A 48,200-nucleotide genomic window follows, 5' to 3' on the forward strand; every position below is an offset into this window, starting at 1 on the left:
AGAACTCAGTAAATAGCGCTGTTTTATATTTATACTATTAGACTATAATGTCCCTGCTTTTTATAAGCGTAAAAATATAATGTAAATTAAGGATATTAAGATATGAAATTGCATGTTGTAGTAGCATTGTTGGTAGTTACCTTGTTGTCTGGCTGTGTAAGCATGAGAACAAGTGAAAAGCACGAATATATGGAAATCGAGCGTCGCCTTGAATTGGCTAGTCTTGAGCCGATCGAAGAGAATAATCCAGGCTTAGCGGCTGCTCTGAATATTCTACCTGGTTTTGGTAATGTTTACTTGGAGCAGTGGGGCGCATTTATTGGTAACTTGCTATTATGGCCGGTTTCAGTGGTGTGGGGTGCTCCTCAAGCCTATATCGATGCAAAAACGCTTAACAAACAGGAAACATTGTACTTTTACAAGCATGGCTTGGGCAAAGACGAGCTAGCGCAGAAAGAAGGAATGGCTAAGTAATTACTTAGTTATAATCTGGCCAGGCATGCTGGCCAGATTACCTATAGATCTCTTCTAAAAACCAATGTCTCCATCATCCTGAATACTAAGACGATCAGTTGTTGCTGATAGTTGGTTAGGCGATGAGGCGTCTGCCCCCAGCTTTATCATCAAACGTAAATCGTTCGCTGAATCTGCATAGGCGAGCGCATCTTCATAAGTAACATCTCCAGCTGAATACAGGTCGTACAGGGCCTGATCAAAGGTCTGCATACCAATATCTCGCGATTTGGTCATTATTTCCTTCAACTTATGAATTTCTTTTTTGCGGATGAGGTCTGCACATAAAGGCGTGTTGAGTAGCACTTCGATACAGGCTCGGCGGCCTTTACCATCGGGCGTTGGAATCAATTGCTGGGCAACAATTGCCTTTAGGTTTAGGGATAAATCCATCCATATCTGGTTTTGCTGTTCAGGCGGGAAAAAGTTAATGATCCGGTCGAGTGCTTGGTTAGCGTTATTAGCGTGTAGTGTTGCCAAGCATAGGTGTCCAGTCTCGGCAAAGGTGACCGCGTAATCCATCGTCTCCTTACTACGAATCTCACCAATCATGATAACGTCTGGTGCCTGCCTCAAGGTGTTCTTAAGGGCAATTTCAAAGGTTTCTGTGTCAATACCGACTTCACGCTGGGTGACAATACAGTTCTGGTGTTGATGGATATATTCAATAGGGTCTTCGATAGAAATAATATGACCTTTACTATTTCTATTTCGGTGCCCGATCATTGCTGCGAGAGAAGTTGACTTACCCGTGCCCGTTGCACCGACAAAAATAATCAGGCCACGTTTTGTCATTGCTAACTGATTGATGGTTGTAGGTAGACCCAAATCTTCAATGCGTGGAATGTTAGTTTCGATTCGACGCAGCACCATACCGCACAAGTTTCTTTGCATGAAGGCACTTACACGAAAGCGGCCAATGCCACGGGCACTGATAGCAAAGTTACATTCGCTTTTCTCAGTGAACTCGTCACGTTGTTTCTCTGACATGACATCAAATACAATCTCACGACATTGCTCGGGCGTGAGTGCGTGCTTGGTAACAGGGACGAGCTTGCCGTGGATTTTGATGCTCGGTGCGACACCAACAGTAATAAATAAGTCAGAGCCACCTTTTTCGACCATGACTTTTAAGAGTTTTTCAAAATCCATGTTACATATCCTGAATCATTTTATCTTTGTTCATAACGCGGCCTAAGTTAGAAATTCTCAGGGATCTTGGCTTTTTCTCTTGCTGTATCACGAGTGATAAAGCCCTTGCTTAGTAGGTTCTGCAAGCACTGGTCGAGTGTTTGCATACCGATTGAAGCGCCCGTTTGGATCGCACTGTACATCTGGGCGACCTTATCCTCACGAATCAGGTTACGAATTGCAGGGGAGCCGATCATAATTTCATGTGCAGCAACTCGGCCACCATTGGTCTTTTTCAACAAGGTCTGAGAAATAACAGCCTGTAAAGACTCGGAAAGCATTGATCGAACCATCGCTTTTTCTTCTGCAGGGAATACGTCGACGACACGGTCAATCGTTTTAGCTGCTGAGGTGGTGTGCAAGGTGCCAAATACCAAGTGACCCGTTTCTGCTGCGGTCAGTGCCAAACGGATGGTTTCAAGGTCACGAAGCTCACCAACCAGAATAATATCGGGGTCTTCACGAAGCGCTGAACGTAGCGCTTCGTTAAAGCCCAAGGTGTCCCGATGAACTTCACGTTGGTTCATTAAGCACTTTTTACTTTCATGAACAAATTCGATCGGGTCTTCAATCGTTAGAATGTGGTCGTAGCGGTTGTCATTGATATAGTCGATCATGGCGGCCAATGTGGTTGACTTACCAGAACCGGTTGGCCCTGTTACCAGAACCAAGCCGCGTGGGACTTCAGCAATATCTTTGAAAACCTGGCTCATTCCCAGGTCTTCCATGGTGAGTACTTTCGAAGGAATAGTACGGAATACCGCGCCAGCACCGCGGTTCTGGTTAAAGGCGTTTACACGGAAGCGAGCAACACCGGGTACTTCGAACGAGAAGTCAGTCTCCAAGAATTCTTCAAAGTCTTTTCGTTGCTTGTCATTCATGATGTCATAAATCAGGGAATGAACTTCTTTGTGCTCCATCGCTGGCAGGTTGATACGGCGAACATCACCGTCAACACGGATCATTGGCGGTAGTCCGGCAGATAAATGTAAATCGGAAGCGCCTTGTTTGGCGGAGAATGCCAGCAGTTCAGTAATATCCATGGTCGTCCTCTAAAGCCTATAACTTTGTATCTTAGATTTTTAAATGAGAAAGCTGATCCAGAAGGATAAAGCTTGTTAATACAGGTTGTTTTTGCTCAAATGCATGTCGACTTTAAGACACGCCACGCAAACTTATATTATGAACTTCAGCATAGCAGACAAGCTCCAGAACGTAAGAAAAAGGATACAAAAAGCCACAATTGATGCCGGCCTAGCAGAAAACTCCGTGCAGCTCCTGGCGGTGTCGAAAAAGAAGCCTGCTGAAGCAGTCTTTGAGTTATTTAAGCAAGGGCAGAAAATATTTGGCGAGAACTATCTTAATGAAGCGCTTGAAAAGCAGATAGCGGTCAAGGCTTTATTGACGAAAGAAGGCAATGCCGAAGATATCGTCTGGCACTTTATTGGCCCGATTCAGTCGAATAAAACGCGGCCGATTGCTGAAAGCTTTACTTGGGTGCATAGTGTTGATCGCATAAAAATAGCACAGCGTTTAAATGATCAGCGCCCGGACACTTTATCGCCACTGAATATTTGTATTCAGGTGAATATTGATGAAGAAGAGACTAAATCGGGCATATTGTTGAGTGATTTGCCTGAGCTTTGTCGAGCACTAGAAGATATGCCTCGTTTGAAGCTACGCGGCTTAATGTGCATACCTCAAGCAAATCAAAGTGAAGAGAGTTTGAGCACCGCGTTTACGAAGATGAAGTCGGCATTTAATGATCTGCAAGAAAGCTATTCGAGTGTCGATACTCTCTCGATGGGAATGTCTGGTGATATGGAACAGGCCATTGCCTGTGGCTCAACGATGGTCAGAGTTGGGACCGCTTTGTTTGGCGAACGCTAGAGCTTGGAAACAGTTTTTGAATTTTTGAACAGGAAGTGAACTAACAATGAACTTGAATGAACAAAAGATCTGCTTTATTGGCGCAGGTAACATGGCACACGCCATTGTTGGTGGCCTAGTAAAGAAAGGTTTAAACGCAAGCAATATTGTAGCAACTGCACCAAACCTTGAACATCGGGAAGCGATGCAGAACACATGGGAGGTCGAGGTGGATGAGGACAATGCTCGCGCTGTTAGCACTGCAGATATTGTCGTGCTCAGTGTAAAGCCTCAGGTACTGCATTCAGTATGTGAGTCATTGAAAGGCAGCCTTAGTCATCGTCCTCTAATCATCTCTATTGCGGCAGGCATTGGTTTGGACCTGCTGGCACAGTGGTTGGGCTCTGAGCAGGCATTGGTGAGATGCATGCCGAATACCCCAGCCCAGGTACTCAAGGGTGCGAGCGGCTTGATCGCGAATGCGAATGTAAGCGATGAACAAAAGAACTTGTCAGATGAATTGTTTCAGGCAATTGGCTTGGTTGAATGGGTAGATCAGGAAAGCTTGATTCACTCAGTGACGGCCTTGTCAGGTTCAGGGCCAGCGTATATCTTTTTGATGATCGAAGCGATGGAAGCAGCCGCGATAAAACAAGGGCTCTCTGCAGATACGGCTCGAAAGCTGGCAGCACAAACCGTAGCGGGTGCCGCTGAAATGGTGCTTAGTGGTGATGTGGCACCAGCCCAGCTAAAGCGCAATGTGATGTCTCCCGGCGGAACAACAGAGCGAGCGATTCATACTTTCGAAGAGAAGGGCTTGCTTGAAATTGTCGATGAGGCAATGCAGGCCGCAGCAGATCGATCAGTAAGCTTGGCAGAAGAGCTGAAGGCTTAAACTATGAAGATTGCATTGCTGCTGACAGGTTCCGAGTTGATGACCGGTGATATTGTTGATAGTAATTCGGCGATGATCGCTGAATACTGTCTTGATCAAGGTATTCAGGTGGCTTACAAGGCGACCGTTCCTGATGAACTAGACCTATTGGTTTCAGAAATAGAGCGCTTAAGTCAGCACTTTGATGTTCTGATTGTTAACGGTGGCTTAGGGCCGACAACAGATGACATGACGGCAGAAGCTCTGGCTAAAGTTCTAGGCAAGCCAATCAAGCAGCACGAGCAAGCTCTGGCACACCTGAGCTCTTGGTGTCAGCAACGCAACTACCATTTAAGTGATGCCAACAAAAAGCAGGCGATGCTGCCCGAAGGGATTGCTTTGCTGGCAAATAGTATCGGTTCTGCAGTGGGTTTTTGGGCGCCTCATAATGATTGTCAGATTTATTGTACTCCGGGTGTACCGAAAGAACTTGAGCTGATGCTGCGTGAGGAGATCTTACCGAGTCTAAAGGTTACTTTACCGAGTGATATTGAGGTGAAGCGCCTTCGCTACCGCGTTTTTGGTTATGGTGAATCAAAACTTCAGCAGGTGCTGGCTCAGACCTTTCCGGATTTGCCTGCTTGCATTGAGATAGGCTTTCGAGCCTCTCTACCTCTAATAGAACTGAAACTGAAGGTTGATAGGCTAGAACATCATGCTACTTTAGGTGAATGGGGCAAGAAGATAGAAGCATTGCTTGGTGATCATATTGTCACTAAGGATCAACGCTCTATTGCTCACGTTGTCGTAGATAAGCTTAATGCCGAAAGTAAAACGCTTACCTTTGCCGAGTCTTGTACGGGCGGCAAGATAGCTTCTTTAGTGACAGAGATTAGCGGCGCATCGGCAGTGTTTGAAGCGGGTGTTGTCTCTTATTCCAATGAGATTAAACATCGAGTACTTGGCGTGTCGCAAGACTCTTTGGATAAGTATGGTGCTGTGAGCGAGCCTGTTGTCAGAGAGATGCTGGCGGGTGTGCTCGAATTAAGTGGTGCAGACATAGGAGTGTCGGTATCAGGCATCGCTGGTCCAAATGGCGGTACCGAAGAAAAGCCAGTTGGTACTGTTTGGGTCGCTTGGGGTGCAAAGAACAATATCAAAGCACGTGAATTCTACTTTCCGGGTAGCAGGGTGTTTTTTCAGGAACTAGTTTCAGCCTTAGCTCTGGATTTGGTCCGGCGAGAATTGATTGATTCAAGTGAAGAACCGGAATATTTTCGTGCCAGAAAAAAGCCGGGGTCAGAGTAGAGTAGCGCTTACTTAAGCTGAATTGAGACCATGCTATAGATAAGCTGTAAAAGTCGGCACGCAATGAAATAGCGGTTTCGACTAGAGCCTACAAATACCCTGCCTAAACTTTGTCAGCAAAGTGCCAAAGGCAGACCTACGAGCTTGTTTCACGTTTGGCCCGATTGCCATAAACAATGTGGCGCAGATTCATTATTTATTACGTAGTTGCTGATATTTTATACTAGATTCATAACTATTTAGTATGTCTTTTGATACTTCATGTTCGGCGTCGAAATAGTCACAGATGACTCTAACTTTTTTTAATAGCCCTCTCTGTGTGAAAGCCGAAGCACCGATCCATACTTCACCCTTGCTACCAATTAATACAGCGTGGTACGTAAGTAGCCTTTCACTCCCTCCATCAATTCTCCTCACTATGCCCTGTGCGCGTTGAAGCTTTAATTTCACATTTCTTCCTAGTGAATACTTAGAGACTAATCCTTTATGTCTAAAAACTTCAACAATTCCATTGCTCTTATTGAAAAGGAATATTAGTCCTGCTGACCTTCTGTAGCTATGAAGTGATAGAAAAAAAGCTACAACCATAAGTAGTAGAACAACTATCAAGGAAAATTCTATATTATCGCCAACTAGCTGATTTTGCTCTATTAAAACAAATGTGAGTAAATACAAGACAAAAAAAACAGGTATTGCAACAACTCCAAATAGTGCTCTGCCAGTGTCTATTCCTTTGACCGCAAGCTTACCACCTACTTTCTTAGTTCGAATCATCTGTGATCCTAATGATTAGTTTTGACTATATTTATTTAAGGGAGGAGTGTAATTAAATACGCAATTAACTCAATCATCAATCATGGCTTTTTGCTTTGTATTAGAAATGCAGTCTAAGCCAAGTATTAAAGCTAGAAGGAAAGATGTGTTGAGATAAGAGTCCCTTTCAGGTGCTGAATTTGGCTGTTTTATCCTAATCATAACTAACCTGTCGAGCGACAGCTTTGCGGACTTTGCTGTTGTTTGACTATGTCGTGATTTGAAACTCAAACTGTAAGGTCGGGTTTGAGCCGATACAGATAAGCATTATTCCTCTGTACAGCAAAGCGCTCCGTGCTTAAGGGGCTTAATCTTTCAAGACCAAAACCCCAAAAACGAATCCACCACAGAGGCTTATTAAATAGATTCTGTTTATTCGTACTTACAAAGATAAGCGGTATCTGTAGGAACTTGCAGGTCGAAGGACTGATTTGCTTCAACGGTAAAAGTCTCTCCGTCTTTAAATGAAACAAATTCTTCTGAGCCTGGTAGTTTTACAATTAGTTCGCCACTGACAACTGTCATGTATTCTTTCTGGCTGGTACCGAAGGTATATTCACCTGCTTTCATAACGCCTACTGTTGCTGGCAGAGTAGTGCTTTCAAAGGCAATCGATTTAACCTTGCCATCAAAATATTCGTTAACTTCTAGCATTGTAGCTCTCCTGTAATTACTATTTTGCGTAAATTCAAATCAATGGGCGGCATTATACGCATAATCGATGGCAGGGTATTCATTTTTGAAAGTACAAAGTATGATTTTTACTGGTAAACTGCCTAGCTCGTTATAAGTAATAATAAAAACTGGATATCTAAGAAATGCTTAAGAAGACTCGAACAAAAATCTTACTACTTATTTTAGTACTGGTGATATTTCACGCCGCGGGTATCGCTAAGGATGCAGGGGTCTTCCGTAGTGTTGAAGAAAGTCAGCCTTTTGGGCAGTGTGAAAAGCTAGCAGGTCCTATTGGAGCAGAGGATATCACGGTCGATCGAGTGCAAAAGCTGGCTTATATTTCAGCCGATGACCGTCGCCAGGCTTTTTTGGATAAAGACTTAAAGTCCTATGAAAACGGTGGTATTTGGACTCTGGATCTCAGTGATCCAAACTCGAAACCAAAGCAGTTGATGGTCAAAATGAAAGGGGCTTTTCATCCTCATGGAATTGCTCTGCGCTTTGAACAACAAGATGGCGTTCAGGGAAAGGCGATAGAGCTCTATGCGGTAAATCATCTTGATATGCAGACACATGAGATTGATGTATTTAGCATTCTTCCTGATGGTAACTTAAAGCTACGCCGACGTATTCCATTTCCAGAGTTAATCTCGCCTAATGATATCGCTGTTGTGGGGAAAGACCGTTTCTTTGTATCAAACGATCATGGCAACCCGCGTCATAGCGTGATGGAGATTGTAGAGGACTATGCCGGGCTGGCGTTGTCTTCGCTGGTATATTTTGATGGAGAGCAGGGGCATACAGTGATCGATGGCCTTCGTTATACGAATGGGGTGACTTTGTCTGCAGACCAGAAAACCCTGTTTGTAGCTGAAACCACAGCGAATCAAGTGTCTCGCTATATGAAAGGACAGGATATGCTGTCCTGGCACTTAATTGATACGGTTTACATCCCCATGGCTGTTGATAATCTTGAGTGGTTGGATGATCAACACCTGCTCACAGCCGGTCATCCGAAAGTCTTTGAGTTTACGGCTCATATGCATGATGAAAGCCACCTTTCTCCATCTCAAGCATTTAAAATAGATGTGTCTGGTGAAAAGATGCAGGCCGAGTCGATTTACTATGATAGTGGCGAGCTGATTTCAGGCACGAGTGTGGCAAGTATGTATGAAGATCAATTACTACTTGGTGCTGTATTTGAGCCCTTTGCCCTTAGATGTGCAAAGCCGGCAGAGGCAGAGAAACAAAGCGTGGCTGTAGAATAGCGTCGAATTCCAGCTTGATGTAAGGCTACTGAGTTCCCGCTTTGTCAGTGCTTTTAACTTTACGACGTGCCAAACCTAGACCAATTAAACCGATACTTATCAATGATAGTGTCGTTGGTTCTGGGATTTCGGTAACTATTGGGTTTGCATGAGCTTGTATGGTGATCAAGCTAAATAGAACTAGCGCGACCGCGCGACTTATATGTTTCATTTTACCTTCCTTAGTAATTTTTCCTTTACTGGTGAGACGATATAAAGGAGCTTTCAGTGAGATGGAATGGCAGTCTATCTATAGAATGTGACTAATAGATGAAGCCCTCACTAGATTTCGGGCGCGAGTGTAGCGCAGATTTAGCTCAAGTGCGATTGAAAGTTAGGATAAAAGCTGTAACACAGCGCCACGTTGACTATTCGCTTGTCCTTGTACGGCGATCTGTACCTGATCTCTTATTTGGCTCGCAGCTAGGTCTGAGGCCACCTGAGCATAGTCAGTGTCACTGATTCGGCTCCTCGCTTCAGCCGTATTAACTTTGGATATGGCGATATTATCGATCGAACTCTCGACTCGATTGCTAACGGCACCAAGTTCTGATTGGCGGGATAGTACTAGCTCAGATGCTTGGTTTAAGGTTTCTAATGACTTGCTAGCTTGCTCAGCTGAACTTAAGTCTACGTCTTCAAAGCCTAATTCTTTGATCTCTTTGGCTAAGTCTTTGCCTTCGAGTTGAATGCTCTTTCCTGGTTGATCCAGTTGAATATTGAAGTCTTGTTCACCACTGAGTAGGGCCTTGCCATTGAAGTTAGTGTTTTCGAGAATGCTATTTGAGTCTTCAATCAAGAGATTTGCTTCTTCTTGCAAGGCTTGTCGGTCTTGTGTGGATAGCGCACCGTTACCAGCTTGAATCGTCAACTCTTGTATACGACCAATGTTATCGTTAAGGCTTTTCAGTGCTCCGTCGGCAACCTGAATTGCGGAAATGGAGTCATTGGCGTTACGGATGCCTGCATCAAAAGCACCTAGTTGGCTATTCAAGCGTTCAGATATTGCTGCGCCTGCTGCATCATCAGCTGCGCTATTAATCCGGCTTCCTGAACTGAGCTGCTGCAGTTGTCTATCAGTTTGGGACGCACTGGAAAGGCTTTGAGGGCTGCCAATGCCGCCGTTGAGTGAAATAGTCATGATGATTGCTCCCGCCGAGATAGCTATTTTTTAATGATAGCGCGGGAAGTCGAGCAGGTCATTTATTAAACAGTAACGCTTGGTAACCAGCGCTACTGTTTAGGGTACTATTTTATGTCATATTTTTGCGAGTGACGTAATGATGCCTAACTGTTTCGTTAAAAGCTTCGACATAGGTAGGGTGAAATTGCGTGCCACTTTCGCCATTAATGAGTGTGACAGCACTGAACAGAGACTTCTTGTAGCTTCTATCTGCACGTTCGTTGGTTACTGCATAGAAGGTGTCCGCCAAAGCGATTAACATAGCACCACGGTGTATTTGTTCGTTTGCCAAATTCTTTGGGTAGCCTTTACCATCATATCGCTCATGGTGTTGAGCAACCATCGTGGCGGCTTCTGTCCAACCTTCCATACGACTTAGAAATTCTGAGCCCATCTCTATATGGCCGCGAATAGTACGAAATTCCTGGTCGCTTAGTTTGCTAGGCTTATTAAGTATGTCGGGCGAGACTAAAGACATGCCGATATCGTGAAGATAGACTGCAGCAGTTAATTGGTCTGTATCGATAGGCTCTTCAAGGTCTTTGTTGGTAGATAAGCACAACTCTAGAATGGAATCTGTTCTACCTTGTTTGTATATGCCTAAGTCATCTAGCTGTAAGGCAAGCTTTCTAAAAAATGCTAAGTCAGGGTTGTCCTGATGCTCAAGGCTCAGCGCGATACTGCCGGGTTTTTCTTCTTCAGTGCTACTTTTCTTCGCCCCGACCAGCTGGTCCATTGCTTTATCAAGTGCTTTCAGGTCCTGGCCTGCAGTGCAGCCTCTGACATCTTCGATAACCTTAAGCATGGTCGCCTGAGGCGTACCTTCTACCTGGCCATCACTAATCAGTGTATTGATCATATCCCGTATACGAATAACGATGGCAAAGATAAATTCGCCGTACATAGGAAGATAGGTACGCTGGCCTTGGCGCATGTCAGAGACGATTTCTTCGAGAGCGTGAATTGTTTCGACCAAGGGGTCGAGAAATACCATACGGCAATTACCTTTTAGAGAGTGAATGTCTCTAAAAAGGCGATGAACAAGTTCCGGATCTTTTGAGTTATCAAGTAATGCGATACAAGCTTCGATCTGCTCAATATTCTCTTGTAAACACTCTGCAAAATCTTGCGTTATTTCATTGTCTAGCTCAGTAAACTGAGGGCAGGTGGTAACCATCATTTCAATCCCGTTTTGATAAGCGCTATTAAGTCCTACTTTTAAGAATAGACCATGAGAGGAAAAATAAACGAAATTTTTGACTAGTTCACAAACTTAGGCTTGGCTTATAAGATTCTACTTAAAGTCCGAACCATTCTGGTTTGATCAATAAGACCAAAAGAACGCTTACCTGAATCGCAATAAATGGCATTACACCACGGTAGATATCACTGGTTTTGATGCTCGGCGGTGCCACACCCTTTAAATAGAACAAACTAAAGCCAAAGGGAGGGGTGAGGAAGCTGGTTTGCAGGTTCATTGCAATCAGAATTGCAAACCAAAGCATGCTGATACCTAGGGTTTCTGCGATAGGTGCCAGAACAGGGATGATAATAAAAGAGATTTCAACAAAGTCGATAAAGAAGCCTAGAATCAGAATGACCAACATAGTGAGAATCAAGAAACCCCATTTTTCGCCTGGAAGTTGCAACAACCATTCTTCCAGTATCATATCGCCGCCAGAATAGCTGAAGGTCATAGAGAAGGCCGTGGCACCGATCAGAATAGCGAACACCATTGCTGTGACGTTGACGGTTTCCTTAGCGCTATCCCAGAGCATCTGGAAATTAAACTGCTTGTAGAGTAGAACCAGAAATATCGCACCAATACCACCTAATGCTGAACTTTCCGTTGGTGTAGCAATACCGGCAAAAATAGAACCGAGTACAACAAAAATCAGCGCTAAGGGAGGAATAATGGCTAATAAGGCTTTGCGTATTTGTTCGCTCTTATCTTCCTCTGAAATAGGCATAGCAGGAGCCAAGGCCGGGTTTCGACTTGTTACAAATACTATGTAGCCAATGTAAAGAGCTATCAGCAAAACCCCCGGCGCAACAGCGGCTCTAAACAGGTCGCCAACAGGTAAACCCAGTACATCGCCAAGAATAATTAAAATAATAGAAGGCGGCACGATTTGACCAAGGGTGCCCGATGCGCAAATGGTGCCGCAGCTGAGTTGTTTATCGTAGTTATACTTGAGCATGCAAGGCAGGGATATCAAACCCATCGCAACCACACTGGCACCGACTACACCGGTTGAGGCGGCGAGCAAAGAGCCGACGAGTATGGTGCTAATGGCTACGCCACCATTGAGTCTGCCGAATAACTGTGCCATCGATTCAAGGAGTTGCTCAGCCAGCTTGGTTTTCTGGAGTATGACGCCCATAAAAATGAACAAGGGAATAGCCATCAGAATGGTATTTTCCATAATGCTCTGTATGCGGTAGGGCATAAAAGCAAACAGCTCAAAACCCTCTGCCCAAATACCAAATGCCAGAGCCACTCCTGCAAAAGTAAAGGCGACGGGAAAGCCCAGCATCAGCATTAGCAGGGCAACCACGAACATGACGATACCGCTCATGACAAGCCGACCTCTTTGCTTCTTGGGTAAGCTTCTTTCCCAACGATTACACGGAGAGCCTGAGTGATCATGCTTAAACTTGCCAAACCAATCAGTATAAAAGACAAAGGAATCAGGCTCTTGATTAACCAGCGATGAGGTAGGCCGCCCGGGTCACCACTGCCTTCACCCATTTGATAAGACTCATAAGCAAAACCAAGGCTAAAGTGAGTCACAAGTATAATGAAGGGAAGGATAAGAATGAGCGTACCTAAGAGGTTAATCCAGGCCTTGGTCTGGTCTTGCCAGTGATCATAGAAAATATCCACGCGGACATGGGCATTTTCTTGAATCGCATAGGGAATACCTAGTAGAAACACGCAAGAGAAGAGATGCCACTCCAGTTCCTGCATACCGATCGATACATCATTAAAGCCATAGCGCATGACCACATCGTAGAAAACGTTGATGAGTAGTAAGAGCATGGCGCTAGCCGAGAGTACTCCGCATAAACGCGCAATGCTTTTAAACAGAGTATCCAGGGCTAGAATTACTTGCATAGTATTAACGTGCAGACCTTATCTTAGGGGGCTGTGCTATCTAAATAGGCCTTATCAGACATATTGGTCCAGGCACGTGCTTTTTCCAGATACTCTTTCTGAGACTTAAGCACTCGCGCAGCGAACTCATCTTTAGAGGCGCTTTCGGCTAGCAGGTCTTCATTTGCCTGACGCATCGCAGCAAGTACTTCAGTAGGGAAGGTTTTAACTTGAATATTCGGATATTCGGTACTAATCGTTGCCCAGTTCTTAGCGCTTTCATGCATAGCTTGCGCATACATATCGTATGAGGAAGCTTTCATAGCTGTTTTAAGGATTTCTTGAAGATCTGCCGGTAGGCCTTCAAACTTCTTCTTGTTAACCAGGAACTGAAGTTCAGCACCGGGCTCATGCCAACCGGTATAGTAATACGGTGCAATTTTGTGGAAACCCATGCGCAGGTCAAGAGAGGGGCCTACCCACTCGAGCGCATCAATGGTGCCGCGTTCAAGTGCGGTATATAACTCGCCTGGGGGAATATTCGTAGGTTTGGCGCCCAGTTTGGCAATGACTTCACCCGCGAAGCCAGGAATACGCATTTTCAATCCTTGCAGGTCTTCTACAGTATTAATTTCTTTCTGGAACCAGCCGCCCATCTGGTTAGCTGTGTTACCGCCAGGGAAGGACATGAGATTGTACTGGTCATATAGCTCATTCATTAATTCCATGCCACCGCCGTAGTAAAACCATGCATATTGTTCGGAGGCGATCATACCAAAAGGCATGGTAGTGAAGTACATGGTGGCAGGCACTTTACCTTTCCAATAGTAAGATGCAGAGTGGCCCATATCGTATTGGCCTGACTTAACCATATCGAAGATACCAAAAGGAGACTTATGCTTGTTTGAAGAGTGAATGACGACCTTTAAGCGACCGTTCGACATCTTCTCGACCATCGATGCCATATTCTTGGAGGTGTCACCAAAAATAGGAAAATTAGGCCCCCAGGTTTCTGCCAGTTTTAGCGTGTATGAGTCTTGTTTTTCTACTTTGTGGGTGTGTTCAACCTTGTCATCACAGGCAACTAAAAACTGAACTGATATGACGATTGCTAGAAAGCTCACGACTTTTCGTAGAGACATTTGTGGCATCCTTGTTATTTTTGAAAGTGGAGCGCGAAATTTAACAGAACTAGGGTGTGCTTGAAAGCGTGGAATTGCTTTTATAGGTTTCTATTCAGAGCCATTAAGGCTACTCTTCGAACTCTTTATATGGGACCAAAATACCTAATATGCATCGATTATTCGCACTTTTGTTATTTCCACTATCTGCTTGGTCTGGTGAAGATAATCTGCACTCTTTAAGCTTTAGTTATGGCGTGCATAGCGAAACGCTTAGCTTCAATAGTTTTGATGCTGATTTAAGCCCGGAATCTATAGATCTCACATACACCTTTATTAGCCAGAAAGGGCCGATGCTCACGCTGGATACTTGGCAAGAAACCGCAAATACTAGCTTTGCCCAAGATGCTGAGTTAGAGAAAAAGGTGTGGGGCTTTGGTGTTTCATTAGCCTACCCTGTTTTATCAGTTGATCTGGTATTGAGTTATGTCTATAGCAAACCCGAGATGAAGGCTTGGGCAGCGTCTGGTAATCGGCTTGAAGAATATAGCGAGACCAGTGAATACAGTGCGGGAGTTAGTGGCTATTTTGCTTATGATGCTTGGTCGCTCGTACCTTCACTTCAGCTTGGCTTCCAATATGTTGACTCCCTCAACCAAAGCTACCTCAATGAAAATGTTATTACTTTGGAAGCCAGTCAGTCTGGCTGGTTTGCGGCTCCGTCTTTGAGTTTAAGCTACTTCTATGAATTGAATAGCCACGCTGCATTAAGTCCATTTTTTGGTCTGTCCTGGACTAACTTCTTCCAAGGCGAAGGCTTGACGCGAACGAGTATCTTCCGCCGGAGTGCTTCATTAACGTCTAGCACTGAAAGTGATCTGGAAACCGATAGCTCTGGTTCAATCAACGCAGGCCTTGAGCTGTTAATCGATCGATATCAAGTCGAGTTATCGTTTGAAGAAGCGATTGACCTCGACAATATCGGTACCCAATGGAACCTGCGCTTTGGGCTGGTTTGGTAGAAGAAGTGACTAAGGCTTGCGAATATTACGTCTTAGCTTTGCTCTTTGGCTTGGGCTGAGCCGCTTGAAGCTCTGACGCAGCTTTTGCTTTTTTGCCTCTGGGAGTTGCTTAAATTTACGCATACTCTTTCTCAGAGAGTTCTGATGCTCAGCAGGCAGGGCTTTAAAGCGCTGCATTTTATCTTTTAAGGCCGAGCGTGCTTCAGGTGATAGCGTTTGCCATTTGGAAAAGCGCTGCTTCGCAAGTTCTCTTTGCTCCTTATCCATATTTGCCCAACGATTTGCCCCTGTAACCAAGGCTTCTTGCTTGGTTTTGTCTAAGCTATCCCATTGTGATTGAAAAGGGCTGAGTAATATTTGGGTTTCGTTTGGCAAAGATGACCATTCCTCTGCAAAAGAAAGCGAAACAAAGCTGGCCAGTAATAATGTGATTAAGTGCTTGGGAAGCTTATTCATGGTTTGCCTCCTGTTCGCTATTTTCAGGTTCACTGGGCACCAAGTCGTGATCCTTGGAGTTGGACAGCTCGTTATCGCTAATCTGCTGTAAGTCGATAGGCGTTACAAGTTCTTTGCCATTGACGATTGTCTCGGCCAGAAACAGAAAGAAGCTCATATCTTGAATAGGCGCTTCGTTAGCTCGAACTTGAAAAGTAGTGAATGCATTAGCCATTACGCAGCTCACTAACAGATAAGGTTTCAGGTATTGTTTCATTTTCTAGTTGTTCCGATAACCAATAGGAGAACTCTAAATCTTCTGCAATATCCAAGTCTGTTTCGTCGAAGTTCGATAGTAGAACAAAGTCGTCAATATTTGCTTGAACAAGGTTTGGAATATTTTCTCCTTGCTTCTGTGGCAAATAGTTTATCAACAGAACAGCCGAAAAGCTTGCTGCCACTGTGAATCCTACTAAGGGGTGCCTAAACCATGGCTTTGAATTTTGTGCCATAGCGTCTTGTCTTGCTTGATATAGGCTGCGCTGTACTTTAGGGGAAAGATTCCGGGTACTTTCGTCCAGCGCTTGCTTAGCTCGTTGTTGAATTTCTTTATCGTTCATTCTCTTGACCTGAACTCTGGTTTACTGCAATTGCGCTTTTGATGAGCGCAGCTTTTCCATAGCGCGAAAGTAATGGCTCTTCACACTATTTTCGTTGATCTTCATTACTTCTGCAGTCTCCCGAACCGATAAACCTTCCCACGTCCTGAGTAAGAAGCATTGCTGCTGCTTGACTGGAAGTTGTTCGATGACTTTAAGTAAATGTTCTCCTAGTTTTTCACTGTCCAATAAGTTCAGTGGGTCTGCGCTGAGGTCAGCCATTTCGACTTCGCTTTCGGCGTCACTTTCATCAATTCGCCAGAAGAATATTTTCTTTTTTAGCTGCTCCTTACGGTGCCAATCCAAAATGCTGTTTTCCAATATTCTGAAGAATAGGGGTCTCAAGTCAGCAAGCGGCTTGTTGCTATACTTGTTGACGAGCTTGATCATCGCTTCTTGTACGATATCTAGCGCATCAGCTTCGTTTCGCGTAGCAAATTGGGTCATACGGAATGCCCGTTGCTCGACTTCTTTCAAAAAGTGCTCTATTTCCTGCACAGTTTGCCCATTCTGTCTTTGCTTCCCGAAACAGTGATTTTAGTTTATTGGACTACACGAATGGTCGTGTAGTCCAATTCTTTCTATTCCTGATCTTGCTCTAGGTCCTGCGGTTCGCTTAAACGTAGCGTCACATAATTTACGTCTAGTGACTTAAGGCTGTCGGTATACTGCCCCGTTGCAGTTAACTGATGCACTGCAAGGCCATTTTGTAGATACTCACTTGCCGAGCCAATAAAGCTGTCAAAATCCGTAAACATATGGACGCCTTCACCGCGAATCAAAATACTGAAACGTCCTTCTTCAGCAGTACTAACAAGCTTTTCAGGAGAGAAGCTTAACTGGCTTGAGCCGGGGATACCTTTCAAGTGTAGCTTTGTTCTAGCATCTTCAAGTGATAATACGATTTCACTCGACTCAATTGTTAGCCCTGTCGTACTAGGCGACTGCCATAAAGCGAACATTCGGGCAGGGTGGGAGCTAAAGTCCGGGTTGATAATGCTTAAGGCGTCAAAGTCTGATGGTGATGAGCCGAAAGAACTGGGGTAACCGCGTACCTGCATCCACTCATCTTCTTCGATAGCGCTAATATCCAGTGTAGAGCTGTTGATTTCATACTGTTCAGGTGAAGCATCATTAGCCGCATCAAGGCCTGTGCCACTAAAGTCAAAAAGATCAATTGGTCGTTTGTTGATATGGCTAAGATCCAACTCCAAAGGAGATGCCTGCACCACTTCGCCCACAATGGCATTGAGCTTCATTCTGACATGGCCTTGACTACTATCGAATTCATTATTGTCAGCGTTAAATTCACCCAACGCTAGTATTCGTTGCCCTACCGATAAATTGGCGATGCTGGCATCACCTAAGCGATAACCTGTGACAACAGTATCTTCAGTAACCGCCAGTGTGACTTCTGTCTGAAAGTGAGCCGCCTGGTCGCCAGTCTCGACGACTGCACCTTGAATCGAAATGCTTGAGTCACTGCGTGCAGTGATGATGCCTTTCAATACATCTTGTTCAGCCCAAGGAACACTGTTACCGGCGAGTACCTGTGTTGCCAAGTAGCGTTGCTCACCTTCTTCTGAAGGGCCACCAAAAGCAATAAGAGGGGTCCCCTCAGCTTGTTCTGCTAGTAAGCTTAAGCCTTCTTCAGACGTGTACTCAACGCCATCAATCTCATACAGTGTATTGTCATCGACATGGAAGTTGAAATCGCCAAAGGTTCCGCGACGTAAGCGCATCGGAATTAGTTTCATGTCGATGGTATTAGTGGCCAGATCAACACTTTCGAGTAAACCCCTTAGTCGATGTTCCCTATCGATATCCAGCTCGGTACTGCCGACCATGAAAGGCTCTACAGTTACTAAGGGTGGCTCGAAAGACTCAATAGTATTTGAGGCAGCCAAGTCTAAATCAAGCGTCAATTGAGCGGTTTTGAAAGGGGATATATTGATGCTATTGCCTTCATTAAGATTTAGCTCCACATCAATTTGAGTAATCGCATTACCATTGGCATCTTGTATGGCAGCTTCATAAGAAGCACCCTCTTCGTCTTGAATAACGATATCAGCCTCACTGTAATCCAGGCCCAATATAACACTTTGGTATTCGCCTGCGGGTACAGACAATACGGCAAAAAGCTCAGAAAGCTCCTGATATTGTACAAAGTCTATTTCACTCTGAAGCGGTAGCACTTCGACAAGTGAGCCATTAGCTTTTTTGAGTTGTATGGATTCCAATTCAATTCGATAGGTCAAAAAGTCTTCTTCAGCGTCGGTGACGGCGACTTGCAAGTCTCCCATTAGTGCGGTGTCATCCTGGTTACTTGAGTCGCCACAGCCAGCCACAAAAAGACTGGTTGAAAAGGCAAAGGTATAAGCCAGTAGCTTTGATTGATTCATTTCTAACTCCATTTGTTTGTCGGTTGTATTGCGTAAACGAATGAAGTTAGAAAAGGTTTACACGGAGGAAGAAAAATTAATAACTTTTTGCAGATACATGATTTAGGAATAGAAATACATGTTAATCCGACATGGCTTCTTGCACGAAAGTTTGTACGATTTTCTGATAAGTGCCATCTTCGCGTATGCGCCTAAGTGCTGAATTAAAGTCGTTTAGAAATGGGGTCATCTTAAGTACTTTAGGAATAATTAGGTAAACATCATTGATTGAAAAGGCATTGGGCAAAGCGCTCACTTTATCTTCGATTCCCAAAATGCGTGTATAAGAATCGCCTGATATCTGATCTAGTATGACGCAGTCGATTCTTCCCAGGGCGAGAATTTTAAAATTATCGTGAGGGTCATTACGTACATTTGGAGTGAATAAACCATTTTCTCTGGCTGTATCGAATGCTTGGCCATAGGACCAGCCGCGATTAACGCCAACAACCTTTCCTTTCAGGTCTTCAATTGAATTGAATTCAAAAGGCTTATCTTTATTGATAAATAAAACCAGTTTTTCCTGGTACAGTGGTGCGGAGTAATCGTAGGTTTTTATGCGCTCATCACTTTTATACGCGCCGTCGACAGCGCCTTTGCCGCTTGCGCTATACAATAAAGCGCGCTTCCAGGGTAACGCTTTAATTTCAGTTTTGAGCCCGGCCTGTTTGATGGTTGCTTCTAGTAGTCTTGGATATAAACCGTCAGCTTCTGTTTTTTCAACTTGATACATATGAGGCGGGTAACTTTTGTCGACAAATATGATCAATTTGTCATCGCCTTGAGCGTTGGCATGTGAAAAGCAGATTAAGACCAATAGTGCGAGAGCAAAAAGTTTTTGAGCAAGTAGAGAGACTACCACAGTAAGCTTCTTCTCCATTTCTAGTTTGCGAGTAATTTATTGCATAGCAAGAGACCTTCTGTAATACGACAGGCAACCTCAACCTATCCCTTAATATTAGTTGGTTTTTGAAGATAAGCCTCAATTTGCATAAAAAAGGCAGTCTTTTAACTATACGTATAAAGTGACAAAGTACCTAAAGCTTAGGGGTAAGTTAAGTAATCCATTGTTTTATAGACGTAATTCTCTTATGGTTAAGAAAATTATTCTGGCTTAGGAAGGTTATGTATGAGTGAACTGTCTCAAGAAGTATTGCAGGAATTTTCGGACCAAGTTGCCGAAATTTGTGAAAACATGCAATTGGAGCCAGATCAGATGCTAGACGCGATTGGCAGCACCTTTATTGGAGCCGTGCTTAGTTTTGGCAAAACCGATTATCGGGTAGAAGTCTCTGGAGTTGCCTCTGCAATGGTAGAAACGATTTTTGAAGCTGGGGAGTGAGAGTAGAGCTAACTACAAAGTTTGCTTATAAGACCTTATGAAAGAGTATCCGACGACTGAAGGATGCGTACTTGATTGCTTGGTTATGGGTGCTTAACCATTATTGGGTATTAAATGGTATACGAGAGGTGACAAAGTGCCGAAGAATACAAGCACAACTTTAGGTGACCACTTTGATGGCTTTATTGCACAGCAAATTGATGAAGGTAGATAAACCTCGCGTCTTAATGAAAATCTCTAGAACGACTCTGTAAGCCTGCTAATTGTTCCGTCATGTCTTCTAGCTTGCCCGCAATCACATGGGTGACTTCTCCTTCACGTTCCAGGATGCCTTTGATCTTGAGGATTTTTGCGCTCAAGTAAGCTTTTTTTTGTGCCCGCGCCGTGCCTGCCCAAATAACGACATTGATGTTTCCGGTGTCATCTTCCAAGGTCATAAAGGTTACACCTGAAGCGGTTCCTGGGGATTGTTTTCCTGTGACGACACCGGCTATATCAACAAAGGATTGATGTTTAATCTTTGCTAGCTGTGTTGATCGGGTAAATTTTCCTAAGCAACCTATACGGTCTAATAAGGTAATAGGGTGCTGCTCAAGGCTTAGTTGTAGCGAGGCGTAATCTTCAATCAGGTTGTCAAAGTTGCTCGGCCGGTATTGGTATTGTGCTTCCTCTTTTACTTGCAGCTTTGAATCTTGCTCAGGTAGTGCCAAGTTTTGAGGCGGATTCATAAGCGCCCAGCGCGCTGCGTAGCGGTTTTCTGCAAAACATTGTAAAGCATTGGCAGAAGCGAGGGCCTCAAGGTCCTTTTGGTTCAATGTCAGCTGATGAAGTGCCTGTGCATTTTGATAACCAGCATTCGGGCGTTTGCTGAGAATTTCCCTGGCGCCTTTTTCGCTGAGGTTCTTTATCTGCCGTAAGCCTAACCTCATGGCGTGGCTGTAATGACTAGAGCCTTTTTCAGGCAGTTTTTCTAAACGATGGTCATAATCTGACTGGTTAATACATACGGGGCGTACTTCAATGTTGTGGCGTACAGCGTCTTGTACGAGCTGCGAAACGCTATAGAAACCCATGGGTAGGCTGTTGAGTAAGGATGTGTAGAACTCAACTGGGTAGTAATGCTTTAACCATGCAGAAGCGTATGCGAGTACGGCAAATGAAGCTGAATGACTCTCAGGAAAACCGTACTCTCCAAAGCCGCAGATTTGTTCAAAAATCCGTTCTGCAAAGGCTTGCTCATAGCCCCTTTCCAGCATCCCCTCAATCAGTTTCGATCTAAATTGCATCAGCTTACCCGTCTTTTTCCAAGAGGCCATGGCGCGTCTGAGTTGATCAGCTTCGCCCCCGGTAAATCCGGCGGCGACCATAGCCAGCTTGATCACTTGCTCCTGAAAAATGGGTACTCCCAGCGTGCGGGATAAGACTTCCTTAACAGCTTCCGAAGGATATTCGATGTTCTCTTCACCATTACGCCGCTTTAGGAAGGGGTGAACCATATCGCCCTGTATTGGCCCGGGTCTGACAATAGCGATCTGAATCACCAGGTCATAATAATTTTCTGGTTTTAAACGTGGCAGCATACTCATCTGTGCACGAGACTCGATCTGGAACACGCCAATAGTGTCGGCTCGCTGAATCATCTGATAAACCTTTGGGTCATCCTGCATACGGGTGATATCTGCGATGCTCAAGTCTCGTTGGTGGTATTGTTGAATAAGGGAAAATGTCTTACGGATAGCGCTGAGCATACCGAGCGCCAATACATCGACTTTCAGTAGCCCAAGGCTTTCCAGGTCATCTTTATCCCATTGAATGACGGTACGTGCCTCCATACTGGCATTTTCGACAGGTACGAGTTCGTATAGCGGTCCGGATGAAATGACAAAGCCACCAACATGTTGTGAAAGGTGACGAGGAAATCCCATAATTTCATTAACGAGATTAATAAACTGCTGGCCTTTACCTGTGTCTGGGTTGAGTCCTAATTCGATGATCTGTGACTGCCAAGTCAAGCTGTGGTCACGTCGATTAACGTTCTTAATAAAAAACTCAAGTTGTGTTTCGGCGATACCTAAGGCTTTACCAACATCCCTGACGGCGCTTTTAAAGCGATAAGTGATGACGCTTGCAGCTAAGGCTGCTCGTTCTCGGCCGTATTTCTGATAAATATACTGAATGACTTCTTCACGGCGTTCGTGTTCGAAATCGACGTCGATATCAGGCGGCTCATTGCGCTCCTTACTGATAAAGCGCTCAAACAATACAGATATCTGGCGAGGGTCGACAGAGGTGATTTCCAGGCAATAACACACTACCGAGTTGGCTGCAGAGCCTCTTCCTTGATAAAGAATTCCTCTTTGTTTGGCGAACATTACAATGTCGTGGATCGTTAGGAAGAAGTAGGCATAGTCCAGCTCTGCAATTAGATTCAGCTCTTTGTCTATGGTTGACTGAATATGATCAGGAATACCTTGAGGGAAACGAAACCTCACGCCTTGTGTGACTAAAGTACGCAGGTAAGAGATGGGTGTTTCATTGTTCGGGACTAGCTCGCTAGGGTATTCGTAACGAAGTTCATTAAGCTTGAATTGGCATTGTTGGGCGATAACAAGAGTTTCGTGTAAATACTCCTCGCGAAACAGTTTGCTTATTTTCTGTCTGGACCTTAAACAACGCTCGGTATTGTTAAGTAGCTGCTTGCCAGACTGAGCAATGGTACGGCCTTTTCTGATGGCTGTCAGAGCGTGCTGTAGCGGTAGGCGTGTTGCGGTATGCATTAATACACCACCGCAGGCGGTGATGGCTAAGTCCCAACTTTCGGCCAAACGCTGGCAGTGCTGGATATATTGTTTATCGTTGTATTTCAGGTGGCGCTGTAAGCCAAGCCAAAGTCTGTTGGCGTGATGCTTCTTCAGCCATTTGGCTTGGGAATGGTCATGCGCCTTACCGCTGGGTAACCAGATAAGCAGGCAATGCTGAATGCTCATGATATCCCAGTCTGTTAATTGGTATTCACCTTTCTTGGCTCGACGTCTAGCATTCGTAATTAAGCGACATAGCTCGGCATAAGCTTGTCGATGGGGGCAGAGTAGTATCAATTCTAGATGTTTGCCGAGGCGGAAGAGGCTGCCGACAATCAGCTTTATTGGTAGCTGATGCTCTTTTATCGCCGTATGTGCTTTGACTACACCGGCGACTGAACATTCATCGGTAATAGCGAGTGCTTGATAGCCTAAAAATGAAGCCTGGATAGCCAGTTCTTCAGCATGAGACGCGCCTTCCAAAAAAGAGAAGTTACTCTGGCAGAAAAGCTCGGCATAGTGAGGCTGCATTAGGCAAATACTCCATGTAAATACCAACGTTGTTCAGGTGTTCTGAATACCCATAGCCAAGCGCCGCTATGTGCACGCGCAATAAAGTAGTCACGAATAACGTTTTGCTCATCCCACCAGCCTGTCGCGATACGTTCAGGCCCCTCAATAAGCGTGACGCGTTCTCTTAATACTTTTGGTTTGGGGAATAAAAGGCTGGGACGAAGCTTTGCTTTGTCGATTGTCAGGTGGTTCGCCATGCCTTTTTTTATAGGCCGGTTTTGATAGTTACGTAAACAGGTGCTTAGCTCAGGCCGTGGGTCATCTACTAAATCAATATTCTTAATTGAATCAGGGCCCAGTTTTGCCTGAAGTGTTGAGATGAGCTCTAAAGAAGAGCCATTGCGCTGTCCGCCCTCAAAAAAATCCATGCTTTCTTCGTGCTTGGCTTTTGTTTTATGTGCCGAGATAGTGATGCCAATAACTGGCGAAGGGACTTTAACCGACTCAAAACGTAAGCTGAATAAATCCAGCCATACCTTTGCCAGATAATCACCTTTTGCTGAGCTGGCAAAAACTTCTTGAAAGCCTTTATCTCGTAAATGAAGTTGTAGTTTTAACTCATAGGCATAAAGATTTTGGATTCGTAAAAACTCTTCCAGTGCATTGAGTAAGCGCAGTAAGGGCTTTTCAAGAAGCTGAAGATTAGAGAGTTCAAATAGTAATTCCAAATAACGTGAAAACTGCATGGGAGGATGATAGAAATGGACGGCTTGTGGCAGAGTGCCGGTGAGTTGTCCGACATAATTAACCAGGGATAGGTCAAAACGTTTGGCAAGCTCTGCTGAGGGAACAGCCAGGAGTGCTTGCATGTCTCGAATACCGACACGTTGCAAGCGCTCAATTTGTTTATCAGGCAAGCGGCTTTCACTAAGCTTTTGCTGCTTGAGGTGCGCTAGCACTTGTTTACGTTCGTCACTAATCAGATTTAGGCCCGATCTTGCGAGTAGTTCAGCCGCTAGAGGTGAGTATGCACTGGCGTATTGATAATGGACTTGCTGTTTTTCCAAATGCTGTTTTAGGGTTTGCCAATAACTCGTGAGCCCATCATATAGGCTCAACATATTACTGACCCGTAACAACAAACCATTTGAACCGCAAAGGCTTATGTCGGAGGTGACTAAATAGAGCCAGTGAGCTATTTCAAGCAGTTTCTTTCTTTCTATTTCGGGATCATAAGCATGCACACAGAGCTCACGACATAAGGAGGCAGCGCTACCTAGCCCCATTCCCAAATGAATACCTTGCTGTAGGGCATGATCATTGGCTTGAACTACGATGTTTTTTTGACCATTGATTACGATAACGGCTTGCTGTTCGTCCTGATTGCATGCTGCCTGGTTTAAAAACAGGCTATCGATTTGTAGTGAAGGGAAGTGGAGGTAAAGCCATAAAGTTGATAGAGACATAGCATCACCTTTATACCGCTTTAGAAGCAGGGAAAGGGATGATGTTGTTCGTGTTTTGTAGTGCCAGTGAAGGCCAATAAGAAGACATATTGAGAGAGAATTCGGGTTTTGGCCAGGCACCTTTTTGTTTTGCGATGGTAATCGCGATACCTCGCTCTTCAGCCTTTAGTTGCAAGCTCAAATTGACTGGTAGTGAAAGGCTTTGCTGCTTTGCTGTTCGAAAGATGAACTGACGGCACTGCCCCTGATTACTGGCTAATTGTAAGCGTTGAATATGATGAACTTCTAGTTGGTTTTGCCACAGGAGTACGGCCTCACAGGCACCACTTTTCAAGCACTGTTCTGCAGACCACAAGGCTTCATTCGCAGAGTTAGTATTAATAAGTAGTATGCGCTCTAACTCAATGCCTTGATGATAAAAGAACTCAGCACTCAAAATACCTGGCGGGTTGATAAATATGCAGAGGCCTTGTTTGTTTATTAACGAGGGTAATAACAGGCGAAGCTCGCCGATACCACAAGTTGAGTGCAGCATTACAACGCCTTTTTTTGGAAAGCCGCCAGACAAGTGAACATCGAGCTCGGAGTAGCCGGATGTTTCGAACTCAGGTGCTTGTTGCCTACTCCGGCCATGCCAGATTAGCTGTTTCTTTTCGAGTAAATCAATGAAGTTTTTCATAGTAAATGCCTGTATGGATATACAGTATATTATTTCTTGAATATATTCTGCAAGTGTAATTTCAGTCGCCTATTTGTAGCGCTTAGTTTAGTGTCTGTTCAAAAAATAAGCGGGAATGGCCTGATACTTGCTGTATGACTGCGTAAAACCATGAAAGAAAATAATAACGGAAGAGATGATGGCAATGACCAATCGTGCGGTTAAAGACGAGGCTGATGAGCTAAATGGACCTGATTCGCTACTGTATGAGCCTTTGAGGGTTTATCTTGCGGATGTATCTTACTTTAGCGGTAAGCTTGAAGCCTTACTGCGTTATAAAGAGATTCCCTTTGAACGGGTAAATGCTTCTGTAGGGGACTTGGTGAATAAGGTTTACCCTCATACAGGTTTAATGAAAGTCCCCGTGGTGCGTTTAGCCAATGGGCAGTGGTTAAAGGATACGACGCCTATGTTCGATTGGTTGGAGTCGAATTTTCCACAGCACTCAATTATGCCAGAAGACCCTGTTGACTTATTCATGTCAAAATTAATTGAAGACTATGCTGATGAATGGTGTTGGCGCTCAGCGATGTTTTGGCGTTGGCGTTACCCCGAGACTCGTCAGCTTCTTGCTCAGAGAATTAGTGAAGAAGTCTTGTCAGACTGGCCTTTGCCTAAAAAAATCGGTGCTTGGTATTTTGCGCAACGACAAACCAAAACCTTTCTAGAAGGGGATGGCGTGTCTTCAAAAACAGAACCCTATGTTAGAAATCATTATTATCATTTGCTTTGTGCAATGAAAGTATTATTGAGAGATCAGCCCTTTCTATTGGGTAATCGGCCAAGTCTGGTTGATTTTGCTTTTTTTGGGCCGATGTTTCGTCACTTTTCACTAGACCCAGCACCGGCCCAAGTAATGCGAGAAGAAGCTCCGGAAGTCTATGAATGGGTAGCTAGAATGTGGAATGTCAAAGGAAGTGGGGTTAAAGGAAGGGCGCACCAGAGTGACTTTAGCCATAAAGGTTGGCATTACTTTTTGAAAGATATTATGAAAACTTATTGGCCTATGCTGCTGAAAAATGCAGAAGCTTGGCTGGATGGGCGAGCTGTCATGGATTTTGCGAATGAAGACGTTTCATTTTCAAACTTGAAGGTCGTGCATTACCGGGTTTATTGCTTGGAAGTTCTTCAGGATTTGTACTGTTCATTAAATAAGTCAGACCGCCTAAGGGTTGATACCTTGTTAGCACCCTATGGCCGACTTGTGTTGATGGAGGGGCTTGATTCAGGTCTGAAAGAAGATTACCAGCTACCCTTAGATAGTGAAGCTCGTCCGGTGAATTTACTGCAAAAACTAAGTTTAATGGCAACAGGAACACCTTGGGATAAGCCGTTTGGACGCCTATTTTCTTAGAAAGCTGGCACCGGGATACAAAAGCGTTTGCTCCCGGTGTTTGAATATTAAGTAAACAAAGGTTTAATCGGAAGCAAAGGTTCAAAGTCTGGGTCAGTCTTCATCGCTTTGGCCTGGAAGCACTTCATCATATCCTGTGGACGGAACATGCCTGATTGCCAGGTGGCCATGTATTTGAGGCTGTCAGCAACGCTATGGTCGCGGCTATAGTTGATCATTTCCTTACAACCAGCCACAGCAACCGGAGACTGTTTGGCTATCTCGGCTGCGATACTCATTACGCCTTCCAGCATTTCTTCTTGGTTTGCGAAAACCTTGTTCACTAAACCGATTTCTTTTGCTTCTGCAGCGTCGAACTTACGTCCGGTATAAGCCAACTCACGCATGATGCCTTCTGGAATGAGTTTAGGTAGGCGTTGCATGGTGCCTAAATCTGCTGTCATACCAAGCTGGGTTTCTTTGATGGTGAAGAATGATTCTTCAGTACAGTAACGGCTGTCACTCGCACAAACCATATCTACAGCACCACCAATGCAGCCACCTTGAATGGCAGTCAGAACCGGGATACGCGCCTCTTCTAATACGTTAAAAGCATCTTGAAGTTCTAGCACGGCACGGCGTAGGTTTTCAGCCATGCGTGAAGGGTCGCCGCCCATTGGAATTGAGTTACCGCTGGTGAATACAGCTAGGTCCATGCCCGCGCTGAAGTGCTTGCCAGTAGAAGATATCACTATTACGCGCGCTTCTGCTGAGGCATCGATTTCACGGATAGCAACAGGTAGCTCTTGCCAGAAATCGATATTCATCGCGTTAAGCGCATCAGGGCGATTAAGCTTAAGGTGAGCGATGTGATTTTCGGTGGTGATCTCGAGAGTTTTGAAGCTCATTTTGCATCTTCTCCTACGGTAGCAGTAGATAAATAGTGATTTAAGGTCAAAGTTGACAGTGTCAAGATAAGCATTAATCTTGACGTTGTCAAGATGGCGTGCGAGCATTGAGTTATGAGTGAACAACAGCAATATCATCATGGTGACCTTCGAAACAAGCTGATCTCAATCTCGCTGGAGATGCTACAAGAGAATGGTATGCCGGGTTTATCTTTGCGTAAGCTCGCCGAGCGGGCGGGCGTGTCAAGATCAGCGCCGTATCATCATTTTAAAGATAAGAATGACTTATTAGCGGCGGTGGCAGAGCAAGGCTTTGAGGTGTTGACCGAACAGCTTTCCTCTGCAATTTCAAGAACCGACTTAAGTATGCAGGAGCGTCTGGAGCTAACGATTCAGTGCTATTTATCTTTTGCGATGGAGAACGACACCCAATATGAGTTAATGTTCGGTAGAGAGCTATGGCGCGATAACCCTTCGCCCCGTTTGCAGCGAACAGCCAAGGATTGCTTTCGTGCCTATGCGCAGCTGCCCGAGCAGTTTCATCAACAAGGTTTGTTAAAAGCAGATGATGACCCACTTCGACTAGCACAGGTGATGTGGTCTACTTTACATGGCTTGATTAAAATATCTCATGATGGCATTGTGGTTCGTAAGGAAGATTTAGCTGACATATCACGCTATGCTCTCGCTCATCTCATTCCCGTAACTACAAGCTCGTAAACCAGAAGAATAAAGGTTTAAAAAGGATAAAACAATCAGCCAGCCTTTGCGTGTTTATGCAGGTGAACAGGCTTTACAACATGTGCGTGCTCAGGGCTTAAGTCCGTTCGATATCAAAGTGTTATTAGGTGCTTCAAGTGGGCCGAAATGGTTGGTATTACATGGTATCGATTGTTTCTTGCAGCAATTTTTTAAGGCCAGCGAGTCGGACTTGGAGCTACTAGGTACGTCTGCAGGTGCCTGGCGCATGGCAACTTACGCTCACCAAAATCCTGAAACAGCATATCGAAATTTAAGCGAAGCCTATATTGAGCAAACGTATTCGGCGAAACCCAGCGGCAAAGAAATTCAGGAAGGTTGTAGAAAGGTAATTCACCAGCTGTTGGGAGAACAAGGTGCAGAGGCGGTGCTTGCGACGAAGGGGCGGCACCTTAATGTGATTGCGACGCAATGTCATGGCTTGACCGCTAGCAAAAATAAACACCTCAAATCACTCGGCTATGGCTTAGCTGCGATAAACAATCGCTGCTCACGAAAAACACTTGCCTGGCAGTTTTCCCGCATCTTAATACATGACCCGAGAAGTCAGTTGTTCAATAGACGGCTCACCGATTTACCGACACGTTATGCAGACCTCTATAGCGGAAATCTGGAGGACACCTTACTTGCGACAGGTGCTATTCCCGTCATTATTGATGGCGTGGAAGGCCTCGCGGGTGAAGGCGTCTACCAAGATGGGGGCATTACAGATTATGCTTTTGACTTACCTTTGTTGCCTAAAGATGGTTTTGTTCTGTTTCCACACTTTGCGAATATTCCGGTGCCATCAGAAGAATTTGTGGCCAGCCTGCCTTATAAGAAAATCCCTGATCGTCATGACTTCTTGAATCTAAGTGACCAAGAGCGAATAAGCTACTGGCGAAAGGTAGTGGCGCAAACAGAGGTCTTAACAGATGACCTGGCTACGATGCATTGGCAATCAAGAGTTGAGCCTCTGCCTTGGTAAGGCTTAGAGAGCTAGTTCTTAGTACTTTTTCCAATTCGCTAACTGAGTAAACTGTTCCACCGTCAGGTTCTCTGGTCGCAGCCCTGCATCGATATTCAAATCCTCAAGTGCTTCAGGTTCTACTGCGCCGCTGAGCGCATTACGTAGAGTTTTACGACGCTTAGTGAAGGCTGTGCGTACAATATGCTGAAGACGCTCTACCGATTCAACAGGATAAGGAAGCGTAGCATGCGGAACCAGGCGGACAATGGCTGACTCAACTTTTGGTGCCGGGTCAAATGATTCAGGGCCGACAATAAACAGTGGTTGAACACGGCAATAGTACTGAGTCATGATACCCAAGCGGCCATAGTGTGAAGTGCTCGGTGCTGCAGCCATACGCTCTACTACTTCTTTTTGTAGCATAAAATGCATGTCTTTCAGGTTAGTAATGCTTTCCAGCAAATGAAAGATGAGCGGTGTTGATATGTTATAAGGCAGGTTGCCGACGATTCTTAACTTATGTTCGTCATCTGCCAGTTGATCAAAGTCGAACTTCAAGGCATCTGATTCGTGAATGACGAAGTCGGGATAGTTAAAGAATTTTGTGCGCAGGATAGGGATCAAGTCACGATCAAGCTCTACGACTTGGAGATTTCCTTCGCTTGCCTCAAGCAAGGGTTCAGTAAGCGCACCAAGACCAGGCCCAATCTCTACCAAACGATCATCAGGTTGGGGGTTGATGCCGCTAATGATTCGGCTGATGACTGCGTCGTCATGAAGAAAGTTTTGACCAAAGCGCTTACGAGCCTGGTGACCTGCTTTCTGATTGTGTTTAGCCATCTTGCCTGCCTTCTCTTGAATTTTGGGTGTTAAACTGTTTGTTTAGCCTTGAGCGGACGCCATTTGCAAAGCGATATCTACGGCCGTTTTCAAACTACCGACATCTGCTTGCCCGCTGCCAGCGAGATCTAGTGCTGTGCCATGGTCTACTGAAGTACGGATGATCGGCAGGCCGAGCGTAATATTGACCGACTCACCAAAGCCATCGAACTTTAACACAGGTAGGCCCTGATCGTGATACATGGCCAGTACTGCATCGGCTTCTTCTAAGTATTTTTTATTGAATAAGGTATCGGCAGGTAAGGGGCCTAGTAATTCTGCCTGGCTCTTAAAGCTTGCCATAACAGGCGCAATAATATCGATTTCTTCCCTGCCCATATGGCCGTTTTCACCTGCATGAGGGTTTAAGCCTGCCACGAGAATACGTGGTTGCTTGATACCAAACTTGCTCTTCAGGTCGTCAATGAGAATCTGAATGACCTGTTTCAGGTTGTCAGGGGCAATATTACGACTAACTTCTGCTAAAGGAAGATGAGTCGTTGCTAGTGCCACTTTCATACGAGGGCTTGCTAGCATCATCACAACTTTACTAACGCCGCATCGCATTTGCAGGTGTTCGGTGTGCCCTGTGAAAGCAGTACCCGAGTCATTGATGATGCCTTTGTGTAAGGGGGCAGTAACCAAGGCATCGGCACGACCTGATGAGCAAGCATCAATCGCCTGGTCAAGGCATTCAACGACATAGGAGGCGTTGGCCACATTGAGCTGACCGGCTTGGCAAGGGCGAGCGAGCGAGACGTGTTGAATATATAGCCCAGGTTCATTTTGCCGAGAATACTCCTGCCAATCTTTTACTGAGAAGCCAAGATTCAAGAGTGCCGCCCGTTCTTCCATCATTTGCTTATCAGCAAAAATAAGCAGTGAACAGGCTAGCTCGCTTTGCGCTAGTTGAATGACTAATTCAGGGCCAATACCGGCTGGCTCACCAGGCGTGAGTGCCAGTACAGGAGGGGCGTTAGAAATATTCTCGGCCATGCTTAGGATTCTTCTGCAAACTCTTCTTTAATTTCGATATAAGCTTCGCCCTTTATTTCGAGCAGCCAGTTGGATAGCTCCTCTTCAAATTTGCGGCGATGTAGGGTTTGCTGAGCCTGGTTATTCTGAATCAACTCTGCCATATCTTTCACGCGTCGCTCTGTTACTTGAAGGATGTGCCAGCCAAATTGAGAACGGAAAGGCTCACTTAACTCGCCTACGTTTGTCTGAGTCATTGTTTGTTCAAAAGCAGGAACCATTTGACCAGGATTAACCCAATCAAGATTACCACCATCAATAGCGGAAACCGGGTCATCTGAATTGGACTTGGCTATGGCAGCAAAGTCGTCTCCACCCAGTAGGCGTTCGTGAAGTTTGTAGATGATTTCTTTTGCTTCTTCTTCAGTTCTAATCTCGCTTGGTGAAATCAGAATATGTCTGACTTGCGATTGCTCAATTAGCTTTTCCTGACCACCGCGTTTATCTAGCACGGTAACAATGTGGAAGCCACTTCCGGTACGAATAAGTGATGAGGGCTCCTGAATGGCCAAACTGGGTATGATGTCAGCTGCGATAGTTGGTAGCTCACTTTCTTTACGCCAGCCAATTACACCGCCTTCAAGTGCTTGGCGACCGTCAGATTGCGCAACAGCCGTTTTCTGGAAATCTTCACCTGCCTTGAGTTCTTTAAGAATGTTGTTTGCTTTATCTAGCGCTACTCTTTCTTGTTCTTTATCTGCTGATTCAGGGAGTGCGATTAAGATATGGCCAATCAAGTACTCAAGGCCAGATTGTGTTCGACCTTCTTTTGAGGCTAAGAATGCTTGAACCTCTTGCTCGGTGACTCTTACGCGTTGGTCAACCTGTCTTTTTTGAACTCTGGAGATGACCATTTCCCGGTGTATTTGTTCACGAGCACTGGCGTAGGTGTCGCCTTCTAGCTCAAGTTGCGCTTCAAACTGAGAGAGCGTCATGTTATTCGAACGAGCGATATTCTCTAGAGTGGTATTAAGCTGGGCATCACCAATACGAATACCGGTACGATTTGCCATTTGTAGCTGGATGCTTTCAAGAATTAATTGATCAAGCACACGCTGTCGCATAACTGACAACGAGGGAAGAGGGGTATTCTGGCGCTGTAAGCGTTTAGTGATCGAGTTTACACGTTGGGCTAGCTCAGACTGCATCACGATATCGTCATCGACAATGGCGATGACTTTGTCTAGAAGTACTGCATTTGGCCTCAGTTCAGGTCTAGAGTTTTCTTCAGCATGAGCCACAGAGGCCATACAGCTAAGTCCTAGTAGGGTGCTAAATAATAGGCTCAGAATTGAAGGTGATTTTTTGTGGGTGTGAGTAAACATCGCCATAACTATAAATAACTCTAATTTAAAATTTCTTCTCGGGCCGCATAGCCCGGAATATGTTGATCCATTCTACGGGTACTTTGTCCAAAACCGCCAACACCACTTAGTTGAAAACGGAACAAAAACCCATGTAAGACTTCGCTATCACTATCTAGATAAGATTGACTTAGCAATTGAACGCGCCAGCAGCAGCTACTATATTCAATGCCTGCAAGCGAACCAATGCTGCGCTCTTCCTCAAGGTCGTAACGAAGACGGCCTATTAGACTGGTTTGAGGATAAATAGGCGCAATAAAAGAGGTGTCGATTTGCTCTAGCTCACCCTGGATATAGCGATGGCTGAAATTCAGCACATGACGGTAGTCTTGACTGTGTAAGTGCAAACTCGTATTGCCTTCCTGGGTCTGGTTGTTTCTGGCATCCCATAAACCACTCGTTGCCAGCTCTACACCTGGATAGGGACGGAAGATAAACTCGGTCGCCAGCAGGGAGTCTTTGCGGTCGGCCTCTCCAACGCCATTTATGCCAACTTCGCGATCATCGTAGTGGTAAACCTGGCCAATGCTGACAATAGCTTTCTCTTGCCCAGTTTGCATGTCGGTCCAACGATTGGTGATACCTATCGTCAGGCTGTTATTGTCACCGACTCGATCACCGCCACTAAAGCGATAGGGACTAAACAGTCGCTGATAGTTGAAGCTAGGTAAGGTACTGTCGAAATTAGGAAGAGCATCTTGGTCTACGCTCTTGGCATTCACATAGTAAGCTCGTGGTTCCAAGCTGTGGCGAATCGTGGATGACTTGAAGAATTGGCTTTCACTGAATAAAGAACTTCGGTCGAAGAATAAAGCCGCATCAAGTTCATAAATTGGAATGGTGCGAGAGATATTATTGTCGACAGGCGTATAATCTTCAAGAAAGTAGTCGGTATGGTCGATACTTACAGATGGGCTGATATAGCCCCAGCTCTTAGATAAAGGCAATGATACCTTGGGCTGGTGTCGAACGCGTGAGCCTATAATACGTTCATCCCCGACGAGACCTTCCTGGTCACGGTAGAAGTAGACATATTGGCTGTGCCAGTCGAGTTGCAGTTGTTTGTAGATAGAACCGAATTGATAATTTAGTTCAGGTAAGCGTTGATAAGCTTGTTCGCTTGCCAGCAGTGTTTCATCGATACTTTTGTATTGCTGCATCAAGAAGCTGAATCGCCAGTTATCCTCTGAATAATGGAGTTCAGCCCTTCGATCAAGGTTATCACTTCGGTTTATATTCAGCCCCTGGTTCAAATCATCCAGGTAGTCAAAGTCGCTGATCTGGCTATATTTGAGCGTGCCATACCAGCCGTCATGATGCGCATTGATATCCTGACTAAAGCTGAGGCCCCAGCGAGCGTCCGTGTCATCTGGGCCGATTGCTTTCTGCTCGCTATTATAGAACTTGTCTTTGCTGATGTAGCCTAAGTTGAGCTCGCTATTGGTATAAGTGCTAGCATGCCGAAGTTCTAGATCGGAATGTACCCCTCTGCCATGAACATAGCTGGGCGTAAACGTCGCATCGTAGTCGGGCGCTAAGTTAAAATAATAGGGGGTCGATAGAAATATGCCGTTCTCTGTATTTGAGGTACCGAATGAAGGATATAAGAAGCCCGACTTACGGCGGTCATCGATCGGAAACGAAAACCAGGGAATGTACATCACAGGCGTATCTTTAATCAGAAAACGGGTGTTTTTTGCTTGGCCGAAGCCTTCTTCTCTATTGAGAGAAATGTTTTCTGCAGCGAAGGCCCAGTCTCTTTTCTCGGGCGGACAGCTGGTAAATAAGCCATCATGAATGAGCAGCGTATTTTCGTCTGCCCGTGTTATTTCTGAAGCTTTGCCGTTAATTGAAGTTTTGGGGTTCGAGAAGCTGGCATTGATGACCGAAACTCTATCGCTGGTCATATTTACCGTTGCGCTGTCACCTTTTAGTATCAGATCGGGGCTGCTTAGTACGATGTCGCCTTTAAGTTCAGCTGTCTGGCTAATTTTGTTAATGGATGCTTCATTACTTTGAGCATGGTAAGGCCCGTGAGTAAATTCGATATCGCCCTTAAGCTCCAGGTTTTCATCAGGAAGGTAGTTAACTTCCTTGGCGTGAATCACAATACCTTCTTCAGGCTTAACCGGTTTTTCTGATGTCAGCTCTGTTGAAGGTGACGCAGACTTTGCTGATGAGCATGCCTCTGTTGTTAGCGAACTATTATCATTTGCCCAGACAGATGCGCTCATGCTTAACATTAAAGGCACTGCTCTTATGAAGATGCGCTTTGATGGAGCTTTAAATGGCGATAATGTTGGCAATGCAGAGATCCAGTATGAGTAGCGAGAGGGTTAGCTAGTTTAATGAACAAACCTAGTTGCGAATAATAAACGCTGCCAGGAGGGATGTCATTTAACTTTTGTTGAGACTCAAAGCCAGTCGCTTGGATTTATTCTCTCATTTTTTTAATTCGCTAAGTTTTGCTGCGCACATATAATTTGATTAGGATAGCCGCAGCGAATGAAGGTCATGCCTTTCTTAGTCATATACACTGACGCATACATAGCCAAAGCGATAAAGTCTTATTCAACTCAATAGAAGAAAACACATTAGGATTAATTGATGGATCAACGGTATCAAGCACTCTGTACCTGGGTTGCCGAAGCATTGGAGATAGAAAAAGCCGAGCTCTCGGTTGTCTCGGGCGATGCAAGTTTCAGGCGCTACTTCCGCTTTCAACAGCCCGGCCAGTCTTTAATCGCAATGGATGCTCCCCCTGAAAAGGAAGACTCTAATAGCTTTGTTTGCTTGGCACGTAGTTGGCGAGAGCAAGGGGTCAATGTTCCGGCTTTGATAAAAGTTGATTTGGATAAAGGCTTTCTATTATTAAGCGATTTGGGAGATGAGCTATTGTTGCCTTACCTGAATCCCGATAGCCCGGTGATAGAAAGTGGTAATAAACACTATGCGCAAGCCATGAAGGCGCTGCTAAAGATCCAAAGTCTTAAGCCAGCAAATGATTATGCTCTACCACTCTATGATAGTGCACTGCTGCAACGGGAAATGGCCCTGTTCCCAGACTGGTTGCTTGAGAAAAAGCTTGGTCTTGATTTGAGTGAAGACGAGAGGCAGCTTTTAAAGGCAAGCTTTCATGCTTTGGAAGAAAGTGCTTTGGCTCAACCACAAGTCGTTGTCCATCGTGACTATCATGCGCGAAATTTGATGGTGGTTGGTGAAGAGCTGGGAATAATCGATTTTCAGGATGCGGTGCAAGGTCCTAACACCTACGACCTGGTTTCCCTGCTTCGTGATTGTTACATCGTTTGGCCAAACGAGCAGCTTGAGTCTTGGTGCAGAGACTTTTACGACTTATTGAGTGATTCGGCTGAGCGACAAGCGAGCTTTGAACAGTTCAAACGAGATTTCGACTTAATGGGCATGCAGCGGCATCTGAAAGCGGCCGGTATTTTTGCTCGTCTATCCCTGCGAGATGGAAAGCATGGCTATTTGAATGATATTCCAAGAACGGTGCAGTATATCGTTAAAGTCAGTGCGGCTTACCCTGAGTTTCAGGAGCTGACTCACTTTCTTGAGCAGAGGGTATTGCCTGGGCTATCAGAAAAGCTGGGAGCTTCTTCATGAAAGCGATGATTCTTGCAGCAGGCCTTGGCAAGCGTATGCGGCCTTTGACGGAGCATGTCCCCAAGCCTTTATTGAGGATAGGTGAGAAGTACCTGATCGAATTTCACTTAGAGAAGCTCGCTGCGGCAGGTATTCAAGATGTGGTGATTAATACGCATTGGTTAGCTCAGCAAATTCCGGCTAGCCTGGGGAATGGCGAAAAGTGGGGCCTACGTATACATTACAGTCACGAATCTGAACTTCTGGAAACGGCGGGTGGTATTGTTCAAGCGCTTTCAATGTTGACGGACGAAGCCGAGCCAGAGTTTTTGCTTATCAATGGCGATGTTTATAGTGAGTTGAATATTGCTGAATTTCTGAATAACGCTTCTACTCACAATGAGTCGCGGGAGGCTTATCTCGCGCTAGTGGATAATCCTGAGCACAATTTAAAAGGGGATTTTGTCTTACAAAGTAGCGGTAAGTTGTCAGCGAATACAAATGATGGCAAGCACCTGACCTATGCCGGAATTGCTTTGTTTCACCGAGATTTCTTTAAGGATATAAAACCTGGCCCTTCGCAATTGGGCCCTCAGCTACGAACTGCGATTGAAGCACAGCGAGTTGGTGGTGAGCGTATCCAGAGCTATTGGCTCGATGTTGGAACGCCGGAGCGCTTACAAACACTCAGGGATAGAGTGTCAGCATAAACAGGCAAAAATATGACGGTTTTATTTGTTTGTGTTGACGAACTTTTGGCTCCTTTCTTCATACCTTAGATTGAAAGGCTAGTTTTTAATATTAGCTTTATATAAAGTATTTCAAGTTAATTTGTTATTTAACAATAGCTTAAGTTTAGTTTTCTAGGCTTTGCTTATCGCTTCAGGTTTTGTTTTTTCCAAAATCACCATTAGGCGCAGTTTATGCATATTCCATTAGAAATATTTATTGATGGAATAATCTCATGTCTTTTAAAGCTCTTTCCCGGCAGAAGCTAACGGGCCGCACTCTTGTTTTATTACTGTTGGCTGCCTTTGTTCTGGTGCTGGCCTTATCAAGCCTTGAACCTTTAAAGTTTTTGAACCTTCCAGGTTTGTTGCTTGTGGTTTTGGGAACTTTTACCGGGGCTGTCTTGAGTCACTCATTTGACGATTGCCTTGCCGCATTTCGACAAGCTTTTCCAAGAAATAAAGCCGAGCACTCTGACGTGGCAAACGAAGCCAATATCATTCTTCATTTTGCTCAGCTTTGGTTTAGAAACCAATACACCCTGATCGACCGGGATTTATCAAAACTGGATAAACCTTTTTTGAAAAAGGGGCTGCAGATGATCAGGGATCGCCAGCCAAGCGACGATATTCTTTCACTTCTCAATTGGCAGATTAGCCAGGTAAATTTAAATGAAGGGCGCTATATAGGCATCTTCCGCACCCTGGCGAATCTTGCACCGACTTTTGGTATTGCCGGTACCGTGCTGGCCTTGCTCAATATGGCTTTTATCTTGGAGCAGGGCAGAGCCGTTTCTGAGGCGGCAAGCCTTATGGGTTTTGCCTTGGTTAGTACCTTTTATGGTTTAATCCTGGCGAGCTTTGTATTCAAACCGATTGCTGAAAGGCTGGAGCAGCGTCGATTAAAAGAGGTTCAGCATATTACCTTGCTTGCAGAAGGTATTGTTCTGATTCACGAGCGTCGGACGCCTGCGGTGATTCGCGAGACCTTGATGACTTACATCGAAAGCATGAACGCATTATCAGCTAATCAGCAAACCACTAAAAAGCCAAAGCGAGCTTCGAAGAAGCCAATGTTAGTGAAATTTGGGCTTCAGCGCTCTGCTTAATAAACTTCTACTGCTTGAGAAACGTAAATGAGTAGTGCATTAAATCGCTCAGATAATTATTCAGACTTACGCCATAGGCGTCCTGCTGATAATTTCAAGGCCATGTTATCTAAAGTCGATGGCTTCGCAGAGAAGGCTCAGAAGAAGGACGCAAGCTCTTGGTCTGAAAAACTTCGACTTGCTAAGTTTCAATCAAGTGAAGGTGTGTCTGAGCAAGGCTCGAACTCTTCCATATTTGTTGATTTATTCCTGCTCATGCTAGCGCTGGGCTTATTGCTGTATTTAACGTTTCGCTCAGTGCAGGCACCTGTTTTGGCGCCTGTTGAGAAGCCTGCTGATTTGTCTGTGTTCACTGATGAACTGATGGATTTGACCGGTATTGGCCAAGAGGGTGGCGAACTTGATGCTTCAGTACTCGCCACGCTTATCAATACAGGAAACTTAAAACAGCATGTTCAAATAGAAGATTCTGAACCCTACCTAAGCTTGCAACTTAGTTCTCGTGTTCTTTTTAATGCAGGGTCTTATGACTTGGCTCGTTCAGGGGCGTCTATTTTGGATAGCTTGCTACCAGAGCTTCGAAAGCAAGCAAAGCCAATTGTTATTGAGGTTCACACAAATGGCTATGCATCCTTGTATGGCGAAATCACCTCCGAGCAGGAACTAAGCGAAAGACGCGCGGAAACCTTAATGGACTTCTTTATTTCTGAGGGAGTCGCAGAAGCTCGTATCAGTGCTAAAGGCTATGGTGACTCTAGACCAGCCAGAAAAGAAGACTCGGCTCAGGCGCAAGAGCTGAATCGCAGGGTGCTTTTGAAGCTAGAGAAATAGTGCTTTAGCTAAGCTTTGAATTTGCAGTTGTGCAAAAAAATAGATGAAGCTTAGCGTCGCTAAATTTGTTGCTATGATTAATACGCCACTTTTTTTGCTTTTGAAAGCAGACCTAAACCTAGCATTGCCGGCGAGATCTAAAGCAAGCATTTCGAAGCGCCACAAGCCTCATATTGGCGGGCTGTTTTTCACCTTCTGAAACAGAGGTAATATTGCAAGGTCTAAGAAATTCTAACGGTGCTGGATAAATTCATTAAGAATATCCAATACGCTATCTGATAAGCCAATAAGCTCTTCAACTGCACCCTGCAGAGATAATGGTTCAGCGCCTGCTCGTGCGACCTTATAGATTTCTATGCCCTTAGCGTGTACTTTCGGATGAACATCTTCATAAAGCTCTTTGAAGCGACTCTTGGAACTTAGCTGCTGTCCTTTATCAGACATTAGGTATTTCCCAAGGCGACATTGGGTATGATCTTTTAGCTCACTCTCTTGTACGCTGTTTTGTCCAAATAATGCAAAACGGATAACCTTATCTACCCACACAATATGGTCACTCTTGGCCATGCGAAGCAGTACATCATCGTTGCTTACATCAAAGTAGCTCAAACACTCTACTTGCAGGTCACGTAGATATTCGACATTTTTATACATATCTTTGAAAATGGTGAATGATTCATTAATGCCATCAGCGGTATTTTGCACACCTCTTGCCATATCTTGTGCTACGGAAGCTTGCTCTGTTGCTGCTGAGGCAATTTGAGCTGTTGCATCAACATTTTCTGTAGCAGCGGTTTGAGCATCAGAAATTGTTTGAACTAACTGTTTTCGGTCTTGATGAGAGTCTTCTAGTACACCAATAGTTTCTCCTACGATGCGTTCTACATCATTAGCTCCATTTACTACACCGCTCACAATAGATTGAATTTCACTCGCTGCTTCAGCACTGCGGTGAGCGAGTCCACGCACTTCATCGGCGACTACGGAAAATCCGCGTCCAAACTCTCCTGCTCGTGCGGCTTCAATAGCAGCGTTTAACGCGAGTAAATTCGTCTGATCAGCGATTTCATTAACAGTAGTCGTCAACTGAATGATACTTTTAGTTTGTTCAACAAAAGTTTCGGCATTACGCCCAACATCTTTGATAGATGATTCAATTGAGTCTAGTTTTTGAACAAGTAAACTAAGGGCGTCACTGCCTCTACCAGCCTCATCGCATGTATGCTGGGCACGCTCAAGTACCTGTTGACCAAGTGACTCTATTTCTTGCGCGGTAGCAGACATTTCTTCGATAGCGCTCGCTAGTTGAATCGATTCGGATACAACCTCATCTAACCGGCTGTTTAGCTGTAAACCTTCACGTCCAAACCTTGATACCACTTTTGCCGAATCAACTGTCTTGTCGGCGATTTTAAGAAGATCGGCGTCAGACTCGTTTTTTACGAACGGTAACAGCCATGCTGGGGCATTTGTTTCTGTCACTTCTCCGCTAGCAAGCTTTGAAAGCCAAAGAGTTACAGTAGATTCTTTTAAAAACATCAAGTATCCGCAGAATTAGAAAGGTATGGGTTATTATTTATAAAGCATCCATTAAATGAATATTAGACTGTAATTAAAATTATCGCCATACAAGGTCGCTTATTCTTATGGCGCTCGGTAATGTCTGCTTACGAGCTTTCTACGCCCCTCGTACTGGTTAATTAATTTAAAGGTGAATTTTTCCATTGGGTGCTCAGATCACACAAACGCTGGCTTTAGATCTTCTTCTTTTAGCAAATCAACTACGGATGAAACGATATCTTGTTTTTGCGACGCATCACTATGAACAGCATAAACTTCCCTTACAAATGACTCGGCACCGTGAATAGGGAATAACTGCTTAGATTGAACAAACTGTTCAACGAGTACCTTTGGTAATAAAGCTACCCCACCGTATGTCATTAGAAATTCCAAGGCTATATGAGTTTGTCCTGTATGTAGAATCGGTGTGTGTGGTTGATTGAAGAGGCGAGCTTGAAGGACATTTACAGATGTTCCCCAGTCAACAAAAATATGTTTAGTTTTGGCAAGCTCTTCAGTTGCAGCCCAGTTTTGGTCAGATACAAACATTAACTCGACCTTGCCAATTTTAGTGAGAACTAATTCCGTAACACTTGGCGGGTCTAGTAAAACAGCTATATCGATACGTCCACCTAACAAGGCCCTCGTCAAATCTTGAGGACTGCTAATTTCAGTCCGAATGTTTAAACCGTCAAAGGTATCGACCACTTTTGGTAAAAGTGACTGTAGAAAAGTGTCCCAGAGGTTTGAGGTGCTGCCCAAAGCGATCTGCATATCCAGCTGGCCAGCCGCACCTACATCCTGTAGTGCTGACTGCCACGATGTGAGTACATTTTCAGCATGGGGTAATAAACGTTCGCCCGAGGGGGTTAATAGTATGTTATTACGCTCGCGCGTAAACAAACTCATTCCAACACTTTCTTCCAGCTGCTTAATTCGAAAGCTTACAGCAGATTGGGTTAAGCAAAGATTTTCTGCTGCTTTCCCGAAGTGTCGAGTCTTGGAAACTTCCATAAAAGTGCGCAGAAGATCTGTATTCATATCGATTAAAAATATTTATCGTAATTAGAAAAAAAGTTCATTTTACAGCATAAATCGATTGAAAGCATAATCGCGCGAAATAAGATGGTTAGATTATATTAGGCAAAAATATGGCTAATAAACAAGCATTCCACACAACGGGTAAATTTTGGGCTATAGAGCATTTTCCAAAAGGAATAGCAAGAAGCGGCCACTTTACTAAAGAACAAGCACAATTACTCGAAGATTATGGTAAGTCATACAAGGCTCTCTATGGCGGAGAGCTAAAGCCTAGGTGTGATGAAGAGAAAGAGTTTGTATCCGTTTTTATGGGGAAAAAAGAGGCCTCTAGCATTCATGAAAGAGCGTGGAAACGCTTCTTAGAAGTAAGCAATCAAAGGCAGCGCTTACACATTTCTATGGGCGCCCAGCCTTCTTCATCAGTAGATTTTTCATCTTATGATGATGACAGCAACTTAAGCGATTAGGCCTTCTCAATAAGGGGATCTAATTTACTAATCGATAATTTTTATTTATCAGGAAATTATGAACATGAATATGAATAAGTTCATCGCTGTTCTGGCCTTGGTCATACCTATGTTGATTCCGAACTTTTCTCTCGCAGAAGAACCTCAAACTAAAGAAGAGCAATGCGCTCAATACGGCTCCTATCAAGATAGTGATGGTATTTGGCAAACATGCGACCCTGAGGAAACTGAATCCACTGATTAGTGATTCCGTTCCCTCACCAGTAACGCTATACGTCTTTTATATTCAACCTATTCGCACACCGGAGTCACCTATGTCACCAAGCGATAACAAAGTAGTCATTGGTAGCGAGGAGTGGTGCGCATTTCCCGAGCTAGGAATCCCGGCCATAAAAGCGCGTGTGGATTCGGGGGCAAAAACATCGTCTATTCATGCTTTCAACATTCAGCAATTTCGTAGAGATGGGGCTGCATGGGTGAGTTTTGAAGTGCACCCGCTTCAGAATAATCGCCGTACAGTTATCAGGTGTGAGCGCCCGATCATAGACAAGCGAGTTGTTAAAAGCTCTAGTGGCGTCTCAGAAACCCGTTTTGTTGTGCAAGCGCCACTAAAAATTGGTGAAATGATTTGGGAAGTAGAGTTAACGCTTGCTAATAGAGACTCCATGGGTTTCAGAATGCTTCTTGGGAGAGAAGCTATGGTAGGCCGGATGCTTGTTGACCCTGAACAAGAAGACTTGATGGGTGCAATTTCACAAGAAACAATCGATGGATATTATGGAAAAAAGGAACCTGAAAAGAGTGGTCTTAAGATCGCCCTGCTCGCAAGCAATGAAGAGCTGTATAGCAACCAGAGATTACTGGAGGCTGGCGAAGAGCGAGGCCATGAAATGGTTTTCCTCAATGTTAAGCAATGCTATATGAAACTGGATGCACTGGAACCTGAAGCGCATTATCGCGGAGGAACGATACTTAATGATTTGGATGCTGTCATTACAAGAATAAGACCTAGCGTGACATTTTACGGAACCGCATTAGCTCGCCAATTTGAAAGCATGGGGATCTATACAACGAACTCCTCAGCTGCAATTTCACAGTCCAGAGACAAACTGTTCTCTTTGCAACTCATGCTCAAGAGTGGCATCAATATTCCAACGACTGGTTTTGCTAACTCACCAATAGACACAAATGACCTCATTGAAATGGTGGGCGGCGCACCCTTGATCGTGAAACTTCTTGAAGGCACACAGGGGCGAGGTGTCGTTCTGGCCGAAACAAAAAAAGCAGCAGAAAGTGTTATCAACGCCTTCAAGTCTTTGAGGGCTAACTTGCTTGTGCAAAAATTTATTAAAGAGGCAAATGGCAAAGATTTACGATGTTTTGTTATTGATGGAAAAGTTGTTGCTTCAATAGAGCGCTCAGCAGCCCCTGGTGAGTTCAGAGCGAATATCCATCAAGGCGGGTCGGCGTCAATCGTAAAAATAACCAAAGAAGAAAGAGCATTAGCAGTGAAGGCTGCTAAAGTATTAGGTCTTCAGGTTGCTGGCGTTGATATTATACGGTCTGATTCCGGTCCGTTATTGCTTGAGGTGAATTCTTCCCCAGGTCTTGAAGGCATTGAGACAGCGACACGTAAAGATATCGCTGGCATGGTTATATCTTCGATAGAGAAGAAGCTTAAGTGGAAGAGACAGCTACCAACTATTGAAAGCGAGTAAGTCGACTTCTTCGCATCAAACGATAACAACGATTCAGGAGCTAGTATTGGATCAGCAACAAGATAAACCGAGTAAAATTAAGCAGAACATCGACCGGTACGGTATAGATCACTGGGGTAATGACTACTTCGGAGTTTCTGATGAAGGCTGTGTCACGGCGAAAACCTTGAATGTCTCTATTCCTTTGATGAACATTGTAGAAGGAATGATCGATCGGGACCTTCAGATGCCGGTTTTGTTGCGAGTCGAAAATATTCTAGATGCTCAAATTAAGCGCCTAAATGATGCCTTTGCTGAGGCGATAGAAAAGTTAAACTATCAATCACCTTATCGGGGTGTTTATCCGATCAAGGTAAATCAACAAGCGCAGGTTGTTGAAGAGATTGCCAGTTTTGGTNCTCGTTTCAAGCATGGCCTTGAAGTCGGCAGTAAACCTGAAATGATTGCTGCGCTATCGACACTTGAAGAGCCGGGCAGTTTGATTATCTGTAACGGCTATAAAGATGAAGAGTTTATTGAGCTTGGTTTACAAGCAACCAAACTGGGCTTCCTATGCTTTTTTGTGATTGAAACCTTAACCGAGCTGCCCATTATTATAAGATTGAGCCGCCAAATGAACATTCAACCCCACATTGGTGTGCGGGTGAAAATGACCTCTCAAGTCAGTGGGCATTGGAATTCAACGAGCGGTGATCGCAGTGTGTTTGGTCTAACTAGCACACAACTTATCGATGTGGTTGATAAGCTAAAGCAAGAGAACATGCTGCACTGCCTCGAATTATTGCACTGCCACTTAGGTTCACAAATCCCCAGCATTCATGATATTCGAAGTGGTGTCGTAGAAGCCTGCCGCTATTTTACTGACCTAATGAGTGAGGGTGCAGAATTAACCCATATAGATTTGGGTGGTGGCTTAGCGGTTGATTATACCGGCGCACAAAGCAATGACGATAAAAGTCGTAACTACACGCTTGAAGAATATTGTGAAGATATTGTCGATACTCTCAAGCAAACCTTGGACGACCATAATATTCCTCACCCAACGATTGTCACGGAATCTGGGCGAGCAACTGTCGCTTACTCTTCAATTCTGCTGTTCAATATTCTAGATACCAATATTTTTGAACCAATCAGTCTGCCCGAACCATCGCCTGAGGAGCATCAACTACTCACAAAGATTCGTGAGATAAAAGACTACCTATCGCCACGGCGAGTACAGGAGTGTTATAACGATGCGCATTTTTATCGTGATGAAGTGCGTGCTTTATTCAAGCGTGGGCAGCTCTCATTAAGAGAGCGATCAATCGCAGAAAACTTATTTCTCGATGTTCTTCATTGTATCGCAGACCTGTTAGATACAATGGATAAAACGCCACCAGACCTGGAAGACCTTAAGCTATCGTTGGCAGATATCTACTATGGAAACTTTAGCCTATTTCAATCGCTGCCAGACATATGGGCGATTGATCAACTGTTTCCGATTATGCCAATTCACAGGCTGCATGAGACGCCAACACGTCAGGCAGTGCTGGCGGATATAACCTGTGACTGCGATGGAAAAATTGATAAATTTATCAACGAATTCGGCACAGCAAAAACACTCCCATTACACCCGATTAAAGAAGGTGAAGAGTATTACTTGGGGGTGTTTCTGGTCGGCGCTTATCAGGAAACCTTAGGTGATCTGCATAACTTGTTTGGCGATACTAATGTCGTCAGCGTGCGTCTGAACGCTGATGGCAGCTTTGATTTCGTTAAAGAAATTCATGGAGACACCATATCTGACGTACTCAGCTATGTAGAGTATCAACCTAAAAATATGATGCTCAACTACCGAAATACGGCTGAGAGAGCGGTAAAAGAAGGACGAATTACAGCACGAGAGCGTCAGCAGATGATCAAAACCTTTAACTCGAGTATGCAAGGTTACACCTACTACGAGAGAGAACATTGAGCCGTAATAGCGCTTAGCTAAGGCTATATTATTGAATAAGATTATTGTAACAACTGAAAGAACAGGACTATGACTATGGCAAAAGTATTGATTATCGGCGCTGGTGGCGTCGGTCAAGTCGTTGCGCAAAAATGCGCTCAATTACCCGATATTTTTACCGAGATTACGCTTGCTAGCCGGACAGAATCTAAGTGCAAAGCAATCGCCAAGCAGATACAAGAAAACTATCAGCGGACAATCGAAACGGCTCAGGTTGACGCCGATAAGGTTCCTGAATTAGTCGCGCTCTTAGAGAAAGTTAAACCGTTTATGGTCATTAATGTTGCCTTGCCTTATCAGGATCTGACGATCATGGATGCCTGCTTGGAAGCGGGTGTTCACTACCTTGATACGGCGAATTACGAACCATTAGATACGGCAAAATTCGAGTATAAATGGCAGTGGGAATATCAAGAACGTTTTGAGAAAGCAGGCTTGATGGCATTGCTGGGCTCAGGGTTTGACCCAGGTGCAACCAACATGTTTACTGCCTATATTGCCAAACACTATTTCGATGAGATCCACTATCTTGACATTATCGATGTAAACGGTGGTGATCACGGCTACCCCTTCGCGACAAACTTCAACCCTGAAATCAACATTAGAGAAGTCACCGCAGAGTGCCGCCATTGGGAAGATGGTGAGTTTGTAGCGACGCCTGCCATGTCGACACAGCAGAGCTTCACCTGCCCAGATGGCGTAGGCACCTACAATATTTTCCGAATGTATCATGAAGAGCTTGAGTCCTTAACCAAGCACTACCCTTCAATTAAGCGTGCGCAATTTTGGATGAGTTTTGGCGATAGCTATCTCAAACACCTAGAGGTCTTAGGGAATGTTGGGATGACAGGAATTGAGCCGATTGAATTCCAAGGCCAGGAAATTGTACCTATCCAGTTTCTGAAAGCCTTGCTACCAGACCCGTCTACTCTAGGCCCTCGCACTAAGGGTAAAACCTGCATCGGTTGTGTGGTCCGTGGCCTTAAAGATGGCAAAGAGAAAACAGTTTATTTGTACAACGTCAAAGATCATCAAGACTGCTACCAAGAGGTTCAATCTCAAGCGATCTCGTATACCACAGGAGTTCCAGCGATGATTGGTGCGAAAATGATGATCGAAGGCCATTGGATGAAGCCCGGTGTCTGGAATATGGAGCAGCTTGATCCAGACGCCTTTATGAGTGATATGAATGCCTATGGCTTATCGTGGAAAGTCATTGAAAACCCAGGGTTTGATTTGATCTAATGCTTAGTTCTATTTGCTTAGACGTTGGTAGGAAATAGGCATGGTTAAAGCAAAAACCTTTGAAGCGTTCGACCCAGCACGGGTGCCTTCTCCTTGCTTTGTCGTGGATGAAGTCGCAATAGAAAAGAACCTTAAAATACTGAACGAGGTACAGGAAAAGTCGGGCGCCAAAATATTATTGGCGCTTAAGGCTTTCTCTATGTTTAGCCTCGCGCCGCTTATCAACAAATACCTGGTAGGCACTTGTGCCAGTGGTTTGCACGAGGCACGTTTAGGCTATGAAGAGTTCGGTGGCAAAGACTTGGGTCAAGAGGTTCATACCTTTTCAGCCGCCTACACTGAGCATGACTTAGAAGAGATTATGGCAATCTCGAAACACGTCGTGTTCAACTCGTTCGGTCAGTGGGAGCGATTTAAAGAGAATGCCAAACGAGCCAAACAGGCTCGGCCTGACTTAGAGTTCGGTTTAAGGATCAACCCTTTGCACTCCGAGGGCACAACACCGATCTACGACCCTTGTGCGCCAGGCTCACGTCTGGGGATTCCAAGATCGGCGTTTAAAGATTGTAGCCTGGATGGTATAAGCGGTTTACACTTTCATACCTTATGCGAACAAGGTTTTGACGCGCTTGATAGAACACTTGCCGAAATTGAAAAACAATTTGCTGACATTCTACCTCGGCTTGAATGGGTGAATTTTGGTGGCGGACATCATATTACCCATCCAGACTACGACGTTGGCGCTTTGATCGAACGCATCAAACTATTTCAAGATCGCTACCAACTGCAAGTTTATTTAGAGCCAGGTGAAGCCATTGCAATTCACACAGGAGTATTAGTATCAGAGGTACTAGACCTTACCTACAATACTGTTGATCTTGCGATTCTGGACACCTCTGCCACCTGTCATATGCCTGATACAATTGAAATGCCTTATCGAGCTGATATTTTTGGTGCCGGAGCAAGTGATGAATTTACTTATAACTATCGTTTAGGCGGGCAGACTTGTTTAGCGGGTGACGTCATGGGCGATTACAGTTTTCAAGAGCCCTTAAGCATTGGCCAAAGACTGATGTTTGACGACATGACACATTACACCATGGTCAAAACCAATACCTTTAATGGCATTGGTTTACCGGCTATCGCGATCTGGAATTCAGAAACTGATACGCTTCGAATAGTCAAAGAGTTCGGCTATGACGACTTCAAAAACCGTTTATCATAAGGGGCATAGAGCATGGATTTAGACACAAACGAATTTGACCAACTCGCAGCGCCTGGCTATCCCATTTTTTTAGGTTCAGAGTTTAAACACCCTAAACCTGAA

At 44.7% G+C, this 48,200-nt stretch carries 46 protein-coding genes and 2 pseudogenes; 22 read left to right on the plus strand and 26 right to left on the minus strand.

Annotated elements, in window-relative coordinates:
- Positions 1-102 precede the first annotated feature (102 nt).
- Positions 103-474, plus strand: coding sequence for a hypothetical protein (locus A3763_RS06660; protein WP_068515933.1), 372 nt, complete (start codon positions 103-105; stop codon positions 472-474).
- A gap of 54 nt (positions 475-528) precedes the next feature.
- On the opposite strand, the gene A3763_RS06665 is transcribed toward A3763_RS06660, so the two are convergent.
- A complete protein-coding gene (locus A3763_RS06665) occupies positions 529-1,665 on the minus strand; it encodes a PilT/PilU family type 4a pilus ATPase (RefSeq protein WP_068515930.1) in 1,137 nt (378 codons plus the stop codon).
- Between the two features lie 47 nt (positions 1,666-1,712).
- Positions 1,713-2,747: a type IV pilus twitching motility protein PilT gene (locus A3763_RS06670; protein WP_068515927.1), complete on the minus strand. Its 1,035-nt coding sequence runs from the start codon at positions 2,745-2,747 to the stop codon at positions 1,713-1,715.
- A gap of 139 nt (positions 2,748-2,886) precedes the next feature.
- Here A3763_RS06670 and A3763_RS06675 point away from each other — a divergent pair, with 139 nt between their 5' ends.
- Genes A3763_RS06675 through A3763_RS06685 form a run of 3 tightly spaced genes read left to right on the plus strand, consistent with a single transcriptional unit; the run spans position 2,887 to position 5,755 of the window.
- Complete coding sequence (locus A3763_RS06675; RefSeq protein WP_068515979.1) at positions 2,887-3,594, plus strand: YggS family pyridoxal phosphate-dependent enzyme; 708 nt, start codon at positions 2,887-2,889, stop codon at positions 3,592-3,594.
- Positions 3,595-3,640: 46 nt separating this feature from the next.
- Positions 3,641-4,468 (plus strand): pyrroline-5-carboxylate reductase, encoded by an 828-nt coding sequence (gene proC / locus A3763_RS06680; RefSeq protein ID WP_068515922.1) that lies wholly within the window; start codon positions 3,641-3,643, stop codon positions 4,466-4,468.
- Positions 4,469-4,471: 3 nt separating this feature from the next.
- Entirely contained in the window at positions 4,472-5,755 is a 1,284-nt protein-coding gene (locus A3763_RS06685; protein ID WP_068515918.1) for a CinA family nicotinamide mononucleotide deamidase-related protein, read from the plus strand.
- A gap of 192 nt (positions 5,756-5,947) precedes the next feature.
- On the opposite strand, the gene A3763_RS06690 is transcribed toward A3763_RS06685, so the two are convergent.
- A complete protein-coding gene (locus tag A3763_RS06690; RefSeq protein ID WP_068552681.1) occupies positions 5,948-6,529 on the minus strand; it encodes a hypothetical protein in 582 nt (193 codons plus the stop codon).
- A 411-nt stretch (positions 6,530-6,940) separates the two neighbouring features.
- Entirely contained in the window at positions 6,941-7,222 is a 282-nt protein-coding gene (locus A3763_RS06695; protein ID WP_068512427.1) for a pyrimidine/purine nucleoside phosphorylase, read from the minus strand.
- Positions 7,223-7,386: 164 nt separating this feature from the next.
- Between A3763_RS06695 and A3763_RS06700 the strand changes: the two genes are divergently transcribed.
- The gene (locus A3763_RS06700) at positions 7,387-8,511 is read left to right on the plus strand and encodes an SMP-30/gluconolactonase/LRE family protein (protein WP_068512425.1); all 1,125 of its coding nucleotides are present in this window, start codon (positions 7,387-7,389) and stop codon (positions 8,509-8,511) included.
- 25 nt (positions 8,512-8,536) lie between these two features.
- On the opposite strand, the gene A3763_RS06705 is transcribed toward A3763_RS06700, so the two are convergent.
- From A3763_RS06705 to A3763_RS06730, 6 genes are all read right to left on the minus strand, one after another.
- Positions 8,537-8,722, minus strand: a complete 186-nt coding sequence (locus tag A3763_RS06705) for a PEP-CTERM sorting domain-containing protein (RefSeq protein WP_068512423.1) — start codon at positions 8,720-8,722, stop codon at positions 8,537-8,539.
- 162 nt (positions 8,723-8,884) lie between these two features.
- On the minus strand, positions 8,885-9,691 hold the full coding sequence (locus A3763_RS06710) for a flagellin (RefSeq protein ID WP_068512421.1): 807 nt from the start codon (positions 9,689-9,691) through the stop codon (positions 8,885-8,887).
- A gap of 112 nt (positions 9,692-9,803) precedes the next feature.
- Entirely contained in the window at positions 9,804-10,913 is a 1,110-nt protein-coding gene (locus A3763_RS06715) for an HD-GYP domain-containing protein (RefSeq protein ID WP_068512417.1), read from the minus strand.
- Between the two features lie 118 nt (positions 10,914-11,031).
- Entirely contained in the window at positions 11,032-12,312 is a 1,281-nt protein-coding gene (locus tag A3763_RS06720; protein WP_068512414.1) for a TRAP transporter large permease subunit, read from the minus strand.
- Positions 12,309-12,851, minus strand: a complete 543-nt coding sequence (locus A3763_RS06725) for a TRAP transporter small permease subunit (RefSeq protein WP_068512411.1) — start codon at positions 12,849-12,851, stop codon at positions 12,309-12,311. Before A3763_RS06725 ends, A3763_RS06720 begins: the two co-directional genes overlap by 4 nt.
- A 23-nt stretch (positions 12,852-12,874) precedes the next feature.
- Positions 12,875-13,981, minus strand: a complete 1,107-nt coding sequence (locus A3763_RS06730; RefSeq protein WP_068512408.1) for a TRAP transporter substrate-binding protein — start codon at positions 13,979-13,981, stop codon at positions 12,875-12,877.
- 140 nt (positions 13,982-14,121) lie between these two features.
- Between A3763_RS06730 and A3763_RS06735 the strand changes: the two genes are divergently transcribed.
- On the plus strand, positions 14,122-14,973 hold the full coding sequence (locus A3763_RS06735; RefSeq protein WP_068512404.1) for an autotransporter domain-containing protein: 852 nt from the start codon (positions 14,122-14,124) through the stop codon (positions 14,971-14,973).
- A gap of 9 nt (positions 14,974-14,982) precedes the next feature.
- Here the strand turns inward: A3763_RS06735 and A3763_RS06740 are convergent, their stop codons facing one another.
- The 6 genes and pseudogenes from A3763_RS06740 to A3763_RS06765 all read right to left on the minus strand — a co-directional run bounded on the left by A3763_RS06740 (position 14,983) and on the right by A3763_RS06765 (position 19,388).
- Complete coding sequence (locus A3763_RS06740; protein WP_068512401.1) at positions 14,983-15,429, minus strand: DUF3106 domain-containing protein; 447 nt, start codon at positions 15,427-15,429, stop codon at positions 14,983-14,985.
- A complete protein-coding gene (locus A3763_RS06745) occupies positions 15,422-15,643 on the minus strand; it encodes a hypothetical protein (protein WP_068512398.1) in 222 nt (73 codons plus the stop codon). Before A3763_RS06745 ends, A3763_RS06740 begins: the two co-directional genes overlap by 8 nt.
- Positions 15,636-16,028, minus strand: a complete 393-nt coding sequence (locus tag A3763_RS06750) for a DUF3619 family protein (RefSeq protein WP_068512395.1) — start codon at positions 16,026-16,028, stop codon at positions 15,636-15,638. The genes A3763_RS06745 and A3763_RS06750 overlap by 8 nt, the downstream gene beginning before the upstream one ends.
- Positions 16,029-16,049: 21 nt before the next feature.
- Positions 16,050-16,568 (minus strand): annotated as a pseudogene (locus tag A3763_RS06755) (RNA polymerase sigma factor); the annotation flags it as partial.
- Positions 16,569-16,648: 80 nt separating this feature from the next.
- On the minus strand, positions 16,649-18,469 hold the full coding sequence (locus A3763_RS06760) for a DUF4382 domain-containing protein (RefSeq protein ID WP_068634294.1): 1,821 nt from the start codon (positions 18,467-18,469) through the stop codon (positions 16,649-16,651).
- A gap of 121 nt (positions 18,470-18,590) precedes the next feature.
- Entirely contained in the window at positions 18,591-19,388 is a 798-nt protein-coding gene (locus tag A3763_RS06765; RefSeq protein ID WP_068759958.1) for an ABC transporter substrate-binding protein, read from the minus strand.
- A 249-nt stretch (positions 19,389-19,637) separates the two neighbouring features.
- Between A3763_RS06765 and A3763_RS06770 the strand changes: the two genes are divergently transcribed.
- Both A3763_RS06770 and A3763_RS30055 read left to right on the plus strand, forming a co-directional pair.
- Positions 19,638-19,850 (plus strand): hypothetical protein, encoded by a 213-nt coding sequence (locus tag A3763_RS06770; RefSeq protein ID WP_068634292.1) that lies wholly within the window; start codon positions 19,638-19,640, stop codon positions 19,848-19,850.
- A gap of 136 nt (positions 19,851-19,986) precedes the next feature.
- Entirely contained in the window at positions 19,987-20,064 is a 78-nt protein-coding gene (locus A3763_RS30055; RefSeq protein WP_156490383.1) for a type II toxin-antitoxin system ParD family antitoxin, read from the plus strand.
- A gap of 10 nt (positions 20,065-20,074) precedes the next feature.
- Here A3763_RS30055 and A3763_RS06775 read toward each other — a convergent pair whose 3' ends face one another.
- From A3763_RS06775 to imuA, 3 genes are read right to left on the minus strand one after another with little or no spacing between them, the layout of a single operon-like run.
- Positions 20,075-23,182, minus strand: coding sequence for an error-prone DNA polymerase (locus A3763_RS06775; RefSeq protein ID WP_068634291.1), 3,108 nt, complete (start codon positions 23,180-23,182; stop codon positions 20,075-20,077).
- A complete protein-coding gene (locus tag A3763_RS06780; RefSeq protein ID WP_068509143.1) occupies positions 23,182-24,630 on the minus strand; it encodes a DNA polymerase Y family protein in 1,449 nt (482 codons plus the stop codon). The genes A3763_RS06775 and A3763_RS06780 overlap by 1 nt, the downstream gene beginning before the upstream one ends.
- Positions 24,631-24,640: 10 nt before the next feature.
- Entirely contained in the window at positions 24,641-25,309 is a 669-nt protein-coding gene (gene imuA / locus A3763_RS06785; RefSeq protein WP_068509144.1) for a translesion DNA synthesis-associated protein ImuA, read from the minus strand.
- Between the two features lie 184 nt (positions 25,310-25,493).
- Here imuA and A3763_RS06790 point away from each other — a divergent pair, with 184 nt between their 5' ends.
- On the plus strand, positions 25,494-26,702 hold the full coding sequence (locus A3763_RS06790; protein WP_068634290.1) for a glutathione S-transferase family protein: 1,209 nt from the start codon (positions 25,494-25,496) through the stop codon (positions 26,700-26,702).
- A 47-nt stretch (positions 26,703-26,749) separates the two neighbouring features.
- On the opposite strand, the gene A3763_RS06795 is transcribed toward A3763_RS06790, so the two are convergent.
- Positions 26,750-27,589 (minus strand): crotonase/enoyl-CoA hydratase family protein, encoded by an 840-nt coding sequence (locus tag A3763_RS06795; RefSeq protein ID WP_068634289.1) that lies wholly within the window; start codon positions 27,587-27,589, stop codon positions 26,750-26,752.
- A gap of 114 nt (positions 27,590-27,703) precedes the next feature.
- On the opposite strand from A3763_RS06795, the gene A3763_RS06800 reads away from it, so the two are divergent.
- Both A3763_RS06800 and A3763_RS06805 read left to right on the plus strand, forming a co-directional pair.
- Positions 27,704-28,309, plus strand: coding sequence for a TetR/AcrR family transcriptional regulator (locus A3763_RS06800; protein ID WP_068634288.1), 606 nt, complete (start codon positions 27,704-27,706; stop codon positions 28,307-28,309).
- 46 nt (positions 28,310-28,355) lie between these two features.
- A complete protein-coding gene (locus A3763_RS06805; protein ID WP_082880406.1) occupies positions 28,356-29,315 on the plus strand; it encodes a hypothetical protein in 960 nt (319 codons plus the stop codon).
- An 18-nt stretch (positions 29,316-29,333) separates the two neighbouring features.
- On the opposite strand, the gene rsmA is transcribed toward A3763_RS06805, so the two are convergent.
- The 4 genes from rsmA to A3763_RS06825 form a co-directional block, all read right to left on the minus strand.
- Positions 29,334-30,137, minus strand: coding sequence for a 16S rRNA (adenine(1518)-N(6)/adenine(1519)-N(6))-dimethyltransferase RsmA (gene rsmA / locus A3763_RS06810; RefSeq protein WP_068511087.1), 804 nt, complete (start codon positions 30,135-30,137; stop codon positions 29,334-29,336).
- A gap of 42 nt (positions 30,138-30,179) precedes the next feature.
- Positions 30,180-31,172: a 4-hydroxythreonine-4-phosphate dehydrogenase PdxA gene (gene pdxA / locus A3763_RS06815; protein ID WP_197475985.1), complete on the minus strand. Its 993-nt coding sequence runs from the start codon at positions 31,170-31,172 to the stop codon at positions 30,180-30,182.
- Positions 31,173-31,174: 2 nt separating this feature from the next.
- Positions 31,175-32,461: a peptidylprolyl isomerase gene (locus tag A3763_RS06820; RefSeq protein WP_068511090.1), complete on the minus strand. Its 1,287-nt coding sequence runs from the start codon at positions 32,459-32,461 to the stop codon at positions 31,175-31,177.
- 95 nt (positions 32,462-32,556) lie between these two features.
- Complete coding sequence (locus tag A3763_RS06825; RefSeq protein WP_068553418.1) at positions 32,557-34,809, minus strand: LPS-assembly protein LptD; 2,253 nt, start codon at positions 34,807-34,809, stop codon at positions 32,557-32,559.
- A gap of 373 nt (positions 34,810-35,182) precedes the next feature.
- On the opposite strand from A3763_RS06825, the gene A3763_RS06830 reads away from it, so the two are divergent.
- The 4 genes from A3763_RS06830 to A3763_RS06845 all read left to right on the plus strand — a co-directional run bounded on the left by A3763_RS06830 (position 35,183) and on the right by A3763_RS06845 (position 38,849).
- Positions 35,183-36,202 carry an aminoglycoside phosphotransferase family protein gene (locus A3763_RS06830; RefSeq protein ID WP_068508884.1) on the plus strand — a complete coding sequence of 340 codons (1,020 nt, stop codon included), beginning with the start codon at positions 35,183-35,185 and terminating at the stop codon, positions 36,200-36,202.
- Positions 36,199-36,891: an N-acetylmuramate alpha-1-phosphate uridylyltransferase MurU gene (murU, locus tag A3763_RS06835; protein WP_068508882.1), complete on the plus strand. Its 693-nt coding sequence runs from the start codon at positions 36,199-36,201 to the stop codon at positions 36,889-36,891. The genes A3763_RS06830 and murU overlap by 4 nt, the downstream gene beginning before the upstream one ends.
- A gap of 254 nt (positions 36,892-37,145) precedes the next feature.
- Entirely contained in the window at positions 37,146-38,018 is an 873-nt protein-coding gene (locus tag A3763_RS06840) for a motility protein A (RefSeq protein ID WP_068634285.1), read from the plus strand.
- A 27-nt stretch (positions 38,019-38,045) separates the two neighbouring features.
- The gene (locus tag A3763_RS06845; RefSeq protein WP_068508878.1) at positions 38,046-38,849 is read left to right on the plus strand and encodes an OmpA family protein; all 804 of its coding nucleotides are present in this window, start codon (positions 38,046-38,048) and stop codon (positions 38,847-38,849) included.
- A gap of 231 nt (positions 38,850-39,080) precedes the next feature.
- Here A3763_RS06845 and A3763_RS06850 read toward each other — a convergent pair whose 3' ends face one another.
- Both A3763_RS06850 and A3763_RS06855 read right to left on the minus strand, forming a co-directional pair.
- The gene (locus tag A3763_RS06850) at positions 39,081-40,388 is read right to left on the minus strand and encodes a methyl-accepting chemotaxis protein (RefSeq protein WP_082865343.1); all 1,308 of its coding nucleotides are present in this window, start codon (positions 40,386-40,388) and stop codon (positions 39,081-39,083) included.
- Positions 40,389-40,586: 198 nt separating this feature from the next.
- Entirely contained in the window at positions 40,587-41,450 is an 864-nt protein-coding gene (locus A3763_RS06855) for a LysR family transcriptional regulator (RefSeq protein ID WP_068508875.1), read from the minus strand.
- A 110-nt stretch (positions 41,451-41,560) separates the two neighbouring features.
- Here A3763_RS06855 and maoP point away from each other — a divergent pair, with 110 nt between their 5' ends.
- The 7 genes and pseudogenes from maoP to nspC all read left to right on the plus strand — a co-directional run bounded on the left by maoP (position 41,561) and on the right by nspC (position 48,098).
- Positions 41,561-41,917, plus strand: a complete 357-nt coding sequence (maoP, locus tag A3763_RS06860; protein ID WP_068508873.1) for a DUF413 domain-containing protein — start codon at positions 41,561-41,563, stop codon at positions 41,915-41,917.
- 64 nt (positions 41,918-41,981) lie between these two features.
- Positions 41,982-42,161 carry a hypothetical protein gene (locus A3763_RS06865; protein WP_068508871.1) on the plus strand — a complete coding sequence of 60 codons (180 nt, stop codon included), beginning with the start codon at positions 41,982-41,984 and terminating at the stop codon, positions 42,159-42,161.
- Between the two features lie 70 nt (positions 42,162-42,231).
- Positions 42,232-42,639 (plus strand): annotated as a pseudogene (locus A3763_RS28350) (ATP-dependent zinc protease); the annotation flags it as partial.
- Positions 42,640-42,657: 18 nt separating this feature from the next.
- Positions 42,658-43,635 (plus strand): 30S ribosomal protein S6--L-glutamate ligase, encoded by a 978-nt coding sequence (gene rimK / locus A3763_RS06870; protein ID WP_197470084.1) that lies wholly within the window; start codon positions 42,658-42,660, stop codon positions 43,633-43,635.
- Positions 43,636-43,681: 46 nt separating this feature from the next.
- On the plus strand, positions 43,682-45,589 hold the full coding sequence (gene speA / locus A3763_RS06875; RefSeq protein WP_068759959.1) for a biosynthetic arginine decarboxylase: 1,908 nt from the start codon (positions 43,682-43,684) through the stop codon (positions 45,587-45,589).
- A gap of 75 nt (positions 45,590-45,664) precedes the next feature.
- Entirely contained in the window at positions 45,665-46,873 is a 1,209-nt protein-coding gene (locus A3763_RS06880) for a saccharopine dehydrogenase family protein (protein WP_068509216.1), read from the plus strand.
- Positions 46,874-46,913: 40 nt separating this feature from the next.
- A complete protein-coding gene (nspC, locus tag A3763_RS06885) occupies positions 46,914-48,098 on the plus strand; it encodes a carboxynorspermidine decarboxylase (protein WP_068509218.1) in 1,185 nt (394 codons plus the stop codon).
- The last annotated feature ends 102 nt before the right edge of the window (positions 48,099-48,200 follow it).

The sequence above is a fragment of the Oleiphilus sp. HI0128 genome (assembly GCF_001635365.1).

What these genes read in the sequence shown, in the direction of transcription:
- rsmA (WP_068511087.1), bottom strand. Translation starts at nt 30,137, where the DNA reads ATGGCTAAACACAATCAGAAAGCAGGTCACCAGGCTCGTAAGCGCTTT.
- A3763_RS06830 (WP_068508884.1), top strand. Translation starts at nt 35,183, where the DNA reads ATGGATCAACGGTATCAAGCACTCTGTACCTGGGTTGCCGAAGCATTG.
- A3763_RS06710 (WP_068512421.1), bottom strand. Translation starts at nt 9,691, where the DNA reads ATGACTATTTCACTCAACGGCGGCATTGGCAGCCCTCAAAGCCTTTCC.
- A3763_RS06690 (WP_068552681.1), bottom strand. Translation starts at nt 6,529, where the DNA reads ATGATTCGAACTAAGAAAGTAGGTGGTAAGCTTGCGGTCAAAGGAATA.
- A3763_RS06675 (WP_068515979.1), top strand. Translation starts at nt 2,887, where the DNA reads ATGAACTTCAGCATAGCAGACAAGCTCCAGAACGTAAGAAAAAGGATA.
- A3763_RS06770 (WP_068634292.1), top strand. Translation starts at nt 19,638, where the DNA reads ATGAGTGAACTGTCTCAAGAAGTATTGCAGGAATTTTCGGACCAAGTT.
- A3763_RS06730 (WP_068512408.1), bottom strand. Translation starts at nt 13,981, where the DNA reads ATGCCACAAATGTCTCTACGAAAAGTCGTGAGCTTTCTAGCAATCGTC.
- rimK (WP_197470084.1), top strand. Translation starts at nt 42,658, where the DNA reads ATGGGTGCAATTTCACAAGAAACAATCGATGGATATTATGGAAAAAAG.
- A3763_RS06820 (WP_068511090.1), bottom strand. Translation starts at nt 32,461, where the DNA reads ATGGCCTCTGTGGCTCATGCTGAAGAAAACTCTAGACCTGAACTGAGG.
- maoP (WP_068508873.1), top strand. Translation starts at nt 41,561, where the DNA reads ATGGCTAATAAACAAGCATTCCACACAACGGGTAAATTTTGGGCTATA.
- A3763_RS06740 (WP_068512401.1), bottom strand. Translation starts at nt 15,429, where the DNA reads ATGAATAAGCTTCCCAAGCACTTAATCACATTATTACTGGCCAGCTTT.
- proC (WP_068515922.1), top strand. Translation starts at nt 3,641, where the DNA reads ATGAACTTGAATGAACAAAAGATCTGCTTTATTGGCGCAGGTAACATG.
- A3763_RS06865 (WP_068508871.1), top strand. Translation starts at nt 41,982, where the DNA reads ATGAATATGAATAAGTTCATCGCTGTTCTGGCCTTGGTCATACCTATG.
- A3763_RS06800 (WP_068634288.1), top strand. Translation starts at nt 27,704, where the DNA reads ATGAGTGAACAACAGCAATATCATCATGGTGACCTTCGAAACAAGCTG.
- A3763_RS06695 (WP_068512427.1), bottom strand. Translation starts at nt 7,222, where the DNA reads ATGCTAGAAGTTAACGAATATTTTGATGGCAAGGTTAAATCGATTGCC.
- A3763_RS06700 (WP_068512425.1), top strand. Translation starts at nt 7,387, where the DNA reads ATGCTTAAGAAGACTCGAACAAAAATCTTACTACTTATTTTAGTACTG.
- A3763_RS06670 (WP_068515927.1), bottom strand. Translation starts at nt 2,747, where the DNA reads ATGGATATTACTGAACTGCTGGCATTCTCCGCCAAACAAGGCGCTTCC.
- A3763_RS06745 (WP_068512398.1), bottom strand. Translation starts at nt 15,643, where the DNA reads ATGGCTAATGCATTCACTACTTTTCAAGTTCGAGCTAACGAAGCGCCT.
- A3763_RS06850 (WP_082865343.1), bottom strand. Translation starts at nt 40,388, where the DNA reads ATGTTTTTAAAAGAATCTACTGTAACTCTTTGGCTTTCAAAGCTTGCT.
- A3763_RS06685 (WP_068515918.1), top strand. Translation starts at nt 4,472, where the DNA reads ATGAAGATTGCATTGCTGCTGACAGGTTCCGAGTTGATGACCGGTGAT.
- imuA (WP_068509144.1), bottom strand. Translation starts at nt 25,309, where the DNA reads ATGAAAAACTTCATTGATTTACTCGAAAAGAAACAGCTAATCTGGCAT.
- A3763_RS06795 (WP_068634289.1), bottom strand. Translation starts at nt 27,589, where the DNA reads ATGAGCTTCAAAACTCTCGAGATCACCACCGAAAATCACATCGCTCAC.
- A3763_RS06880 (WP_068509216.1), top strand. Translation starts at nt 45,665, where the DNA reads ATGGCAAAAGTATTGATTATCGGCGCTGGTGGCGTCGGTCAAGTCGTT.
- A3763_RS06665 (WP_068515930.1), bottom strand. Translation starts at nt 1,665, where the DNA reads ATGGATTTTGAAAAACTCTTAAAAGTCATGGTCGAAAAAGGTGGCTCT.
- A3763_RS06775 (WP_068634291.1), bottom strand. Translation starts at nt 23,182, where the DNA reads ATGCAGCCTCACTATGCCGAGCTTTTCTGCCAGAGTAACTTCTCTTTT.
- A3763_RS06825 (WP_068553418.1), bottom strand. Translation starts at nt 34,809, where the DNA reads ATGAGCGCATCTGTCTGGGCAAATGATAATAGTTCGCTAACAACAGAG.
- A3763_RS06660 (WP_068515933.1), top strand. Translation starts at nt 103, where the DNA reads ATGAAATTGCATGTTGTAGTAGCATTGTTGGTAGTTACCTTGTTGTCT.
- A3763_RS06845 (WP_068508878.1), top strand. Translation starts at nt 38,046, where the DNA reads ATGAGTAGTGCATTAAATCGCTCAGATAATTATTCAGACTTACGCCAT.
- A3763_RS06790 (WP_068634290.1), top strand. Translation starts at nt 25,494, where the DNA reads ATGACCAATCGTGCGGTTAAAGACGAGGCTGATGAGCTAAATGGACCT.
- pdxA (WP_197475985.1), bottom strand. Translation starts at nt 31,172, where the DNA reads ATGGCCGAGAATATTTCTAACGCCCCTCCTGTACTGGCACTCACGCCT.
- nspC (WP_068509218.1), top strand. Translation starts at nt 46,914, where the DNA reads ATGGTTAAAGCAAAAACCTTTGAAGCGTTCGACCCAGCACGGGTGCCT.
- A3763_RS06750 (WP_068512395.1), bottom strand. Translation starts at nt 16,028, where the DNA reads ATGAACGATAAAGAAATTCAACAACGAGCTAAGCAAGCGCTGGACGAA.
- A3763_RS06765 (WP_068759958.1), bottom strand. Translation starts at nt 19,388, where the DNA reads ATGGAGAAGAAGCTTACTGTGGTAGTCTCTCTACTTGCTCAAAAACTT.
- A3763_RS06735 (WP_068512404.1), top strand. Translation starts at nt 14,122, where the DNA reads ATGCATCGATTATTCGCACTTTTGTTATTTCCACTATCTGCTTGGTCT.
- murU (WP_068508882.1), top strand. Translation starts at nt 36,199, where the DNA reads ATGAAAGCGATGATTCTTGCAGCAGGCCTTGGCAAGCGTATGCGGCCT.
- A3763_RS06840 (WP_068634285.1), top strand. Translation starts at nt 37,146, where the DNA reads ATGTCTTTTAAAGCTCTTTCCCGGCAGAAGCTAACGGGCCGCACTCTT.
- A3763_RS06725 (WP_068512411.1), bottom strand. Translation starts at nt 12,851, where the DNA reads ATGCAAGTAATTCTAGCCCTGGATACTCTGTTTAAAAGCATTGCGCGT.
- A3763_RS06780 (WP_068509143.1), bottom strand. Translation starts at nt 24,630, where the DNA reads ATGTCTCTATCAACTTTATGGCTTTACCTCCACTTCCCTTCACTACAA.
- A3763_RS06705 (WP_068512423.1), bottom strand. Translation starts at nt 8,722, where the DNA reads ATGAAACATATAAGTCGCGCGGTCGCGCTAGTTCTATTTAGCTTGATC.
- A3763_RS06760 (WP_068634294.1), bottom strand. Translation starts at nt 18,469, where the DNA reads ATGAATCAATCAAAGCTACTGGCTTATACCTTTGCCTTTTCAACCAGT.
- A3763_RS06855 (WP_068508875.1), bottom strand. Translation starts at nt 41,450, where the DNA reads ATGAATACAGATCTTCTGCGCACTTTTATGGAAGTTTCCAAGACTCGA.
- A3763_RS06715 (WP_068512417.1), bottom strand. Translation starts at nt 10,913, where the DNA reads ATGATGGTTACCACCTGCCCTCAGTTTACTGAGCTAGACAATGAAATA.
- A3763_RS06720 (WP_068512414.1), bottom strand. Translation starts at nt 12,312, where the DNA reads ATGAGCGGTATCGTCATGTTCGTGGTTGCCCTGCTAATGCTGATGCTG.